Genomic DNA, 50640 nt, shown 5'->3' with positions numbered 1-50640 from the left:
CCCCCCCCCCCCCCCCCCCCCCCCCCCCCCCCCCCCCCCCGCTCCTACAACGATCGCGAACAAGCCTTAGTAGTAGGCGTTCTCTTTCTGCGTGTGGTCAGTCACGTCACGCACGCCTTTGAGCTCCGGAATACGCTCGAGCAAGGTGCGCTCGATACCTTCCTTCAAGGTCACGTCGGCCTGGCCGCAACCCTGGCAACCACCCCCGAACTGCAGCACGGCGATGCCGTCGTCGACCACGTCCACCAGGCTGACCTGCCCGCCGTGGCTGGCCAGGCCGGGGTTGATCTCGGTCTGCAGGTAGTAGTTGATGCGCTCGTTGATCGGGCTGTCTTCGTTGACCATCGGCACCTTGGCGTTCGGTGCCTTGATGGTCAGCTGGCCACCCATGCGGTCGGTGGCGTAATCGACCAGGGCATCTTCCAGGAACGGTACGCTGACCGCGTCCAGGTAAGCGGTGAAGCTCTTCAGACCCACGGCGGTGTCGTCAGGCTTCTCTTCGCCCGGCTTGCAGTAGGCAATGCACGTCTCTGCGTACTGGGTGCCCGGCTGGGTGATGAAAATGCGAATGCCGATGCCAGGCGTATTCTGCTTGGAAAGCAGATCGGCCAGGTAGTCATGGGCGGCGTCGGTAATGGTTATAGCGCTCATGTAGGTTCCTCACAGACTTGCCGCCAAGTGTACGCCAAGCCGGCCCTTGAACAAAGTCCTAGTATTTGACTCGGGAAAGCGCATATTCCGGCGTTGTCCCCCGTGGTTCCGCCAGCCAGGCCTGCATGCGCCGGTACAGGCCGCGCTCCAGCCAGCGGTAGCTGAACCACGACATTAGTCCAATGGACGGCACGCACAGGGCAAACACCAGGTACGGGTTCAAGCCCAGCCGTTCGCTGGCGAACCAGCCGGCATAAAGCACCAGCACGTGAATCAGGTAGACCGAATACGAACAGTCGCCCAACGCCTTGAGCACCTGGTTGCCTTTGAACCAGGGCTCCATGGACACAAACGCCAACACGATCATGGCACTTGGCAGCCCCCAGTGCAGCAGGCGTTGCGAAGCGTCCAGGTGATAAAGCGCATAGCCAGCCACCCCCAACAGTGCCAGCGGCACCCACAAGCCTTCACGAATCAGGCCACGGCGGTAAACCACACCCAGGCCGATACCCAGCAGGAACTCGTAGATGATGCCGTTGTTGTAGAAGTGGCTGAGCAAACCAAGCCGGCCCAGCACCTCGCTCACCAACAGCAGCGCCGCAGTCATCAGCAACTGGAGGTGACGATGGCGAACCAGGAACGCCAGACCGAACAACAGGTAGAAGAACATCTCGAAATTCAGCGTCCAGCCCACGTTCAGCGTTGGGTACAGGCCATAGCCACCGGGGTTTTCCGCCGGAATGAACAGCAACGAGAGCAACAAGTGGTGCCAGTCGAACTCCTGATGCGGCATCCATTGGCTGAAGGCCAGCAGCAGCGCTGCCATGAGCGCCGTGTAGAACCAGTAGGCCGGGACGATACGCAGCGCCCGGTTAAGCAGGAACTGGCGCGGTTCGACGGTTTTGTCGCAGGTCGACAGGTAGATCACCAGCCCGCTGATAACGAAGAAGATGTCGACGCCTACGGCGCCACGGTCGGTGAGCAGTTGGCCGATGGGGCCGGTGGCGTGGAAGTCGAAGAAGATCTGCATGAAATGGTGGCAAACCACCACCCAGGCGGCGAACGCCCGCAGTGCCTGAAGCGAATACAGCATGAAATACCCTGCGCTTGGCGGTGCATTGAGGCCTGCATCGGGTGCAGAGGCGAGCGCTTCGCGCTCGTTCGCGGGTGAACCCGCTCCTACACAAGCGTTGGCACCAACGCCATCGATGTAGGAGCGGGTTCACCCGCGAAGGGCTGCAAAGCAGCCCCCTTGCAATCGATCAAGACCACCCACCCTTTCCGACCTCAGGGTACCCGGAAAGGTCAGCCAACCCGATCAGAGGTTCTCATAGCGGTTCATGTCCAGCACACCCGCTTCGACCGGCTGAGTCTCCTTGATGTAGCTGTTCAAGTCATGGAAGTAGCGCCAGAAATCAGGGTGACTGCGGCGCACGCCCCAGCGCATCACAATGCGCTCGAACCTGGCTGCATCATCCTTGGCATACTCCATGTCCTCGACGAACTCCGGCACATCCGCGGTCGGGATGTTGAAGATGAAGTTGGGGTAGCTGCTGAGCACCCCCGGGTACAAGGTCAGCGTGTCCAGGCCAGGCTGGTAGCGGTACGCCTCACCCAGCAGGAATGCCACGTTGCTGTGCGCACGGTTGCGCAGCAGGCTGTACACCTGGCGCTGCCCGCCCTGCCCTTCGATACGCAGCATGGTTGCCTCGGGCAACTGGTTGATCACCTTCAGCCCGGCAGCCGGGCGCGATACCAGGCGGCTGAGCGACTGCTCGGCATTTCGGAATTCTTCGCTCATTTGCGGCCTAGAGCAGAATGCGCCCTGGCAGCGGTTGATCGGGTCTGGCGCGGCGTTCAGGCTGCCGGTGCGCTGCAGCAATTTCAGGCCGAAGTCGCGCTTGGCGTTGCGCGGGTCGAGCTGGATGCCGCTCGGGGTGTCGGTGTCGATGTCTTCATAATCCATCCACATCTTCACCTTGCCACTGTTCTGGTACCAGTCGCTGAGGATGGCCTTGCGCTGGTCAGCCGGCATCAGGCGCAGGAAGTTGACCTCGGCGCCGTTGCGGATCAGGTCGAAGTACAGGCGCGTCTGCAACTGGTGCGAAACGTTGCCATACACATCGAAGTTGACCGCCAGCTGGTAGTAGGTGCGCTCGAACAGCGGGTAGTCGAACAGCCACACGGTGAGCGGCACATCACCGATCAGGCCCTTGGTCACCGAGGCACTGTCAAAGTGGCGGAAGATGCTCAGCAGCGCGTTGTCGTTACCGGCCCACAGCGTCGACCAGCCCGGTGCCGGCATGTTGGCATAGGCTTCACGGCGCAGTTTCTCGTACTCGTTGCGCTTGTCGCGGTAGGCATGCCACAGGCTCAGCACACTGCCCACGTCATCGATCTGGCCGGGCATGGCCAGTAGCGGCGTAGCCTCGCCACGGTACTCGGCATCGGTGATGTAGCGGTCGTGGGCCGGTTCCTGGAAGAGTGCCCAGAAGTTGTCGCGGATCACGTCGGTGGCGATCTGCCCACGGCAAACCGGGCCCCGGATGAAGGTGCGCACGAAGTACTCGGCGTTATCCAGCATGAACTGGTAGCGCGCCACCGCCGGGATCGCCTCGAAGGTTTCGAACGGGTTGGCGCGGTGGCGCGGGCCATAGCCGGGCAGCGCACTGGCATGCCAGTCGCCGGCGTAGAACAGCTGCTTGACGCGCTTGAGCTTCTGCGGGCCCATCGGGTAGGTGATGTGCGTCTTGTGCACGATCACGCCCTGCACCGGGATCAGCCGGTAATAGAAGTCGGTGCCCGGTGGGTCGTTGGGCCGGCGCGTGGCGATGATGTCGGCCGGCTGGCCACTGGGCGTACGTGAGCGCACCCACTGGAAGAAGTGGCCCTGCTCGCCACCGACAAAGTAGATGTGCGCCAGGAACAGGTGCTCGTACAACCAGCGGCCAACCAGCGCCTCGGTGGAACCCGGGCGGTTGAGCAGTTCTTCCCAGTCGGCAATCTGCTTGGCTTCGGCCGCACTCGGCTTGATCGGCTGGTACTCGACCGGCGCGCCAGCAGCCAGCCAGCGGCGCATGGTGTCGTATTCCTTGTCGGTCAGCCCGGTCACCGCCAGCGGCATGCCCTCTTTGGGGTGGGCGCCGGCATAGGCATCGAACTCGTGCGGCAACGGGCACATGTTGTTGCGGTTCAGGCCCAGGACGATTTCCTCGGGCAGCTTGGCGTTGGGCGTAAGCGGGGTCTTGTGACCCAGTTCGAGCATGCGCGCCATCAGCGCGGCCTGGCTGCCCTGGTTGTCGAGCACCGAGTAAAAGCCCTTCTTGCGCCATTCAGCCTCGCTGTGGGCGTCGTAGAAAAGCCGCGTGGTCGGCACCGCCTTGCTGCGCTCGCCTTGGTACACCGGGACCTTGCTGGCCCCGCGTACCGCGCCTTCGGGGCTTTCCAGCTTGAGCTGGCAGGCGGCGTCGTTGCAGGCGTGGCAGGCCACGCACTTCTCGGTGAAGATGGGTTGGATATCCCGGGTGTAGGAAATAGCCGGGCTCGACTGGGGGGCCTGCCCGAACACCGCGCCGCTGATGAGCAGGGCGAAGGCGCCGGCAAGGATACGATGCACCATGTGCGGAAAGTCCTGGTTCTTGAAAGCCATCACGATTTGTTGCCTGGTCGTCCCTGGGTGCTGAGCTTCACCGGCATCGGTCAACATGAACAGTTTTCATGCAAATGGCCGATGCACCTAAAAACCGCGCAGCTTTGATATGATTTCGCACCTTCTGATATTCGCCCGACCAGGTAGTTCCTATGTCCGACCGCAGCGCTCGTCTCCAAGCACTCCAGCACGCACTCAAAGAGCGCATCCTGATCCTCGACGGCGGCATGGGTACTATGATCCAAAGCTACCGCCTCGAGGAACACGACTATCGTGGCACGCGTTTCGCCGATTGGCCAAGCGATGTCAAGGGTAACAACGATCTGTTGCTGCTCAGCCGCCCCGATGTGATCGCTGCCATCGAGAAGGCCTACCTGGATGCCGGCGCCGATATTCTCGAAACCAACACCTTCAACGCCACGCAGATTTCCCAGGCCGACTACGGCATGGAGTCGCTGGTCTACGAACTGAACGTCGAAGGCGCACGCATCGCCCGCCAGGTGGCCGATGCCAAGACCTTGGAAACCCCGCACAAACCGCGCTTCGTCGCCGGCGTGCTCGGCCCGACCAGCCGCACCTGCTCGATCTCCCCGGACGTCAACGACCCAGGCTACCGCAACGTCACCTTCGACGAACTGGTCGAAAACTACGTCGAGGCCACCCGTGGCCTGATCGAGGGCGGTGCCGACCTGATCCTGATCGAGACCATCTTCGACACCCTCAACGCCAAGGCGGCAATCTTTGCCGTGCAGCAGGTGTTCGAGGACGACAACGTCGAACTGCCGATCATGATCTCCGGCACCATTACCGACGCCTCCGGCCGCACCCTGTCGGGCCAGACCACCGAAGCGTTCTGGAACTCGGTGCGCCACGCCAAGCCGATTTCCGTTGGCCTTAACTGCGCCCTCGGCGCCAAGGACCTGCGCCCGTACCTGGAAGAACTGGCAACCAAGGCCGACACCCACGTGTCCGCCCACCCCAACGCCGGCCTGCCGAACGCCTTCGGCGAGTACGACGAAACCCCGGCCGAAATGGCCGTGGTGGTCGAGGAGTTCGCCGCCAGCGGTTTCCTCAACATCATCGGCGGTTGCTGCGGCACCACCCCGGGGCACATCCAGGCCATTGCCGAGGCCGTGGCCAAGTACAAGCCGCGTGAAATCCCGGAAATCGCCAAGGCCTGCCGCCTGTCCGGCCTGGAACCGTTCACCATCGACCGCCAGTCGCTGTTCGTCAACGTCGGCGAGCGTACCAACATCACCGGCTCCGCCAAGTTCGCCCGGCTGATCCGTGAAGAGAACTACACCGAAGCGCTGGAAGTCGCGCTGCAACAGGTCGAAGCCGGTGCCCAGGTGATCGACATCAACATGGACGAAGGGATGCTCGACTCCCAGGCTGCCATGGTCCGCTTCCTCAACCTGATTGCCGGCGAGCCGGACATCTCGCGCGTGCCGATCATGATCGACTCGTCCAAGTGGGAAGTGATCGAGGCAGGCCTGAAGTGCATCCAGGGCAAGGGCATCGTCAACTCCATTTCCATGAAGGAAGGTGTCGAGCAGTTCAAGCACCATGCCCGCCTGTGTAAGCGCTATGGCGCCGCCGTGGTGGTGATGGCCTTCGACGAGGTCGGCCAGGCCGACACCGCCGCGCGCAAGAAGGAAATCTGCCAGCGCAGCTATGACATCCTGGTCAACGAAGTAGGCTTCCCGCCAGAAGACATCATCTTCGACCCGAACATCTTCGCCGTCGCCACCGGTATCGAAGAGCACAACAACTACGCCGTCGACTTCATCGAGGCCTGTGCCTTCATCCGTGATCACCTGCCGCACGCGCTGAGCTCGGGCGGTGTGTCCAACGTGTCGTTCTCGTTCCGTGGCAACAACCCGGTGCGCGAGGCAATCCACTCGGTGTTCCTGTACCACGCGATCCAGAACGGCCTGACCATGGGTATCGTCAACGCCGGCCAGCTGGAAATCTACGACGAAATCCCGGCAGCGCTGCGCGAGAAAGTCGAGGACGTGGTGCTCAACCGCACCCCGCACGGCACCGACGCCCTGCTGGCGATCGCCGATGACTACCGCGGCGGCGGCGCCACCAAGGAAGTTGAAAACGAAGAGTGGCGCTCGCTGCCGGTGGAAAAACGCCTGGAGCACGCCCTGGTCAAGGGCATCACCGCGTTCATCGTCGAAGACACCGAGCTATGCCGCCAGCAGTGCGCACGCCCGATCGAAGTGATCGAAGGCCCGCTGATGAACGGCATGAACGTGGTCGGCGACCTGTTCGGCGCCGGCAAGATGTTCCTGCCCCAGGTGGTCAAGTCGGCCCGCGTGATGAAACAGGCGGTGGCCCACCTGATCCCGTTCATCGAAGCCGAGAAAGGCGACAAGCCGGAAGCCAAGGGCAAGATCCTGATGGCCACGGTTAAAGGCGACGTACACGACATCGGCAAGAACATCGTCGGCGTGGTGCTGGGCTGTAACGGCTACGACATTGTCGACCTTGGCGTGATGGTGCCGGCCGAGAAGATCCTGCAAACCGCCCGCGAGCAGAAGTGCGACATCATCGGCCTGTCCGGCCTGATCACCCCGTCGCTGGACGAGATGGTCCACGTTGCCCGCGAAATGCAGCGCCAGGGCTTCGAGCTGCCGCTGATGATCGGTGGCGCCACCACCTCCAAGGCGCACACCGCGGTCAAGATCGAACCGAAGTACAGCAACGATGCGGTCATCTACGTCACCGACGCCTCGCGTGCGGTGGGCGTGGCCACCCAGTTGCTGTCCAAAGAGCTGAAGCCGGGTTTTGTCGAGAAAACCCGCCAGGACTACGTGGAAGTGCGCGAGCGCACCGCCAACCGCAGCGCCCGCACCGAGCGCCTGAGCTACGCCCAGGCCATCGCCGCCAAGCCTCAGTATGACTGGGCCGGCTACCAGCCAGCGGTGCCCTCCTTCACCGGCGTCAAGGTGCTGGAAGACATCGACCTGCGCACCCTGGCCGAATACATCGACTGGACCCCGTTCTTCATCTCCTGGGACCTGGCTGGCAAGTTCCCGCGCATCCTCACCGACGAAGTGGTCGGCGAGGCCGCCACGGCGCTGTACAAGGATGCCCGCGAGATGCTCGACAAGCTGATCGACGAAAAGCTGATCAGTGCCCGCGCGGTGTTCGGCTTCTGGCCGGCCAACCAGGTGGCTGACGACGACATCGAAGTGTACGGTGACAACGGCCAGCCACTGGCTACCCTGCACCACCTGCGCCAGCAGACCATCAAGCCGGACGGCAAGCCCAACTGGTCGCTGGCCGACTTCGTTGCACCCAAGGCCAGCGGTGTGACCGACTACGTGGGTGGTTTCATCACCACCGCCGGCATTGGTGCCGAGGAAGTGGCCAAGGCCTATCAGGACAAGGGCGACGACTACAGCTCGATCATGGTCAAGGCCCTGGCCGACCGCCTGGCCGAAGCCTGCGCCGAATGGTTGCACGAGCAAGTGCGTAAAGAGCACTGGGGTTATGCCCGCGACGAGCACCTGGACAACGAAGCGCTGATCAAGGAGCAGTACAGCGGTATTCGCCCGGCCCCGGGCTACCCGGCCTGCCCTGACCACACCGAGAAGGAAACCCTGTTCCGCCTGCTCGATGGCACCGCCATCGGCGAGACCGGGCCGAGCGGCGTGTTCCTGACCGAGCACTTTGCGATGTTCCCGGCGGCAGCGGTGAGCGGCTGGTACTTCGCCCACCCGCAGGCGCAGTACTTTGCCGTGGGCAAGGTCGACAAGGACCAGATCGAGCACTACAGCGCGCGTAAAGGCCAGGACATCAGCGTGAGTGAGCGTTGGTTGGCGCCTAACCTGGGGTACGACAGCTAAGGCCTTTTGGGGCCGCTTTGCGGCCCTTCGCGGCGGTTCGGCGCCCCGATGAACCCGCTCCTACGGGGGAACGCAATCCCTTGTAGGAGCGGGTTTACCCGCGAATAGGCCCTCACAGGCAACCTCACAACCATTGCCTACACTGTCCCTGATTGCCTCTGATTCCCTCAGGAGCCACCATGGACGATTCCAGCCAGGGCAAACCCCCGACCTTCTGGCAGATGCTGCACAGCATCCTAGCCGCCGCCTTCGGCGTGCAAAGCGGCAAGAACCGCGCCCGCGACTTCACCCACGGCAAGGCCAGCCATTTCATTGCACTGGGGACGCTGTTTACCCTGGTGTTCATTGCCGTACTGATCGGCCTGGTGCAACTTGCCCTGCACCTTACCCGTTAGCCTGTACCGGCCCTTTCGCGGGTAAACCCGCTCCTACACTGAACCCTTGTAGGAGCGGGTTTACCCGCGAAAGGGCCGGCACAGGCAAAATAAAAGCACCCGCGAGATTCCCTCCCGCAGGCGCCCTGGCTGCATCACGGTCTTGAGTTTCAAGTCACTGGTGGCTGACCCAATACACGGCAGTGACCACCACCAGAACGATCAGGCACAGGATCGCCCAGGCATCGACACTGCTGTCAGCTTTGCGGACCTTGGTTGAGTTTCCCATTGCATTGCCTCTTGTAGTGGTTATGGGAATGCACTTCACCATCAGCAGTTAAGACGAGCAATGCCCTTCCCTCAAGCAGGGTCTTTCAATATTCGACCGGTGACGTCAAAAAAGGGTACTGGTAGCTGGCTGGGCGCCCTTCGGCACTGTAACGCTGGAAATCGACGCCATAGTCGTCCCGTTCCAGCAACTTCAACCAGCGCCTGGCCTTGGCCTGGTCAATGGCCTGCAACACCGGGGCACTGTGCTCGCGCAGGCCGTCGCGGTTCAGCGCCAGCCCGTGGGCATCATCGTGCAGCATGACCATGGCCCACCCGCCCAAGGTGAAATGCCCGCCCATCAGCACGCTCAGGCGCCCGTCGATTCGCGCTCGCAAGGCCTCGGGCGAGCTGTTGACGGCACTGAACAGCACATCGCGCCCAGGCACACGCCCGGCCTCTTCGAACGCCTGCATGGCGCCGAAGGCCATCTCGTCATTGGCCGACCATACCAGGCGGGTGGCCGGGTAGCGTTCCAGCAACTGCTGCGCCTGCTCGTAAGCGCGCTGGCGGTTCCAGCCGCCATACACCACCTGGCGCAGGCGAACCTGAGGGAAGTCGGCCAGGGCGCGGCGCATGCCCTCCTCGCGCAGCTGTGAAGCCGGCGTGGTCTTGACCCCGGCAAACGCCACCAGGTCCACCGGCAAGCTGTCGCGGGGCAATTGCGCGACCATCTGGTGCAGCATCTGGAAGCCTGCCTGCTCGTCGTTGCTCATCAAGGTGCCCCAAGGCTCGGCATATTTGTCGGGCTGGGCCTGGATGCTGCGGACCTGGCTGGGCGTGAGGCCGTTGTTGACCAGCAGCAGCTTCACCCCCGTACCCCGCGACAGGCGCAGCACTTCTGGCGCCACGTACTGCTCGTTGACCAGTACCAGGTAATCCGGCCGCTGCGGCCCGGTCAACACAGCCCGCGCCTGGGTCAACGCCAGGTCGGCCCGGCGCTCGCTGTATTCCACCCGCAGGTTCATGCCCAGCTCATCGGCGGCGGCCTGCATGAAACGGCTGTAGCTGGTCCAGAAGGTTTCGGTAGACAGCCCCGGGTTGAGGAACACCACCGAAGCCGGTTGTGCGCTTGCCGCCAGCGGCAAGGCAAGACACACGCTTTGGCACAACGCCTTGAGCATGGGCTGACATCTCTGCAAAGCAAACGCCGGATTATACCCGCCAGGCCAGGCCCCGGGCACAAATGGCAGTCAGTCTCACATAGTCCATTTGGTTCTTTTCATATGCAAAAACATCACTTTAGCGCATAAACGCAACCTGCTATCGTGCCACGGCTCCGTACCGGAGTGCGCGGCCGTGCGCGCGAATAGCTGCATGCCTGAGACAGGACTTTTATGTACGTATACGACGAGTACGATCAGCGGATCATCGAGGACCGCGTCAAGCAGTTCCGGGATCAGACCCGCCGCTACCTGGCCGGTGAGCTGAGCGAAGAAGAATTCCGCCCTCTGCGCCTGCAGAACGGCCTATACATCCAACGTTTCGCGCCGATGCTGCGTGTCGCCGTGCCGTACGGCCAGCTGAACGCCAACCAGGTCCGCACCCTGGCCAAGATCGCTCGCGACTACGACAAGGGCTACGCCCACATTTCCACCCGCCAGAACGTGCAGTACAACTGGCCGGCGCTGGAAGACATCCCGGACATCCTCGCCGAGCTGGCCAACGTGCAGATGCATGCGATCCAGACCAGCGGCAACTGCCTGCGCAACACCACCACCGACCAGTTCGCCGGTGTCGCCGCAGACGAAATCATCGACCCGCGCCCATGGTGCGAGATCGTCCGCCAGTGGACCACCTTCCACCCGGAATTCGCCTACCTGCCGCGCAAGTTCAAGATTGCCATCAACGGCTCGCAGGAAGACCGCGCCGCCATCGAAGTGCACGACATCGGCCTGGAGCCGGTGCGCAACGCTGCTGGCGAGCTGGGCTTCCGTGTGCTGGTGGGTGGCGGGCTGGGCCGTACCCCGGTGGTGGGCTCGTTCATCAACGAGTTCCTGCCATGGCAGGACCTGATCAGCTACCTCGACGCCATCCTGCGCGTGTACAACCGTTACGGTCGCCGTGACAACAAGTACAAGGCGCGGATCAAGATCCTGGTCAAGGCCCTGACCCCGGAAGTGTTCGCCGAGAAGGTCGAGGCCGAAATGGTCCACCTGCGTGGCGGCAACACCACCCTGACCGAAGCCGAAGTACAGCGGGTATCGCGCCACTTCGTCGACCCGGAGTACCTGGCCCTCGACAACGTCGATTACGCAGCCCAGGACGCCGAGTACCCAGGTTTCGCTCGCTGGCGCTCGCGCAACACCCGCGCCCACAAGCGCCCGGGCTACGTGGCCGTGACCCTGTCGCTGAAGCCCACCGGCGTTGCCCCTGGCGACCTCACCGACAAGCAACTGGACGCCGTGGCCGACCTGGCCGAGCGCTACAGCTTCGGCTTCCTGCGCACCTCGCACGAGCAGAACATCATCCTGGCCGACGTCGAGCAGCGCCAGTTGCACGCCCTGTGGCTGGAACTGCGCGAAGGCGGCTTTGCCACCCCGAACATCGGCCTGCTGACCGACATCATCTGCTGCCCGGGTGGTGACTACTGCTCGCTGGCCAACGCCAAGTCGATCCCGATTGCCGAATCCATCCAGCGCCGCTTCGACGACCTGGACTACCTGTTCGATATCGGCGAGATCGACCTCAACATCTCCGGCTGCATGAACGCCTGCGGCCACCACCACGTGGGCCACATCGGCATCCTCGGCGTGGACAAGAAGGGCGAGGAGTTCTACCAGGTGTCGCTGGGTGGCAACGCCGCGCGCGGCGCAAGCCTGGGCAAGATCCTCGGCCCGTCCTTCGCCCAGGATGCCATGGCCGACGTGATCGAGAAGCTGATCGCCGTGTACGTCGAGCAACGTACCGAGGAAGAGCGTTTCATCGACACCTACCAGCGTATCGGTATCGACCCTTTCAAGGAACGCGTCTATGCAGCGAATCATTAAGAACAACCAGATCGTCGACGAAACCTGGCACCTGCTGCCCAAGGACTTTTCGTTCGACGAGCTGACCAACTGTGACGACTACATCGTGCCGCTGCAGATGTGGCGCGACCACGCCCATGTGCTGAAAGCCCGCGATGGCGGTCTGGGCGTGTGGCTGGACAGCGACCAGGAAGCAGAAGAGATCGGCGAAGACGTACAGTACTTCCAGGTCATCGCCCTGAACTTCCCGGCCTTCACCGACGGCCGCAGCTATTCCAACGCGCGCCTGCTGCGTGACCGCTACAAGTTCAAGGGCGAGCTGCGCGCCATTGGTGACGTGCTGCGCGACCAGCTGTTCTTCATGGCCCGTTGCGGTTTCGATGCGTTTGCCATCCGTGCCGACAAAGACCCGGAAGACGCGCTGCAAAGCCTGAAGGACTTCTCGGTGACCTACCAGGCCGCCACCGACGAGCCGCTGCCGCTGTTCCGCCGCCGCTGATCGTTTGCTGCTGCCCCTGACGGCCCGCCTAAATGGCGGGCCGTTGCGTTTTCTGATCGAAAATTCAAGTTCGCTGGTGGCGCGCCGACATCACGTATGAACGAACCAGAAAACGCAGGGAGCGCAAGTGAATCCGATTACACCGATCATACGCACGACGCAGACCTACATTCCTGCGTCCACGGCACCACCAGACAATGCCGTTAAAGCCGCAATACCCACAGCTGCAAGCAGCAAGGTCAGCATTGGCCAGTCGCCCCCCAGCGTCGACATTGGCACTTACAATGCCAAAGGCACCGTCGGCAGTGGGCAGGTTCGCTATGTCTGGGAGCAGGACGGCCTCGACAAGCTGAGCCTGAACATGTACAGCGCGGTCCAGTACTCATCCGCCGCCTCCCGGTTCAAAGGCCTGGGCGCAGCGCTGCTGGAACAACTGGCCACCAATGGCGGGCAACGCATCTCCCAGTCAGGCGTGGCCGTTGACAGCGGCACGGCAACCGACCCCGTGCTGCTTGGCCTGCAACAAGCCAGGCTGCGCGAGTTCGCCACCGATAGCGTTAACTTCACCCTGAATACGGCCTCCGGCGCGACCGTTTCACTGGGGCTGTTCAGCAGCGAAAAGGGCTTGGCAGTAGATGCCGAGGTGCTCGGTGGCAGCCTGACCGCCAGCGAACTCAAAGGCCTGTCGATAATGGCGGACAGTTTCCAGACTGCCCTCAACGGCCTGACCCAAGAGCCCCCGAGCCTGAAGCTCGGCGCGCTGGTGAAGCTCGACCCCACGCTGTTCACCGGGCTGAAATTCGAAGCACAGCTGGATACCGCAGGCGGCGCCCGGCAGAAATTTGCCCTGCAAATGGACGAGCATACTCGCAGCCTGGAACTGCAGACGCCGTCCGGCACGGTGAAAATGAACTTCGACACCCAAGGCGGCACGTTGCTCGGCAGCGACACGCAACGGCAGGCTGCTGTGTCAAACTACCTGACCCAGTTCGATGCCGCGCAGAAACGCGGAAACGGCGATGAACAGCAGATGACACTGTTCAAAGATGCTTTCCGCCAGCTCAATAGCGTGGACGCCACCACCCTGCGCCCAACGAATCATGACACCCCCTTGAACAAGGTCAGCCGTATGCTGTTGAGTGGCCTGGCCGACTTCAATGCTTCGCTTACCGCGCCCGAGCAGCGAACCAACCCCATGCGCCCGGGTGAGGTAGACAGCTTCGATTACAACGTTTCACAGACCACCACCCGCAAGGGCGGAGCAACCAACCTGGACCTGCAACAGGACCAGCAAAGCACCCTGAAGGCCGCCTGGCACAAGAGCCTCAACCCGCTGGTAGAGCTGCAACTCAGCCTCGACAGCAAATCGCAGAATTACCGTTACCATGAGGTGCATGACGAAACCAGCAGCTCGACCCGCATAGCCTTCGTCAACAACGTCATGGTCGAGGCCACTGCTACGCAACAGGCCACTCAGCAAGAGCGTGTACGCACCTACCAGCAAGCGGAACTGCAGTCCGATGTAACGACCTCTGCCTCGGCCGACCAGTCACGCGACTTGCTGGACATGCTGGAAAAACTCCTGGCCCAGGACCGGCAGGCGCAGCGTCTTGGCCTTACCTCCAGCCTTGAACAGCAGGTCCAGGCAATGCGAGGGCTGTGGTTGCTGCAGTCCAACCCGGCATTGATCGAAAACTGATCATTGCATTGGCCCGCCCCTTTCACGCCTCAGCAGGCGCCAGGGGCAGGGTCAAATTGCCTGGCTTTCGGTCACGACCGCACCGCCTATTGTTGACCGCAGGTCAAAGGACCTTGGCACCCCACCCTCTTAATCAATCCCCGCCAAACCCGCACACTGCTCCCCACACGAAGAGCGATCGGACCTGAACGTCCAGGCTCAGTCCGGCCCCCTCACTCACCAGGAGCAGATCCATGAGCATTCCATCCTTCGGCCTCGGCACCTTCCGCCTCACCGGCCAAGCCGTCATCGATTCGGTCAAGTCGGCCCTGGCGCTGGGCTACCGAGTCATCGACACCGCGCAGATCTACAAGAACGAAGCTGACGTGGGCCAGGCCATCGCCGAAAGCGGCGTACCCCGCAGCGAGCTGTTCATCACCACCAAGATCTGGGTCGACAACTACGCCGCCGACAAGCTGATCCCCAGCCTGCGCGACAGCCTGCAGAAACTGCGCACCGACTACGTCGACCTGCTGCTGATCCACTGGCCAGCCCCGGGCAATGGCGTTGAACTGCGCGAGTACATGAACGCCCTGGCCGAAGCGAAGAAGCTGGGCCTGACCCGTCAGATCGGCGTGTCCAACTTCAACATCGAACTGACCCGCCAAGCCATCGAAGTGGTCGGCAAAGGCGAAATCGCCACCAACCAGATCGAGCTCAGCCCGTACCTGCAGAACAGCACGCTGACTGCGTACCTCAAGGAACAAGGCATCACGGTCACGTCGTACATGACCCTGGCCTACGGCAAGGTGCTGAAAGACCCGGTTCTGGCCGAGATCGCTGCCAAGCACAAGGCCACCGTCGCCCAGGTTGCCTTGGCCTGGGCCCTGCAGCTGGGCTACGCGGTGATTCCGTCGTCGACCAAGCGCGAGAACCTGGCCAGCAACCTGCTTGCCCGTGACCTGAAGCTGGACGCCGACGACATGGCGCGTATCGCCAAGCTCGAGCGCAACGGCCGCGAAGTCAGCCCTGACGGCCTGGCGCCACACTGGGATTGATCCCCCTACGCGGCTGCTCTGGTGGCCGCCTTTGTACCCAACCTGCTCACAGTCGGAGATTCTCGATGAGCGCACTTTCCCCCGGCAAGGTCCTGTTCGCCCTGGCGATCGGTGCCTTTGGCATCGGCACCACCGAATTCACCCCGATGGGCCTGCTGCCGGTGATTGCCCAAGGCGTGGGTGTGAGCATCCCCAGCGCCGGCATGCTGATTACCGCCTATGCCATTGGCGTGATGGTCGGCGCGCCGATCATGACGTTGCTGTTCAGCCGTTTCGGCAAGCGCGCTGCGCTGATGGCGCTGATGGCCATCTTCACCTTGGGCAACCTGCTGTCGTCGCTGTCGCCGGACTACTACACCCTGCTCGCCTCGCGGCTGGTTACCAGCCTCAACCACGGTGCGTTCTTCGGCCTGGGCGCAGTGGTGGCCGCCAGCGTGGTGCCCAAGGACAAACAGGCCAGCGCCGTGGCCACCATGTTCATGGGCCTGACCATCGCCAACATCGGCGGCGTGCCGGCCGCCACCTGGGTCGGCCAGCAGGTTGGCTGGCGCATGGCCTTTGCCGGCACCGCCGTGCTGGGCCTGCTGGCCATGGCCGCACTGTGGTACGCCCTGCCCAAGGGTGAACGCGGCAGCGTGCCGCATGTGCGCAAGGAGCTGGCCGTCATCGCCCGCCCCAGCGTGCTGCTGGCCATGGCCACCACCGTGCTCGGTGCCGGCGCCATGTTTACCTTGTACACCTACGTGGCGCCGGTGCTGGCCGAACTGACCGGCGCCTCGGACAGCTTCGTCACCCTGGGCCTGGTGCTGATCGGTGTTGGCTTTACCCTCGGCAACAGCCTGGGTGGCCGCCTGGCCGACTGGTCGCTTGACGGGGCAGCGCGGCTTTTCCTCGCGGCGCTGGCAGTGATCATGCTGCTGATGCCACTGGTGCTGGGCAGCCATGTCGGTGCCGCCATCGCCTTGCTGGTGTGGGGCATGTTCACCTTTGCCGTGGTGCCACCGCTGCAGATGCGTGTGATGATCGCCGCCATCGAGGCGCCGGGGCTGGCTTCGTCGATCAACGTCGGTGCGTTCAACCTTGGTAACGCCGTAGGTGCGGCGCTGGGTGGAGCAGTGATCAGCCTTGACCTGGGCTATGCCGCCGTACCGATGGCCGGTGGCGTGCTGGCGGCGGCCGGGTTGTTGCTGGTCTGGCTGGGTAGCCGCAGCAAAGCCACCGGCAAGACCGCAGCCGATATGACCTGACCGCTATCCCCTGTAGGAGCGGCTTTAGCCGCGAACACCGGCGCAGCCGGTGCCATGCACCACCCTGGCATGACACCTGAGCATTGTTCCCCCCCGCAATCATGATGTGCCAGACACATCCATTCTCACTTCAGGCATCCGCTACTACGCTTCTACAAGCCCATCGACCTGAGGAGTACCCCCGATGTCCCGCCCACCGCTCCCCCCTTTCACCCGCGAAAGCGCCATCGAAAAGGTTCGCCTGGCCGAGGATGGCTGGAACGGCCGCGACCCGGCCAAGGTCGCGCTGGCCTACACCCCTGACACGGTCTGGCGTAACCGCGTCGAGTTCCCCCGTGGCCGTGCCGAGGTCGAGGCATTCCTCACGCGCAAATGGCACCATGAACTGGAGTACCGCCTGATCAAGGAGCTGTGGGCCTTCACCGGCAACCGCATCGCCGTGCGCTATGCCTACGAATACCACGACGACAGCGGCCAGTGGTTCCGCGCCTATGGCAACGAGAACTGGGAATTTGCCGAAGACGGGCTGATGCAGAACCGCCATTCAAGCATCAACGAACACCCCATCAGCGAAACAGAGCGCAAGTTCCACTGGCCATTGGGCCGGCGCCCGGACGATCACCCCGGGCTCAGCGAACTGGGGCTCTGATCAGCCCAGCGGCAGCGTGACCCTGGCATGCAACCCACCATCCGGGCGGTTGCCCAGGGTCAGGCTGCCGCCGTGCTCCAGCACGATGGCCCGTGCGGCCGGCAAACCCAGGCCGACACCACCGGTATGGCGGTTGCGTGAACCTTCAATCCGGTAGAACGGCGCAAAAACCTGCTCTTGCAACGCTGGCGCGATGCCTGGCCCGCGGTCCAGCACACTGATTTCAATCTGCCAGGGCGTTACCACGAGCTCCACGGTTGGCTCGCGGCCGTACTTGGCCGCATTGTCGATCAGGTTGACCAGCACCCGCTTGATCCCCATGGGCCGCCCGCTGTACACGCAACGGCGAGGTCCGCTGAAGCCAACGTTTACCCCCGCGTCCTTGAAATCGTCCACCACGGTCAGCAGCAACTCGCCCAGGTCGAAGACGGTGGTGGGCTCCAGCCGCGCATCATCACGGAAGAACGCCAGTGCGGCATCGACCATCGCCTGCATCTCGTCGACGTCCTGGAACAACTTGGCCTGCAGCTGGGCTTCTTCGATGAACTCGGCACGCAGGCGCATGCGTGTCAGTGGGGCACGCAGGTCGTGGGAGATCGCCGCCAGCATCTGCGTGCGATCATTGAGGAAGTGCTTGAGCTGCGCCTGGGTGCCATTGAACGCCAGAATGGCCTGGCGCAGGTCGTGGGGGCCCACTACCGGAATGGGCGGCGCGTTGAAGTCCTTGCCAAAGCGGCGCGCACCCTCGGCAAAGCGCTCCAGTGGTTTGGCCAGGTAACGTGCGGCCAGCAACGCGACGCCAAGGCTGGAGGCCAGCATCAAGGCGAGCGTGACCAGGTTGCGTGGCAGCTCGTCCAGGCCCCAGCTGCGGCTGGTGGCGCGAAACAGCACCCAGGATTTGTCACTCAAGTCGATCATCACGGCATAACCGCGCTCAGGGGCGTATTCCGGCATGTCGGACGGCTCGAAAACCTCGACCCTGGCCTCTGGCCGTTTGAGCAATGCACGCAGAATCGGCGTGCCCTGGCTGAACTCGGCATCGACCAGCAGCGGCACACCCGCATCGTCATGGTGCTGCACCCAGCGTACAGTGTAAGTGCCATCGCCCGCTGCACGGGCGATATTGCTACGCTGCGCTGCGGGCGCGGCATCCAGGATACGGGTCACCGTTGCCACCTTTTCGATCACCCCGCTCTCCAGCAACGGTGGTTGCGCCCACACGCTCAGCAGCAGGCTGAACAGCCCCTTGAGCAGCAGCAGGAACAACATGGCCGTCAGGGTAGTCAGCGTGATCCAGCGGGCAATGGTGATTCTTGGTTTCGGCAGGGCCTGGCGCAACCGGGCAAACCGTTTCATCGCTTCACCACTGTTGGCGTGAACAGGTAGCTCGCGTTGCGCAGGGTGCGGATCAGCGGCTCATTGCAATTGTCGGCTTCCAGTTTGCGCCGCAGCCGGCTCACTTGCACATTGCGCCACCCGCCACTTCCCCGGCCCTGCGCAGCACCGCCCGCACACGGGCCAGCAATTCACGGGCAGCAAACGGCTTGGTCAGGTAGTCGTCGGCCCCCAGCTCCAGGCCCACCACCCGGTCACTCAACTCGCCCATGGCGGTCAACATGATCACCGCCACCTTGTGCTCGGCCAAAAGCCGCTGGCACAACACCAGACCACTGTGTTCGTCAACGACCTGTTGCAGGGCAACGGCGAACGGGCGATGACCAGCCTCACCCGCTTCATCTTCAATACCACCCTGGGCGTGGCGGGGCTGGTCGATGTGTCTGGGAAAATGGGGCTGAGCCAGCACCGCTCGGACTTTGGCCAGACGTTCGGGGTATGGGATGTCGCCGCCGGCCCTGTGGTCGAATTGCCGCTGTTGGGTACGCACAATTTGCGTGATGCCACCGGCCAGGTGCTGAGCATGGCGGTGGACCCGTTCGGCGACAACAGCGATACCGTCGACAGCCTGGGCAACGTCGCCACGGCAGGCGGCATCGTCGACGGCCGTGCCGAAGCGCTGCCGCTGACCGATCTGCTGCGCACCTGGCCCGATTACTACGTCGCGCTGCGTGACTACACCGCACAGCGGCGCAGCAACCTGGTGGCCGAAGGCAAAGCCGGCAGCCCCGGCACCTGGCAGGTCAATTGCCCGGAGGTCACCAGCGATGAATGACGCCCAGGCCGCCATGCTGCTGTTCAGGCGCCTTGAAGGTGCGGCTCGGCAAGCGCTCGTGCTGCACGAACTGGAGGCACGGGTTTCTGCCGATGGGCGTAGCCTGGTACTCAGCCGCTATCGTGAACGCTATACCGCCGAGGGCAAGCCCTACCGGCACGAGGCACACCGCAGCGTACCGATTGCGGCGCTGCTGCGCTGGATGGCCCGGCACGAGCGGTGAACCTGTAGGAGATCGCCCAGCCCTTTGCGCTGCGCTGTTGCGCAGAGACTGAGTTCGCAAGCGGTCCGCGCTCCCACAGTGTCCCTGCTAATTCACTGAGTTATGTGCAGTTCCATGAGAGCGGGTTCATCGAGGCGTCGAACCACCGCGAATACGGTGGCGGCTGCACGGGTGCATGCCTTGAGTTCTTGGGTGCCTGTGAGATCGAGCGCCGCGCGGGCGGCGCTCGATCGCATAAGCGATGCTAAAGCCCGCCGAACACTTCCCCTTACGCCTGTGATTGTCGCCGAACCTCAGCCACGGCGCCCAGGTGCTCTCGTGCTCAACTGTGGCAGCTGTTCCTGCTCGGCCCTTGCCTGCTGCTCCTGCAGCCGCGCCACGGCCTGGCGTACCCGTAGCAGGGTCGCCTGGTTCAGGCGGTTGTGCTCAAGGTTGACATACCGCGGGTGCAGCTCAATCCAGGCCAATGCCTGCTCACTCAGTGTCTCTATGCGATTACCTCGCAAATCCACGGCCAGCTCCGGGTAGTTCTGCAACAAGCCAAGCGGAAAACTGTGCAGGCCTGCATCACGCAGGGACAAGAACTGCAGGTGTACGTTGAAGCGCAATTGTGGCAATGCGCCCAGCGGGTTGCTGCCCAGGGTAAGTACTTGCAGGCTGGTAAACCACTCCAGTCGCGGCTGGCTTTCGGCATCCAGCGTTATGTGGTTATCGTGCAGGTACAACTCGACCAGCCTGCCAAGCTGATTGAGCCCATTCGGCACCGTCGCCAGCCGGTTGCCGCTCAGGTTCAACGTTCTGAGTTGGGCAAGGCCCGTCAGGCTGCCCGGCAGGTTGTCGAGCAGGTTGCCACTCAGTTGCAGGTTCTCCAGGCGCACCAGTTGTGCTACCCGCTCGTCAAGGCGCGTCAACTGGTTGAACGACAGATCCAGGCGGCTCAACTGCGTCAACTGCTCCAGCGCAGCCGGCACTTCGCTCAGGTCATTCCCGCTCAAATCCAGTTCTACCAGCTGGCTCAGGTGCTCCAGGCCCCCCACTGCACTTAGCTGGTTGCCACCCAGGTTCAACCGGCGCAGGCGTGGTAAATGCTCAAGCCCATCCAGCGCCGCCAGCCGGTTACCGGACAAGTCCAGCACTTGCATGTTGGGAAAGCGGCTGAGGAAATCTGCGTCCACTGCACTGATCTGCTGGTTGCACAAGGTGAAGGCGTTCAACCGGTCGAACATGATACCCGGCGCCAGCCTGGGTAACGAACTGATGGCCAGCCCGTCCATCGCAGTATCTGCAAAATCCCCACCACCCCGGTACTGTGACTGCCATATGCTGCGCAGCAGGTTCGCCAGGTGTGTTCGCCCGGCATGTTCGGGGTCTCCCTCCTGACCTCGCCAAAGCTGAAGGCTTTCTTCCAGGCGCCTGGATAGATGGGCGAAGGCGCGCGTGCCTGGGCCATGTGGCGGCTGCAAGCGGTACCAGGCCCAGTAGTTCCCACGGGCAAGGCTCAGCGTCAACACCTGCTCTGCGGCACTGCGCTCTGCCGCGTCAGCCTCGGGCAACCCGGCGAACTGGTCGGCATACGCCAACCGCACATGGTCTTGCCAGAAGCGTTGCTGCGCCAGAAACCGGCTCAGCTGTTCGGCGCTCTCGGCCTCGTAGACAGCCGCTTCGGCGGCCACCAGGTCATCCGCAGTCACGCTGGTGACATGCTGCAAGTCGAGATACCTGGGCTGGCCGTACAGGCCCAATGGCTCGGCAAGCCTGGTACGCAATGCCATATAAACGTCATTGTTATTGAAATGCTGGCCGCTTGCCCGCAAATGTTCAATGTGCCTGGCAGCAAAGCGGTTCACTTGATCGAGCCGGAACTGCTCACGCCCCAAGTCGCGTAGCTCTCGCTCCAGGCGCCGGCCGCGCATGCCCTGCGTTCGCAATACCACTTTCAAGCCGACCACCATTTCATCAAGCGAGGTGATGCGCCGAGGTAGGGTTGCCATTTGGAACAGTGTTTCCCGTACCAGCGTGTGTCGGTACATTGCCCAGAGCAGTTCGTTGACCTGGCGGCGAATGTCAGCCGGATCGCGGGCATAAGCCTCGCCGTTGCGCAACTCTTCAAGAAACACAAAGAAGCCGACGCTGTCGGCCTCTTGCCTAAGCGTCTGCCACTCGTCCCGGCACTGCGCAATGAACTGCTGGTTCATGTCCTCGAACCAGGGATCCCCTGCCAGCACCGGTAGCTCGACAACTGGCGATGCCTGCGCGGCCAAGCGCTCAAGCGCTGCCGCAGACAGCGGGTTACCCTGCAAGCGCACACGATCAGGGTTCAAGCGCATCGCCTGTGCTTGCGCTTCACTCACCTCGACGATGCGGTTGTTGCGCAGGTCAACCTCCTGCAACCGGGTCATGTAAGGCGTGTCCGGGATCGCCGTCAGGCGGTTTTGCGACAAGTCCAGGCGCTGCACATGCGTGAACCGGGCCAGGAAGCTGTCGGCCGCAGTCGTCAACTGCATGTCGCGCAGGTTCAGCGTACTGATATGGGCAAAACTCACCGACTCGGGAAGCGCTGGCAGCGCACCCAACCTGGACCCTGCCAGGTCCAGCGAGCAACCACCGCTCACCCCTGCAGCTTGCCGCTGCCAGGCACGCCGGATACGGCGGGCCATGCGTACCCGCCTGATCAGCTGGATTGGCCCGCTCGATTGCCGGCGCCATTGCCCCAACGCCCTGTCCAGTGCGCGCAGTTGCTCGCACAAGTTCAAGAAGCGGTTCCACGGCAATACCCCTTGCCGCCGGGCGTTCGCCACGAATTCATCGACATTGTCTTCACCGTGGGCAAAAAGCAGCTGCATACCCCGCCGCAATGCACTGTTACTGCTCTCGCCCCGGCCACTCAATGGATAACCCAGTCGGCCATCGCCAAGCCGCAATGGCGGCCTGAAGCCAAGCCCGACCGGTGCCATGCCCAACAGCTTGGCAGCCCTGTCACGCTGCCCGCTCGCCCACTGCGCCACCGCACGCGACAGGGCCTCGGGCGATTCGCCAGCATCGCCCAAGGCCCTTTTTTGCCAGGGGTCAAGTTGCAACATCAAGGCTTCAAAAAGGCTGTCACCGGCCTGCGCAAAGGGTAATGCCTGGCCGTTTGCATCCAGCGCCAGGTAACCACGCCCAACCCTGACTACAGTGCGCACCTCGCTGGGGTCCTGCGCACCTGCCCAAGCGGTCCTTTCACCACTGGACGAGGCCGTGCGCAGCTCCACGCGCACGTTGCGCCAGGGCGCGTGCTCGGCAATCAGGCCCAGGGCCAGTTGCTCGGTATCGCGATTGATTGCGGCCGCCTGCAACAACCCGGCACACGCACGGTCAAGGCGGGCATCGCGCAGGTACCAGCGTGCCTGCTCAGCCAGGGCCAGCGGTACCCGTTGTCGGGCCTGCATCTGCTCCAGCGATGCCTCGCTGGCCTGTTCGACCAGCTCGCGGGCACCGAAGCCACTCAAACCGGGGAAGTCCCTGCGCAACAACGCCTCGTCTGCGCTGGCGGCCGGCTGTTGCGCTTGCAAGTGCTGCTCGAAGGCCTCTCCCGACAGATCAGGGGCTTGGGCATGCAGCTGATGTCGCTGCACAGCCTCGCGCAACCGCGCGGGCGGGATAAGCTGCTCCAGATGCAAGCGGCGCAACTGGTCGCCAGTGACCCCCGTGGCCTGCAACACATCCTCTGCCGTTTGGCTATCGAGCTGCGCCCAGTCGTGCTGCAGCCCCTGCAGCAGTTCCAGGCTGTCCTGCCATTGCAGCGGGCTCTCCAGCTCATGGCGCCAGCCACCGGCGCCGTTGTCTTCGATCAGCGGCGCATGGGCATTGCCACGCAGTGGGTGGCGGATGCGCCGCTGCTGCGTGTGCGCATCGACGTAGGTAAGGTAGCTGGCCGCCGGGGTACGCAGGTATTCACCCTGCGCTGTACCGATCAGCTCGGCCACCTTACCGCGATGCTCGACGGCATAACCCGGCAGGGCAGGGTCACACAGTTTCAGTTTGCCGGCTGCAGTATGCACAGGTATCAGTTCGTCGACGTGGGCGCTACGGGCCAGGCGCTGGGCTGCCGCGCCAGCCCCCACATTCACCGCCGTCATGATCACGGTCTCAGCCACCGAATACAGATGCTCCAGTGCACCTTGCCGGTTACCCAGCTGCCAATCGGCGTAACCCTCATACACCTCGTCGGCCACCTGCAGGGCGCTAATGCCCAACAGCGGCAAGGCCAGTACAGGCAAGGCAAAGCTGGCCAGGCCCAACGCATCCAGGGCAAAACGGAGGTAAAAGTGCAGGCGCCGATCACGCACCTGTGCATCCACTTGGCCGGTAGGTACGGCATGCACACGGCCATTCTCCATCAGGGTGTCGATCTGCAGCTTGCGCAGGTACGCGAACAAGGGCTGCACGATAGGCTCATGGCGGCCGTCAAGCCGGACCGGTGCATCCTGCGCACCGCCCGCCAACGCTTTGCTCAAGGCCTGCATGTAGGCTTCGCGGTCGTGCTCGCCGATAAAGCGCTGAAAAAAGCCGACGTAACCCGGCAAGCGGAACTGTTTGCCCAGGGTGAGGAACAACTGCTCCCAGGAGGTGTACCAGGTCAAGGGGCCATTGGGGTCATCGGGGATCCAGCACAGAATGCCCTGCCCGCCCTCGCCGGTAGCCGACAGGTCGCCCAGCTCGAACGCCACCGCCCCGCGTACCTGCAGGCCGAACACCCGCAACTGCTTCGGCTTCACGCCGGGCAGCAACGTGGCATCCGTTGCGCACAGGGCCACCAGCGGTGTGCAATGGCCCTGCGCCCGCCCGGTGATTTCGCCATTGGCCAGCGACAGGCGCAGCGCCGCTTCCAGGTTGGCGCGGATACTGCGCTCGAAGAGCGTCTCGATGCGCCTGCCGGCGTCACCATCCGGCCTCAGCTGCGTTCGCAGATAGGACTGGTACTGCCCCCCCACATCCAGCGCCCTGCACAGGTTGTAAAAGCGCGACGGCGCCAGCGTGCAGCGCCGCCCATGCTCATCCATCAACACAGTGCCTGGCATGATCGCGCTGTTGGTTGCTTCAGCCTCGGTGAAGTTGTGCATGGCCGCTTGCAGGAGGCTGTGCTCGTACACCTGTTCCTTGATGCCATCGGGAATATGGCTGATGTACGAGGGGAAGCGCAGCAAGGCCTTGCGCCGCAGTTGCGCCTGGCGAACATCCAGGGTCAGCGCATGCTGGGCCTGCAACTCGTGCTGCAGTAGCCCCTCGGCAAATGTATCCGCCGGCGTAATCTTCGCCAGCAGGTCGTGCAGCTGTTGTCGCAACTGTTGTTGACGACGCTGGCACTCGTGCAGATCGTAAAGGTTGTCCAGCGACGTTCCGCTCAGCCAGGCCGGCAGCCGGCTGGCAATCAAGGCATCGGTGGAGTCGTCAGAAAAGATCGAATTGGCCATCGCAGGCTCCTGTGGTGCGAAAGCCGCGATTGCACCATTGCGCTACCGGTCATCTGGCTATTCATTGCACCACCCGCTCTGGCCCGTTGTGCTGCTATAGACGGCAACTGTTGACCTCAAGGCAGAAACTGAAGAATACCAGCCAGTTGCAATGCCTGTGGGAGCGGGTTCACCCGCGAAGAATCCAACCCGGTGCATGGCACCGGCTTCGCCGGTGTTCGCGGGCAAGCATCCTCCAATAGGGACATACAGTGTGGCCGCCAGGGCCAGTTTCAGAACCGCACCCCCACGTTGACCATCCCCGCCGCGCCGCCAAGCACAACGAACTCCACGCCAAGCGGCCCCCAGTGCGCGCCAAACGACGGGATGATTACCGGAGCCACGCCCAGGTGGTTGAGTGGAATCTTGTCGTCGTAATCCCCCTTGTAGCCCTCAATCAGCCCGGCACTGAGTTTCACGTACACGGGATAACGCTCGTTTTCCCAGACCTTGCCCAGGTAGGCATAGTACGAGCGCTGGTAAAACGAGTTCTTGAACGTTGCCGTGCCCCACAGCAAGCCATCGGTGTAGATGCGCTCGATACCCACCAGTTCCTGGTGGTTGTTGTGTTCCGGGTCGTGGGTCCAGTGCTTGGTATAGGCGCTGGTCTGCACGTACCAGTAGTCCCCTTCACGCTCGCCATCTGCGGCGATTGCAGCCAGACTCACAAGCAGCAGCCCGATCGCTGCAGACGGCGCCCTGTTCATGCTCGGTCCTCGCGGGTCAATCCACAGACCCTAGCCAAGCCTTGCTGATCACGCCAATGCCACCACGCCAAGGGAGCAATGATGCCGATACGCCGTTTACTGGTGGCCGTAGTGCTCGTGGTGCTGGCCTTGCTGGCCACCGCGCTGCTGGGTTTTCGCATCACCGCAATTGCGCATTTTCACCTGGAGCCGTGGCACACCTATGTGCCCCACGAACTGCATGCCCGCGACATCGACCGTGCCAGCTGGGCGCAATACCTCACTGCCGAGCAGCACCTGTTCGACGAGCTGAACCAGGAAATGCGCACGCACCTGCCGGCCGATCGCCACTCGCCCTATAACCGCTACGACCCCGAAAGCCGGGTGTTCCCCGGCAAGCTGACCCACGACTGGAACCGCTCCTACATCGCCGAGCCCGCACAAGCAGCCAAGGGCTCAGTGGTACTGCTGCACGGCCTGACCGACTCGCCCTACAGCCTGCGCCACTTTGCCACGCACTTCCAGGCCAAAGGCTTTGTAGTGGTGGCGGTGCGCATGCCGGGCCACGGTACCGTCCCCGCCGGCCTCACCGATGCCGACTGGGAGGACTGGATGGCTGCCACCCGCCTGGCGGTACGCGAAGCCACCCGCCATGCACCGGCCAAGGCCCCGCTGTACCTCATAGGGTTTTCCAACGGTGGCGCGCTGGCGGTGAAATATACCCTGGATAGCCTGCACGACCCGCAACTGGCCAGGCCCGAGCGGCTGGTGCTGGTGTCGCCCATGATCGGCGTCAGCCGCTTTGCCCGGTTTGCCGGCATCGCGGGGCTGCCCGCGCTGCTCCCGGCATTTGCCCAGGCCGCCTGGCTCAGCGTGCTGCCGGAGTTCAACCCGTTCAAGTACAACTCGTTCCCGGTCAACGCCGCGCGCCAGTCCCATGCGTTGACCGAAGCAGTGCGCCAGCAACTGGTTGCCCAAGGCAAGCAGCCTGACGGCCTGACTGCACTGCCGCCCATCATCACCTACCAGTCGCTGGTGGATGCCACCGTCAGCACCGAAGCCATCCAGACCGAGCTGTACGAGCGCCTGCCCGCCAACGGCAGTGAACTGGTGATCTTCGACAGTAACCGCGCACTGGGCATCGACGACATGCTCACGCCATCGGTCACTGCCCTGCGCGAGCGGCTGTTCGCGCCACCTGCGCGCCGCTATGGGCGTACACTGATCTCCCCCCGAGGCCCTGGCGATGCCCAGCTGATTGCGCGGCACATTGCCGCGCAAGCCACCCAGGGCAGCGAACAATTGCTCGACGCCCGCTACCCCGCCGGGCTGGTGTCGCTGTCGCACGTAGCCCTGCCCTTTCCGGCCGATGATGCGTTATACGGCCAGCAACCCGACAACACGCAGAACTATGGGGTCAACCTGGGTACCCTGAGCCTGCGCGGCGAGCGTGGCACGCTGATCATGGATGCCGGCAGCTTTGCGCGGGCAACATCCAACCCGTTTTTCAGGTGGATGCTCGAGCACCTTGATAGCACCCTGGAGGCCCGCTGAACCTGGCTCGGCAAGAGGTCGCGTTGAAGCCGCGGATGTCCGAAACGCGGCAGTGCCTGCCTGTTCGGCGTGAGACAGGCAAACCGGCACTGGCTAACCTGCGGCGACAATGCCTTGCTCCCTTGCCACAGAAGAACCTTGCCCATGACTACTTCCACCGCCTCCGTGGCCGCCACCGCGCCTGCCGACCAGCCTCAGGGCTTTGTCGTGCGTGTTGTCGGTGCTGCCGCGTTTGCCCACCTGCTCAACGACCTGATCCAGGCTGTGCTGCCGTCGATCTACCCGATGCTGAAAAGCGACTTCGCCCTCAGCTTTGCACAGATCGGCTGGATTGCCCTGGTCTACCAGGTGACCGCTTCCTTGCTGCAGCCTTGGGTCGGCATGTACACCGACAAGCACCCGCAACCGTACCTGCTGCCGGCGGGCATGCTGGTAACGCTGGTGGGCATCGCCCTGCTGGCCTTTGCCGGCAGCTACGAAATGCTGCTGGTATCCGCTGCGGTGGTCGGTGTCGGTTCGGCCACCTTCCACCCCGAAGCCTCGCGGGTGGCGAGGATGGCCTCTGGCGGGCGCTTCGGCACCGCCCAGTCAACCTTCCAGGTCGGCGGCAATACCGGCTCGGCCCTCGGCCCGCTACTCACTGCCGCCATCGTCATCCCGCATGGCCAGCCGGCCATTGCCTGGTTCATGCTGGCGGCCGCGCTGGCGGTAATGGTGCTGCTGCGGGTGACCGGCTGGAGCGTGCGCCACGGCCAGGCCAGGCTCAAGACCTTTGCCGGCCAGCAGGCCCCCGGGCTGTCGCGCAGTGCGATGTGGCGCGCAATGGTGGTGATCGCCGTGCTGATGTTCGCCAAGTTCGTCTACATCGCCTCGTTCACCAATTTTTTCACCTTCTACCTGATCGAACATTTCGGCCTCAGCGTGCAACACAGCCAGCTGTACCTGTTCGTGTTCCTCGCCGCCGTGGCGCTGGGTACGTTCGCCGGTGGCCCGGTGGGTGATCGTATCGGGCGCAAGGCGGTGATCTGGGTGTCGTTCCTCGGTGTTGCGCCGTTCGCCCTGGCCCTGCCCCATGCCAACCTGGCCTGGACCGCGGTACTGGCGGTGGCCATAGGCCTGGTGATGTCCTCGGCCTTCGCCGCCCTGGTGGTGTATGCCCAGGAGGCGGTGCCGGGCCGGGTCGGCATGGTTTCGGGCGTGATGTTCGGGCTGATGTTCGGCATCAGCGGCATCGGTGCCGCCGGGCTGGGTGAGCTGGCTGACCGGCACGGCATCGAGTGGGTGTACCAGGCCATCGCCTTCCTGCCGCTGCTCGGGCTGGCCACGGCGTTGCTGCCGGCAACCCGCTCGCAGGCCAGGCCCAGCCGTTGCTGCTAAAGTGGCGCTGCCTGGCTGCATCTGGATGGGGTCACAATGGTAAAGCCGCAGCGCGAATTGCTGGTGGAGGTTGATGAGTGGACCTGGGAAGTGGGCAGCCGTGCGACCGACTACCCCAGCGACTGGTTCATCGAGCCCCACCAGCACGCCAAGCACCAACTGATCTATGCCATCAAAGGCCTGATGATCGTCGAATCCGGCTACGAACGCTGGACGGTACCACCCAGCCGCGGGGTGTGGATGCCCTGCGGCCAGGTGCATGCGATCCGCTGCGTCGGCGATGTGAAGATGCGCAGTGTGTTCGTGCGTACCGACGCTGCAGCGGGCTTGCCCCTGCAAAGCAAGGCCATCAGTATCTCGCCGCTGCTCAGCGAACTGATCAAGGCGTCCGTGGGCTTTACCGCACCGTTTGCCGAAGACTCGCGCGAAGCCCGGGTGATGCGCCTGATCCTCGATGAAATCTGCGTGCTGCCAACCTTGCCACTGAAGTTGTCGCAGCCCAGCGACAAGCGCCTACGGGCGATCTGTAAGGCGTTGCACGAGCGGCCGGATGACAACGCCACGGTAGCCGACTGGGGCCTGCACCTGGGGGTGGACGAAAAAACCATCCAGCGGCTATTCCGCAAAGAAACCGGCATGACCTTCGGCCAGTGGCGCCAGCAGGCTCGGCTGATGCAGGCGCTGGAGCGCATTGCCCTGGGCGAGCGGATCATCGATGTGGCGGGGGCACTGGGGTATGACAGCCCCAGTGCCTTTGCCAGCATGTTCAAGCGCCAGTTCGGTACGACACCGAGCCGGTTCTTCAGCTAGCCGGCAAGCACCGAATGGCCTGTGCCAGCCCTCTCGCGGCCATTGTGGGAGCAGCTTCAGCCGCGAAGAGGCAGGTACAGGCGTACATGGCATCCCGCGCCACTCATTCAGCTCGGGTGCCGGTCATAGGCTTGTCGGGTCAGTTGCAGATACAACGCCCGCTCTGCCGCCAAGTGCTCGGCCTGCACACGCTCGAGCGCTTCGCGAAACACTTGGTCCGTCATCTGCTCGCGCTGTTCGAAAATGAGCTCCAGCCGCTCATGGAATGGCGCACCCGTCGCCTCGAACCAGACGCCATGCAGGCTACGCAGGTACCGTTGCCAGAAATCACGCTCCGCCAGCGAGCGGCTTAGCGCATCCCGGCTCTCGGCATTCCTTACCTCGTGTTCGGCAAGTTCCAGATCGGCACTGGTCACGCCACTGGCATAGCCATAGTTCATGCCCGAAGGCTGCCCAGGCAGGTCGAGTGCGTTCGCCAGGCCAACCCGATAGGCCAGGTGCACCTCCACATCATCAACGGGCGCACTGGGGTCGACTGCACGCACCCGCTGGATGTGCCGGCCGGCAATACGATCGACCTGGTCCAGGCGGAACAACTCGCGCCCCAGACGCAACAGCGGACGCATGGCATACACCCCCTCCAGCCCTGCCGTACGCTGCGCGGCCAAAGTACGCACCTCAAGGGCACTGAGGATCAACAGCATCTGGTCGGCACAGCTACGCGGGCCGGCAGCTTGCATGAACACCGCCTCACGCACTTCACTGTTCACTTCACACGCCTCGATGATGGACCACACCCGGCGGCACATTTCATGTGGCTGGCGCTGAAAGTCCGCTGAGCGGGAGAAGTCGGCAAAGAAGCGGAACAAGTCCTCTGCCCCTTCCTCACCAGCAAGGCGGTCCCACTGCGCCAGGCGGTGGGCCTGGTAAGCCGGTGCCACCCCTACCAACCAGCGCATACGCTCATCCACAAATGATTGGTCATGCTCCCGCACCGGCATCACCGCTGCAGCCCGGCTCTCCAGCAGTGCCCGCAGTTGCCTGACAGCATGCGGCGAAAGGGGGTTGTCATGCAGATAGACCCGGCCAGGGTCGCGGCCAATCAGTTGCAGCACTGCATCGGGCAGCTCATTGATTGCATTTTCGCGCAGGTCGATCGCGGCCAGTGACGGCGACTCGAGCAACGCCAACGGTATAGCCCGCAACCCGGTCATGCGCAGGTTCAGGTTACGCAAGCGGAACAGTACACGCACATCCGGGGCCTGCCCCAGCCTGTTACCGTGAAAGCCCAGAGACACCAGCCGGGGCAGCGACGCAATACGCTGGTTGCCCTCGCTGTCCAGGGCGATATGGTTGTCGGAAAGGTTCAACTCGCCCAGTTCGACCAAGTGCTCGATGCCGGCGGGCACGGCTGTCAGCAGGTTGCCGCGCAAGTCCAGGCTACGTGCCCGGCTGAAGCGCTGCAAAAAACCGGGCTCGATCTCGAGCAGGCTCAGGTTGCGCAAGCTCAGGCGTGTGATGTGGCTGAAGTCCACGGCTTCAGGCAAATGCGGCAATGCCCCGATCCGCCAGCCATGAATGAATAGTTGCAAGTTGCCATGGGTATCTCGGTTTTGCCGTTGCCAGGCCCGCCGGATTACCCGCGCCACCCACGCTCGACGCACGGCCTGCACCGGGCTGGCAGACTCTCGCCGCCAGTTGTTCAGGGTGTTTTCCAGAATGCGCAACTGGTCTTGATGGTGAAAGTACCGCTGCCAAGGTGTCATGCCCTGGCTAGCCGCTGCGGCAATGTACTCCTCCACCTGGGCGTCGGTGAAGCTCGGAAACAAGCGCCTGATCGCTTGGCGCAATGCCTCTGTGCTGCTTTCGCCACGCCCACTTAGCGGGTAACCCAGCCGACCATCCCCCAAGCGCGCCGGCGGGCGAACCCTGCCGGCTGCCGGCGCCATACCCAGCAAGCCAGGCAGTTCATCACGCTGGGTGAAGGCCCGCTGTGCCAGCGCGTGCGCCAATTGCGTGGCCGATTGCCCCGCGTCCCCCAGCGCTGCCGGGTGCGTTTCGCTGAGTTGCCGAAACAACGCCTGCATCAAGCTGTCATGCTTGCTCGTACCCGGTAACGGCGCCCCCGCACCGTCGAGCGCCTGATAACCCTGCGGCCCCTTGGCAACCACACGTACCTCCGTGGCTGCCTGGGCGCCCATCTGCGCCAGTGGCAATGCCCCCGATGCGGTCTGGCGCAGCTCTACCCTCAGCGTATCTGGCCAGTTCAACCATTGGCCCAGCAGGCCGAATGCCAGGCGCTCGGTATCGGCGTTGGCAGCCTCAACCTGGTTGAACCCTGCACATGCCCGGTCCACGCGGCTGTCCCTGAGCAACCAGCGCGCCTGTTCGGCCAGGCCCAACGGCACCCGTTGCTGTTCAACCATGCGTTCGACTTGCAACTCGTCAGCCTGTTGTACGATCTGCTGGGTGCCACGCACTGTCAGCCCCGGGAAGTCTCGCCGCAACAGCTGTCCGGCAGGTGACAGCGCAGCCTGCTTTTCGATGAAATGCTGTTCAAATGCCGCGCCCTGCAACCTGGGGTATTGCTGGTGCAACTGTCGGCGCTGCAACGCATCGAGCAGGCGGGCCGGGGCCTGCCCCTCCTCCAGGTGTAAACGGCGAAGGCGGTCATCATCAAAGCCCGTAGCCTGCAGCACATCGTGGGCCACCTGCTCATCCACCTCGGCCAGGCCACTGCCCAGGCGTCGCAACAACTCGACACCCTGCCATGCCTGCGGCGTGTCCAGTTCATGGCGCCAGGCCCCCTCGCCCAGGTGCCGAAGCTTCGGCGCATAAGCCTCGTTACGCAAAGGGTGCTGAATACGCAACTCGCCCTCAAGCGGGTTACCCGCTACCTGATAGGCCGCCTGATGCGTGCGTAAACGGGCCTTGCCATCGACCTTGGCATACTGGCCGATCGCGGTGTGGTCGTTGCTCAGCGCGTACGCTTCCAGGCGCGGGTCGAACAACCGGTAATGGCCTTCGCCGATATGCACAGGCGCCAGCCCATCGACAAAGTCAGCGCGGCGCAACAGGCGCTCCGATACCACGCCGGTGCCCACCGCCAGCCCGGTCTGGGCCACGTTCGCCGCCACACTGAACGCGTGCTCCAGCGCGCCTTGGCGATCACCCAGTTGCCAGTCGACGTAGCCTTCATAGACGTCATCCACCACTTGCAGTGCGCCGATCGCCAGCAACGGCAAACCTAACCCTGGCACATAGAAACCTGCCAGCCCCAGCAGGTCGAGGCCGAGGCTTGCGTAGAAGTGCAGGCGCCGATCACGCTCGCTGCTATCCTGCTCGGCCGTGGGCACTGCCAGCACCTTTGCATCGTCGAACAGGGTATCGAGCTGGGCCTGGCGCAAGTGCTGGAGCAGCGGCTCGTGGATCGCCTCATGACGCCCGTCCAGCACCACCGCGGTATGCGCCTCGCCCTGCGCCATGGCGTGGGCCAGTGCCGGCGTGTAGCGCTCACGGTCACGCTCGCTGACAAAACGCTGAAAATACTTCGGGTAGCCCGGCATACGAAAACGCGCACCTATGGCCAGGAACAACGCCGCCCAGGACACGTGCCAACTGATCGCACCGTGCGGGTCATCGGGTAGCCAGCACAGCACACCCTGCAGTTGCCCTTCACCACGGCCTTGAAGGTGCAGCTCGAATGCCACGGCCCCACGCACCCGCTTGCCCAGCACACGCAACGCCGCCGGGCGCGTCCGCGTTAACACGCCCGGCGCAGCGGTGATCGCCGCCAAGCACTGCATCAACGCTGCTTCATCGATATCGCCGCGCAGTGCCGCCAAACGCAGGGCGGCTTCAAGCGCATGGCGCTGGCCTTGCTCCAGCAGTGTGGCAACGCCCGGCGCCAGCAGATGCTGCCTGAGATGGGCCAGGTATTGCCCACCAAGATCGAGCTTGCGGCAGTGCTCGGCAAAGGCCCTGGCTGCCATGGGCAAGGTTTTACCCTGGGCATCCAACAGCTTCGATGGGTCCAACAGCCCCAATGACCTGGCTTCGCCATCACTGAAGTTATGCAGCGCGGCAGCCAGCAAGCTGTGCTGCAAAGTCCGCTTGCGAACACCTCCCGGCGCCTCTGGCCGAGCGCCGGGATAATGTTCGATCCAATGCATCTGCAGCGCTGCCTTGCGAACATCCACTGAGCGCGCGAGCTGCTCGGAGAGCATGTTCTCAAGCAGAGGGGCAGCGAACTCATCCAACGGCACGAGGTTGCCAAACAACTTCTTCAAACGTTGCTGCACAGCCTGCTGGTCACGCAAACAGTCATGCAATTCAAGCAGACGCGGTGCTGGGGCCTGCGTCAGCCACCGGGGCAGCCGGCTGGCGATCAGGGTATCGATGGAGGCATCGGGATATGTCGGGGTTGGCATGCAGGGCCTCTCCTGATTGGAAAGGCCCCATCTCAACCTGTCGGTCACGGCTGAGGTGGTAGTTATGCCTACATGCCAAAGGCGCTGAGGGCAAGGTAGTTGTGACGGCCTGAACTACCGCATGGGGGCGCTTTGCGCCCCTATCGCGACACAAGGCCGCTCCTACAGGTTCTGTGCCTGCCTTGAAGGCGATGCAGGCTGTGTGGGAGCGGCCTTGTGTCGCGATAGGGCTGCGCAGCAGCCCCAAGGGACCAGACAAAAAACGCATAGCCAGGACAGATCACGCAGCCTTTTACCCACCCGCGAAACTTGTAACATTCAGTTTCATCTTGCCCCCGGACAGTAGCCCGTCTCAACCAACCACCCGAGGCCTGATCCGTGCTGCAACGTGTGCTCTGCTCCCTGTCCCTGCTCGCCCTTGCCATTTCCGCCGCCCAAGCCGCCGAAGCGCTGGATACGCCGCGCCTGGCCGGCATGGACAATTTCCGCGACATCGCCGGCACCACCAGTGCCTACGCCACCACGCACGATGGCACGATGCGCGCCGGGGTGTTCTACCGCGCCAACGCCCTTACCCCCACTGCCGCCGACCTGTCCGTCCTCAACGGCCTGGGCATCAGCGATGTGTACGACCTGCGTACTCCAAGCGAAATCGCCAGCACGCCTGATACCCTGCCCGACGGTGCCAGCTACACCAGTATCGACATCATCGGCAGCACCACATCCGGCTCGAACATCACCAACATTGCCTTCAGCAGCGCCGACCAGGCGCGGGCCATGATGCAGGAGACCAACCGCGCCTTTGTCAGCGATGCCGGCATGCGCGGCCAGTTTGCCGTGCTGTTCAACGAACTGGCCGCCGCCGACGGTGCCGCGTTGTTCCACTGCACCGCCGGCAAGGACCGCACGGGCTGGACGGCGGCTGTGCTGCTGAGCATCGCCGGGGTGGACGAAGCCACCATCATGAGCAACTACCTGGCCACCAATGACTACACCGCCGCCCGTGTGGCCGCCACCCTGGCGGCGATGCCGGCGAGCATGGCCGCCATCTACGCGCCGTTGCTCGGGGTCGAGGCCAGCTACCTGCAGGCCGGCCTGGATGAAGTCACGGCCGAGTACGGCAGCATGGACAACTACCTCAAGCAAGGCCTGGGGCTGAGCCAGGAAACGCTGTACGTGCTACGCGGCAAGATGGTCCGCTATGGCGCCCTGCCGGGTGAGGCTGGCCTGCTGGGCAATGCTGCGGCCGGCGCACAGCTGCTGCGCGAACTGCAGGACACGCCACTGTCTGGTACCTACAGCGCGTACAACTATTACCTGCAATCGGCCATCGACGCCGGCAGCCTGGGTGGCGTGGAGTCGACCGTGGGCGGCCAGGTGCACGCCGATGCGGCCAGCTACCTGCTGCGACAGGGCGCCACGATCGAGCGCGCGGCGTCGCCGTTTGCCGACGGCAGCGGCCTCAAGGTTGGCCAGGCACGCCTGTGGAGCACGGCGCTGGCCGGTTACCTGGGCACTGACGGCTCAGCACACGCAGCCAGCAGCAACGAGCATAGCCAAGGGTTGATGGTAGGCGTGACCCAGCGCTTTTCCGAGCAGCTCAGTGGCCATGCGGGCTTTGGCTACAACCGTGGCAATGTCGGCGCTGCCGGTGGCGAGGCCGATACCGACCTGACCTTCCTCAGCCTGGGTGCACGCTTTGCGCCTGACAGCCTGGAACGGGGGGTATTCATCGATGCCAATGTCAGCGGTGGCTGGCTCGACTATTCCAGCAAGCGCGAACTGGGCGGCGGCCTGGGCACGGCCAAGGGCGACAGCCACGGTACCCTTGCCGGCGCCAGCCTGGCGCTGGGTTACCGCCTGCCGAGCGACAGCGTGGTGCTGGAGCCGAGCCTTGGCGTGCGGGCCAGCCGCGTCGACCTGAACGGCTTTACCGAAAAAGGCAGCGAGCTGGCCCTGCAAGTGGACGACCTGAAAGCGACTCGCCGTAGCGCAGTGGCCAACCTGAAGGCGTCTTTCACGGCCATTCCCGTTGGCAGCTGGCAGCTGGTACCGGGCATTGAAGTGGGTTACGAGCATGCGCTGGGCGATCATCAGGTTGACAGCCAGGGGCATCTGCTGGGGCTGGATATCGACCAGCGGGCGGCGTTCGACAACCGCGACCAGTTCGTTGGCGGGGTTAACCTGATGGCCAACCTGGGGGCACTGAGTGTGGGTGGCGAAGTGGCTGCGATGGGGGGCGGTGACAGCCATGGGGTGAGTGGCAGCCTCAAGGCCAGTTACGCGTTCTGATTCTGTTATCGCCTGGCACCGGCTTTGCCGGTGTTCGCGGGTGAACCCGCTCCCACAGGTCAAGTGCTGTACTCACAGGCAGCGCACTACCTGTGGCTCCCATAGGTCAAGCGCTGTACTCGCAGGCAGCGCACTACCTGTGGCTCCCATAGTCAAGCGCTGTACTCACAGGCAGCGCACTACCTGTGGCTCCCATAGTCAAGCGCTGTACTCACAGGCAGCGCACTACCTGTGGCTCCCATAGTCAAGCGCTATACTCACAGGCAGCGCACTCGTCTGTGGGAGCGGGTTCACCCGCGAACACCGGCAAAGCCGGTGCCATGCAACACGCTAACCGCCACGCCGCATGTCAGCCGGGCTTATTCCAAACGCCTGCTGGAAGTACTGGGCAAACCGCCCGGCATTGCTGAACCCATGCCGCAAGGCCACTTCGGCCACCGACCCGCCCTCCCCGCGCAGCAATACCTGGCGCGCACTTTCCAGCCGCACCTGGCGCTGATAGCCAACGATCGAAGTACCGGCAAAACGGCGAAACCCATCCTGCAAGGCCCGTAAGCTGACATTCGCCAACCCCGCCAACTCGGTGCTACTGACCAGGCGCGCCGGATGCTCGTGCAGGTAGGCCATCGCCAGCTTCACATGGCGTGGGGCCAGCGCCGGCGCCGGGTTGCGCAGCGCCTCGCTGTAGTTGTGCGGCCAGGCCTCCAGCACCGCGTCCACCAGCATTTCCTGCAGGCGCGCCGGCATCAGCACACCGCTACTGATCAACGGGTCGAACTGCGGGCCAGTGGCCATTTCCAGCAACGCACGTATGCCCTGGAACGCCGGCGCCGCCAAATCCACCACCGGCGCAAAATGCACCGGTTGCACCAGCGCCCTGCCCAACAACAGCGACAGGCGCTCGGCAAACAGCCCGCGGCGGATCGACATGCCGCACTGGGCATGGTTCTCGGCAAACCGTACCGTACGGATATCGCGCTTGTCGACGGCCAGCCCCACCTGGGCACCGCCAATCGATTCGCCACGGTGATCAAAAATGATCTTGCCCGCAGTCGGCAACACAAAGGTGATTTCGTCCTGCGGCGTCGGCAGGGTAATGCTGAAGTCCCCGCCATACTGCATACGCCGCACACTCATGCCGTCAAAGCGCCCATACACGCCGGCAATGCTGATGCCCTCGCCCAGCGGCGGCATGTCGGCATACAGGCTGCCGAACATCTGGGTGAACAGGGCACCGAAATCATCGCTGCGCATGTCATTGGAACGAAGGATGAAGGGCTTGCGGGTCATGCCGGAGAGCACCGTGAGACGCCTGTGCGAAGGGGGACCCGGATGCTGCCACAGCTGCATGACAGCTGCGTTAAAGGGTAGCTGGCCCAGCCAGCGCAAACCGGTAGTTGCGCCGCAGCCCAGCCAAGCCGTGTACAGTAACCCTACAACAACGCCCGCAAAGGAGCCCGGCCCATGACCGTGACGCTGTCCCCCCTGCAGATCGACTGCGATTTCGACTCCGGCAACATCCAGGTGGTGGATGCCAGCAACCCGGCCCAGGTACGCCTGGCCATCCGCCCGGACACCCACAGCGGCCACTACCAGTGGTTCCATTTCAAGGTCAGTGGGCTGACGCCGGGCCAGGTCCACCGCTTCAGCCTCGACAATGCCGCCGGCTCCTCGTACAAGAACGCCTGGAGCGGCTACAACGCCGTGGCCAGCTATGACCAGCAAAACTGGTTCCGCGTGCCCAGCCAGTTCGACGGCACCGCGCTGTCGTTCGAGCTGCAAGCCGAACACCCGCAGGTCTGGTTCGCCTACTTCGAGCCTTACCCGCGCGCGCGCCATAACCAACTGATCGAGCGTGCCCTGCAGCTGCCAGGCGTCGAACTGCTGGCCAGCGGCCGCAGCGTACAGGGCCGCGACATTCCCCTGCTACGCGCCGGCGACGGCGCCGCTGGCAAGCGCAAGCTGTGGCTGATTGCCCAGCAGCACCCCGGCGAGCACATGGCCGAATGGTTCATGGAGGGCGTGATCGACTGCCTGCAGGCCAACGACGCGGTGATCCAGCAATTGCTGGCCAAGGCCGACCTGTACCTGATCCCCAACATGAACCCCGACGGCGCCTTCCTTGGCCACCTGCGCACCAACTTCAAGGGCAAGGACCTCAACCGCGCCTGGCAGGACGCCAGCGTCGAGCTCAGCCCGGAAGTGTTCTTTGCCCAGGCGCAGATGAAGCAGTACGGGGTGGATGCGTTCATCGACGTGCATGGCGACGAAGAAATCCCCCATGTGTTCACCGCCGCGTGCGAAGGCAACCCGGGCTATACGCCGCGGCTGGCCAAGCTCGAAGAACAGTTTCGCAGCACCCTGTGCAGCGTGACCCGCGACTTCCAGACGGTGCATGGCTATACCCGTGATGAGCCTGGACAAGCGAACACGACGCTGGCCTGCAATGCGGTGGGCATGGCACATGACTGCCTGTCGCTGACGCTGGAGATGCCGTTCAAGGACCATGACGACGCACCGAATGCAGTAACCGGATGGTCGGGGGCACGCTCCAAGGCATTGGCCGGGGCGGTGCTGGAGACCTTGGCGAAGATGGTGGGTGACTTGCGCTGAACGCCAGCCACACACAATGCCTGGCACCGCGTTGGATTCTTCGCGGCTGAAGCCGCTCCCTCAGGGTATGCGGAGCGCGTGGCGTCAAAACTGCACATCCAGAATCACACTGTCGGTATAACTCGCCGCCGGCGGCGTGGCCTGGTCGGTGTAAACCTTGGCGTTGTAGTTGAACACCTGGCTGCCGGTACCGGTGCCCGCCCCGGGGTTCACATCGGCATCGCTGCTGGCACGCCGCCCCGCCCCTGACGAACCCCAGCGTACAGTCCCGGCACTTTTGAAAATGTCGTAGGCCAGGTAGTTGTTGGCCGTCGACTTCATCCGCCGCCGCCCGCTAGCCACGTTCAGGCCGTCATCCAGCCCCACAGTGTAGTTGCTGCCCTTGGTGCACGACACGCTCAGGCTCTGGTTCACCGTAGCAAAACCTGCCACTACCGGGGCACTACCAAAACTGATGTTGGGCGTGGTGATCTGGCAGTCGTTGGTCACGGTCAGGCTTACCGTGAGCGTTTGTGAACCCGAGCCAGTGTCACGCCCGATGCACAACCCGCCGATGGCAATCCCTTCACAGTAGTTCCACGCCCAGCCCAGGCTGAGGGTTTCCTGGTACAGCCCGGCAGCGACGTTACTGCCGACCTGCGTACGAATATAAAGTGGCACTGCCTTCGGCGTGCCGCCGAGCAGCCCGAGCAAATCAAGAATACCGGTGCGGCCAAACTCGAAGGCGACATTGCGGGTAATCGGGTAGGTGGTGGAGGCATCCGCGTAAAGTGTATAGGGGATGACATCACCGGTTGGCCCCTTCAACCCCCCGGTTGCCGGCAACACGGTCAGCTTGAACGAGTCGGTGGTGCTGAGCACGCTCAGCACCGTACCGTTGCACTGCAAGCCCCCATTGGTGGTGGAGGCTGTCTGTACGGTGGAGCGCACCTGGGTCGAATTGAGGGAGCCGAATAGTACCGGCACCGTTGCCACCACTGCGCACTTGGCCCAGGCAGAGCCCGCACACAGCAACAAGGCGCAAGCCGACAATACGCGCAAGGCGGCCTTCATTTGCATACCAGTGGGCCGATCAGGGGGACCGTACCTTCGGCCTCGGGCAGGTCGAAGGCCACCTGGCAATGCCCGCCGCCCTCGATTTCCACCTGCAGGCGGTTTTGCGGCGAGAGGTTTTCCAGGTACACCAGGCCATCCCAACCGACCACTGCCTGGCTGCCGGTTTGCTCATGGGTGACGCGGCTGCCCAGCTTGAGCGGCTGCTGGTTGGCGTCCACCAGTTCGATGCTGGCCGCCAGCACGCGCTTGAGCGGGAACTCCAGCAGGTAGCCACTGCCCCGGCGCACGGCCACGCGCTGCTCCACATTCGGCGCCAGCACATCGGGGGGCAGTTCCATCGGGTCGATTTCGTACTTGCCGCGGTAGTAACCGCTGCTATAAGGCACCAACAGGTGGCCACCGGCATCGGTGCGGCCAACTTCCTGGTTCTCGTAGCGCACCGGCACGTCAGCGTAACCATCGGTGCTCACCACCACGAAGGCATCGTCAATGCGGTTGGCGGCGAACAGGCCGGCGTCCATCCACACCAGCGACCCGCTGGCGTCAGCCCAACGGGTCATCTCGCCACTGCTGCCATACACGCCCGCTTGCAACTGCACCGACTGCAAACGCCAGGTGACGTCGGCCTGGCGATAGGCATCGCGGTCGCTACCGGTGGCGTAGCCCAGGTTGTAACCGACCCCGGTCCCCACCGGCACTGCACGGCTGTAGTTGACCCGCTGCAGGCTCTCGCCTTCCTGGTTGCGCTCCATGCCCACGGCCAGGGTGCCGTGGGTGTCGAACGGGATCACCAGTTGCGCCTGCACCGCCCACTGGCTGTCGCCGACTTCGCGGTTAGCCGACAGGTACACGCTGCTGCCACCCCACAGCGGCCGGCTGTAGCTCAGGTTGATCAGCCGGGTGCGGGTGCCGTCACCTGCGCGCACGTCAAAGTAGCCAGCGCCGATATTGCCGTATTCATTCAGGTTGAGGCTGAAGGTGACCTGCTCGCTGCTTTTGCTCAGTTGCATGTCCGGGGTATCGACCCGGGTCAGGTCGGCATACTCGCCGTGGCGTTGCAGGCGCTGGTAGCTGAAGCCGATGCGCTGGCTGTTGTACTGGTAGCCAAGGGCGACCTGGTGGCCCTTGTCGCCGTCGAACCGGCTTTGCGCAATGGCAGCGTTGAATACGCCGAAGTTGCCCAAACGCATGTTGCCACCCAGGCCGCCAAGCATCAGCGACTCAGCGGTTTCGGCATGGGTTTCCAGGGTGAACGCATCGCTCACCCCGTAACGCAGGTTAGCCGAGGCAACACCTGGCCCGTAGCCGAAGTCGCGCACGCCGTAATCGCGGCGCAGGCTACCGGCCGCTACCGAATAATCCGACAGGCCTTTCTGCAAGAGGCTGCTGGTGACGTAGAACGGCAAGGTGGTCGACACCTGCCGGCCAAGGGCATCGGTGGTGACCACCACCGCCTCACCTGCACCATTGATGAAGGGCACGTTGGTGAGGGTGTATGGGCCGGGTTGCAGCTCGGTGGTGCTGGACTTGTAGCCATTGATGAACAGGTCGAGCGAGGTCGGCACTGCCGCCTCTCCGGCAAACGCCGGCAATGGATACGTGACCAGGTCAGGCCGCGCAGCGAAGTCGCGAGACAGTTGCAGGCCGCCGACCCGCACCGAACTGGTCCAGGGCAAGGCGCCGGTCACCAGGTCACCGGCTTCATAGGTCAGCAGGCGCTGCTCGTCGGTAAAGCGCCAGGTGGTGTCGTAACGCAGAAAACCCTGGCGCATGTCGTCGGCCTGCGCCCCATTGAACGACTGGCGCCATTGCCCGGTGCTGGAAAAGGTGCCCCAGCTGTCGAACAGGCGCAGCTCGTTCCAGGCTGCCAGGTAGGTGCCGGCGTCATCGGTGTCGTTCAGGTACAGGTCGTAGTTGAACAACGCCCCGAAGCTGCTGCGCGCATCGCTGGGCGGGTACAGGTTGCGGTCACCCACCTGCTGGTCCGGCAACCAGGCGGGCGGTACCTGCAACAGCAGGCGCTGGTTCTGGCTGTCATAGTCGGTGTGCAGCCCGCTGACCGCTTCCAGGGCGATCTCACCCTGGGGGTCGCCCGGCAGTGTCACCCCGGCGGCGCGCAATACCGCGCTGTCCAGGTACAGCCGGCCCGCCCGCTGCTGCACCGGCACCAGCTCAGCCTTGGGCATCTGGTTCACCATCAGGTCGAGGTACAGGGTGGCGTCGGCGATGGCGGACATCTCCGTGGGCGGCGGGGGCAGGTCGTCGGCCAGCGCCAGCCCGGGGCCAAGCATGGCCAGCCCCAGGCACCAGCGGCGCGTCGTCGCCGATAGCCATTTCACACACGGTATCCAACCATTGCCGGGTCCTCCCTGGCCCCTGCGCTGCATTCAATCGTTCGCTCATTGCCCCTGGCGGATGGCATCCGCCGCGCCTTGGCCGTTCACCCGGCCCTTCAGCACACTGCCGGCGCTCGGCGCCATCGGCGCTGGCCAGCGCATGCTGGCACCCGGTAGCACATAGCCCAGCAGGCCCTCGACCAGCGGTTTGCTCTGGCCGCCCTGCTGCACCACCACGTCGGTCAGGCGTGCGTGCACCGGGCCGGTGTTGCGCAGCTCCACGTAGGGCTTGCCCTGCACCATCACCGGGCGCCAGCTGAGCTGTGGCTTGCCTACGCCTTCGGCATTGCGCTTGCCCTCGGGGTCCGCCTTGCCCCACAGGCCTTCGCCATAGACAAACAGCGGCACTGAGTAGCGCATCTGCAGGCGGATGGCGGCCGTGGTGCCGGGGCCGGCCTTGTCGACCGGGATGGCAGGGGGGATCTCGTCGATGATGATGCGGTAGGCCTGCTCCTGGCCGGCGGGTGACGAACCGGTGCGGGTCAGGCGGATCAACTGCTTTTGCCCGGGGGCGATGTTGGCCACTGGCGGGCTGCCAATGATCTCGCGCTGGGCCTGGAACTGCTCCTGGTAATCACCCTGGCGCCAGGCGAATACCCGCACCTGCAGGTTGGCGGGGTCCGTGCCGCGGTTTTCCAGCCACAATGCACCGGCCTTCTGGTCGGCTTCCAGCACCGGGTCGATCGGCCAGATCAGCACCGAGGTGGCCGCCCCGGCCGGCAGGCTTGCCAGCCACAACAATCCGGTCAATCCACGCGCCCACTTAGCGCCTGCCCCCATGAAGCTCTCCTTAGGCTCTGTACGAAAAGCCTTGATACTTGTCCATGCTGCGTTGAAAACAGCCTCGGAATGCTCATGTACTCCAGTACACTCCGCTTCCTCGGCTGTTTTCGCCTTGCCTGCCCTGCGTCTCAAGACTTTTCGTACAGAGCCTAGACACTCGTCATTGGTGGCACTGGCGATCACCAGGTCACCGTCACTTGCACGACATCGGTGTAAGTCCCTGCCGGCAGCTTGCCGGTCAACTGAACCCGCCCGTACACCGGCAGCTTGATGGCCGTGGCATCGGTATAGCTCACGGTCACGCTCTGCCCTATCCCCAGGCTCTGGCTGTAAGCCGCATCCTGGTACAACTGGTACGCCAGCACTTGCGTGCCGCTGGTGTTCTTCAGGTTGCGCGTACCACTGGCGCTGTTCTGTCCGCCGTCCAGGCTCATGCTCAGGGCCACGCCCGGGGTGCACTGGAAGGTCACCGTGGTGCCGCCCAGCGAGGTGCTGAGGATGCCGGTGGACAACGCCGACTGGGTGCCATAGTTCAGCACCCCGTAGTTGGTGACGCCGCCCACTACCAGGCAACCGGCAACGATCTGCGCATTCACCGTGAAGGTGCTGGTGGTTGCCGCATCCAGGGGTGCGGCCAGCAGCACGCCGATACCGCTCAGGCCACCCGCCAGCCAGCCACGCATGGCTCAGAACGACAACTCGACTGCCACCGTGTCGGTGTACACCCCGGCCGGTAGCCCTGCCTTGCCGCGCGCCTGGCCGTACAGGTTGACGGTTTGCGCCACACCGGTACTGGTCGGCAAGGTGATGGTGCCGTCGATGGCCAGCAAGGTCGTGCGCCCGGCGTCGGTGTAGAAGTCGTACGGCACGAAGTTGCCTGCACCATCCGCCAGTGCGCGGGTACCGCCAGTCGACTGGCCGTCGTGGGTGCCCGCACGCACACGGATTGCCGGTACCGTGCCCGCCGAACAGAGGATGCTCATTGCCCCTCCGCTGCCGCCCAGCACCTGCGCGTTGGCGGTGGTGAACAAGGCATCCTGGGTACCGAAGTTGAGGGAACCGAAGTTCAGCCCCGAGGTACCCGAAGTGCCATTGACCTGGCAAGCCGCGGTCAGGGTCAGCGTCGAGCTGATGGTCCCGGTCACCGTGGCGGCCTGGGCCTGGGCGGCCAGGGCCATACCCAGACCGGCGAGGATGCAGCGTGAGAGGTTCGTTCGCATCGGAGTCTCCTTGCGTTGTTACCAGTCCAGGGTCACCCTGAGGGTGTCGCGGTACAGCCCGGCCGGCAGCGCGCGCGGTTGCGCCACTACCACGCCGTAGATGGGGATCGGTATCTGCTGGGTGCTGCTGATGGTGAAGGCACGCGCCTGGCCGATGCCGTAGCGGCTGTTGCCACCCGGGTCGACCGCCAGTTGGTAAGGGATCAGCTGGTTGCCATTGCTGAGGCGGCGAATGCCGTCGTCGCCATTCATGCCGCCGTTGATGCGCACGTTGAAAGCGCGTACCTCTGGTGTGCAACTGATCTGCAGGCTGCCCTCGCCGCCCGCTTCATCTACCCGGCTGCGCAGTGGCTGGTCCCAGTTCGGGCCGCGCTCGCCGAAATCCAGTAACCCGGGGTTACCCAGGGTTGCCGGCTGCGTCTCGTTGCTGCTGATCTGGCAGGCGGCGCTGATCACCAGCCGTGCCTGGATGAACCCGGTGGTCGTGCCATGCGCCGCACCGCCAGGGACCAGCAGCGGGCCAAGGGTAAGCAACAGGATCGAAGTACGGTTCATGGCATCGCGTCCTTGTGCATGGCAGCCTCGCTCCTACCAGGTGACCGTGACTTTGAGCAGGTCGGCGTACAGGCCGGCGTTCGGTACCCAGGCCAGCTTGTCGATACGCGCATACAGCGGGAGTTCAACCGAGCCGCTGTCCGGCACCCGGGCCGACTGCGCCACATTCACCGCCAAAGGTTCGCGCCAGGCCGCGTCACGGTAGAGGCGATAGGGAATGGGCCGGGCCTTGCTGTCGTCACTGGCCAGAAAGCGCACTTCGCCGACGCCGCCATGCTGGCCGCCGTCGACGCGTACTTGATAAGGGGTATCGGGGTTGCATTCCAGGCGCGGCGGGCGCTGGTTCAGCAGTACACCGCTCAGTGGTGCACCCGGGCCGTCCAGGCGCGCGGCCGCGCCCATGTCGATTCGCCCTTGGGCCTGGACACCCGCGTCGCGAGTCTGGTTGACCAGCATGCAACCGCGCTGCACCAGCACGCGCACCTCTACCAGGAAATCCGCCGCCATTGCACCGCCACTCAACAGCAGGCCCAACAGCCCGGCCAGAAAACGCTCCGTCACCTTGTTGTCCTTATCGCTCTATGCTGACCTTGAGCGTAGCAGTGGGGTCTTGCCATGGCGCCGGTGGCAAACTGTTTTTTGGTATTAGCAACAAAGCGATAGCGGCATAAAAAAAACCTGCCTGGCGCAGAACCCCCAAGCCATCAAAGCCCTCCAATGGCCAAAGGCCGGTGGCCAGATCGATATTCTGTTAGGGTGTATCGCCATCACCCTGCCTCAGACTCATGCGGCATGCATGGACGGACATGACAGGAGTGTTTTCATTGATGACTGCAGACAGCACGCTTGCCCAGGCTGTGGAGCGCTGCGCGCAGGAACCGATCCAGGTCCCGGGCAGCGTTCAGCCCCACGGGTTTCTGCTGGTGCTGGACGAAACCGATCTGCGCGTATTGCAGGCCAGTGAAAACGTCGAACGCTGGCTGGGCATACCTGCGCGGGAACTGATCGGCTGCCACTTTACCGAACTGGTCAGTGACACTTTCGACCTGCGCACGCACCTCACACGGCTACCCGTGGACGAAGTCTTCCCCTTTCACATCGGTGATGTGTGCTTGCGCCAAGGGGCGCCGCACACTGCCCCGCTGCACGTGCTGGCCCACCGTCACGACCAGGTGCTGATTACCGAATTCGAACCCCCGCGCCTGCCAGCGGACCTGGCCGGGCAAGGCGATTACTACCCATTGGTGCGCAGTTTCGTCAGCACCCTGCACTTGGCGGGCAGCCTCGAAGAATTGCTGCAGCAGACGGTCGTGCAACTCAAGCGCATTACCGGCTTCGGCAGGGTCAAGGCCTACCGCTTCGATGCCGACGGCAACGGCCAGGTGCTGGCCGAAGTGGCCGACCCCGGCTACCCCAGCTACCTGGGCCTGTGCTTCCCGGCTTCGGACATCCCGCGTCAGGCGCGCGAGCTGTACCGGGTCAACCGTATCCGGGTGATCGAGAACGCCAACTACCAGCCTTCGCCGCTGCTGCCCGCTGCCAACCCGCGTACCGGCAAGGCGCTGGACATGAGCTTTGCAGCGCTGCGCAGCGTGTCGCCGGTTCACCTGCAATACATGCGTAACATGGGCACCCTGGCCTCGATGTCACTGTCGATTGTGGTCGATGGCCAGTTGTGGGGCCTGGTCTCCTGCCATAACGAACAGCCTCGCGCAGTTGACCTGCGCACCCGCACCGCCTGCGAGCTGCTGGCCAGTGTGCTGTCATTACAGATCGAGTCCCGCGAGTCGCACGCCAGCACGCGCAAGCTGCTGGACCTGCGCCAGCACATCGTGCGCATGATCTCGTCCATGGCCGACCACGACAGTGTCAGCGAAGGCCTGCGCGACCTGCCGGAAGTGCTGCTGGCATTCGCTGGCGCGCAAGGTGCAGCGGTGATCTCGGCTGAACGTTGCGACCTGATCGGCCAGACGCCACCCGCTGCCCAGGTGACGGCGCTGGTGCACTGGCTGGCGCAGCGCGGCGAAGAACAAGTGTTCCACAGCGACAACCTGCGCCGCGACATCGATGACCTGCCGGAACTGGCAAGCCATGCCGGCGGCGTGCTGGCCGTGGCCATTTCGCAGATCCACTCGCACTACCTGCTGTGGTTCCGCCCCGAGCAGGTCCGCACAGTGAACTGGGCCGGGCAACCGAGCAAGCAGGCAGGGCCACAGGGCGACCTCGCCCCGCGGCACAGTTTCGAGCGCTGGCAGGAACAGTTGCACGGTTACTGCGAGCCGTGGGACCCGCTGGTCGTCGAGGGCGTGCAAGAGCTGCGTACCGCCGTGCTCGGCATCGTCCTGCGCAAGGCCGAAGAGCTGGCACAGTTGGCCAACGAGCTGCGCCGCTCGAACAAGGAACTCGAGGCATTCTCGTACAGTGTGTCCCACGACTTGCGTGCGCCCTTGCGGCATATCGCCGGCTACACCGAACTGCTCGGCGAAATCGAAGGCCAGGGCCTTAGCGAACGCGGCAGGCGCTTCCTGCAACACATCGGGGAAGCCGCACATTTCGCCGGCAGCCTGGTCGACAACCTGCTCAACTTCTCGCAAATGGGCCGCTCGGCCCTGCGCCTCTCGGACGTCGACCTGAATGCCTTGGTCGAGGCCATTCGCAGCGAGCTGGCGCCTGACTACGAGGGCCGCGAGATCGTCTGGGACGTCGCCGCTCTGCCCAAGGTGATCGGCGACCCGGCCTTCATCAACCTGGCCTTGCACAACCTGCTGGCCAATGCCATCAAGTACACCCGCGGGCGCAGCCCGGCACGCATCCAGATCAGCGCCGTGCAGCACCCGGGCGAAACCGAAATATGCATCAGCGACAACGGCGTGGGCTTCGACATGGCCTATGCCAACAAACTGTTCGGTGTGTTCCAGCGCCTGCACCGCATGGAAGAATTCGAAGGCACCGGGATTGGCCTGGCTAGCGTGCGCCGCATCATCGAACGGCATGACGGCCGGGTCTGGGCCAGCGGCCAGATCGACCGGGGCGCCAGTTTCCATTTCACCCTGCCGCGTCAGCCCGCGGCCACCTGAGGTACCGTTATCACCATGCTCAAACCCATCCTGCTGGTCGAAGACAACCCACGGGACCTGGAGCTGACGCTCCTGGCACTGGAGCGCAGCCAGTTGGCCAACGAAGTCATCGTGCTGCGTGACGGTGCCGAAGCACTGGATTACCTGCTGCGCCGCAATGCCTACGCCGAACGTGACGACGGCAACCCGGCTGTCTTGCTGCTTGACCTGAAGCTGCCCAAGGTCGATGGCCTGGAAGTGCTCAAGGAAGTGCGCGCCACCGCCGAACTGCGCAGCATACCCACGGTGATGCTGACCTCCTCGCGCGAAGAGCCCGACCTGCTGCGCGCCTACGAGCTGGGGGTTAATGCCTATGTGGTCAAGCCTGTGGAATTCAAGGAATTCGTCGCCGCCATCTCCGACCTCGGGGTATTCTGGGCTGTGCTCAACGAACCACCACCTGGCTCACTGCGGCTGAACCGTCGCGGTAGCAACTGAGGCCGCCGCAACGATGCAGCAAACGCCGTTGAAACTCCTGATGGTCGAAGACAGCTCGATGGACGCCGAGCTGACCCTGATGCGCCTGGAACGCAGCGGGCTGCATGTGCAGTCGCAGCTGGTGTTCGACCATATGGGCGTCGAACATGCCCTGCGCGAAGCTCGCTACGACCTGATCCTGTGCGACTGCGTGCTGCCGGGCTCGTCCGGCACCGAGGTGCTGGCGATCGCCCAGCGCCTGGCACCGGATACCCCGTTCATCTTCCTCTCCGGCATCTATGGCGAAGAGCACGCAGTGGAAATGATCCGCTTGGGTGCGACCGACTATGTGCTGAAGAAAAACCTGCCGCTGCTGCCCAAGGCGGTGCGCCGGGCGCTTACCGAAGTGCAGGAACGCCAGCGCCGGCGCCGCGCCGAAGAGGCCCTGGCCAACGTCGAGGCACGCGCGCGCATTGCCATCGATGCCGCCGGCATGGGCACCTGGGACCTGCGCCCGCAAGAGGGCCTGTTGCTGTGGGACGACCGCTGCAAGACCCTGTTCGGCCTGCCTACCAGCACCGAGATGAGCCTTGAGGTGTTTTTTGGCGGCATCTACCCCGCCGACCTGCCCCTGGTTCGCAATGCGGTGGAATCCGCCATGCGCCCCGAGAGCGGTGGCCATTACCGGGTGGAGTTCCGCATTGCGCAACCCAACGGTCTGGAACCGCGCTGGTTGCTCAGCAGTGGCCAGAGCCAGTTCGTCGACGGTCAGTGTGTGCGCTTTTCCGGGGTACTGCAGGACATCCACACCCAACGCCTGGCCACCCAGGCGCTGCGCCAACTGAACGAGATGCTGGGCGAACGGGTCGAGCGCCGTACCCGTGAACGGGACCGCGCCTGGGAGCTGTCGCAGGATTTGCTGGCTGTGCTGAACAAGGACCTGACCCCGGTTGCGCTGAACCCTGCCTGGGAAGCCAGCCTGGGCTTCTCCCGCGAGCGCCTGAGCCAGTCGTCCTTGCTGCACCTGTTGCCCGAGCCCGACCAGGAACTGCTGCTGACTGAACTGGCCGCCCTCTCCCACGGCCGCACCAGTGCCCGCTTCGTTGGCCGCATCCTGCACGCCAGCGGCCAGCAGCGCTGGCTGTCGTGGGTCGTGGTGCCAGAGGACACTTTGCTCTACGTGGTGGCGCGGGATATCACCAGCGAGCGCGAAGCCGCGCTGGGCCTGGCCGAAGCCAACGCCCGCCTGCGCGAGCAGATCGCCGAGCGTGAACGCATCGAGGCGGCATTGCAGCAGATGCAGCGCCTGGAAGCGGTAGGCCAGCTGACCGCCGGTGTGGCGCACGACTTCAACAACCTGCTGACGGTGATCCTTACCGGCGCCAGCTTTCTGGAGCGCGACCTGGCCAAGGGCGACCTGGACAAGGCGCGCACACGCCTCACGCATGTCCGCGAAGCAGGCGAGCGCGGTGCCAAGCTGACCTCGCAGTTGCTGGCGTTTTCGCGCCGTCAGCGCCTGGAGCCGGTACCCCTCAACCTGAACCGCACCCTGGCTGGCCTTGAGGAGTTGCTACGCCGGACCTTGGGCGGCAACGTCTCGGTGCGCCTGGACCTGGACCCGGGCCTGTGGCAGGCATTGACCGACCCGACCCAGACCGAAATGATCATCCTCAACCTGGCGATCAATGCCCGCGATGCCATGCCGGACGGCGGCCAGTTGACCCTGGTGACCCGCAACACCCGCATCGATGCTCGCCCGCAACGCCCGGAAGACCCGGACCCTGGCGAATACGTGATGCTGAGTATCCGCGATACCGGCTGTGGCATGAGTGAAGAGGTGCTGGGCAAGGTGTTCGAGCCGTTTTTCACCACCAAGGACATCGGCAAGGGCTCCGGCCTGGGCCTGGCCCAGGTGTTCGGCTTTGCCAAGCAGTCCGGGGGTGGCGTGCGTATCGACACCAGGCCGGGGCGCGGCACCGAGGTGGCGGTGTACCTGCCGGCAGTGAAGGAAGCAATGCTCAACGAACCTGCAACGCCGCGGCTCAGCCAGGCGATCAGCGAAAGCGGCGATAACCGCACCGTGTTGCTGGTGGATGATGACCACCTGGTGCGCGACATGCTCGGCGATGTGCTGCGCCAGTATGGTTACCAGGTGCGTCAGGCACACAGCGGCGAGCAGGCTTTGGCACTGCTGGATGACGAGATCGACCTGCTGCTGACCGACTTCGCCATGCCAGAATTCAATGGTGCGCAACTGGCGCTGGCGGCGCGCGAGCGCTATCCGCGCTTGCCGGTGCTGTTCCTCACCGGCTATGCGGAATTGGAGGGGCTGGAGCTGCCAGGCAGCCTGGTGATGCAGAAGCCGGTGCAGGCCGATGAGCTGGCGCGGGTGCTGAACGAGATGCTGGGGGTTGCTGAATAGACTGAAATGGCGCGCACCCTGTAGGAGCGGGGGGGGGGGGGGGGGGGGGGGGGGGGGGGGGGGGGGG

The 50640-nt window shown here is 63.9% G+C and carries 33 protein-coding genes and 2 pseudogenes; 18 read left to right on the top strand and 17 right to left on the bottom strand.

Translation table 11 applies throughout. From position 1 onward, the window contains the following. Positions 1-66 precede the first annotated feature (66 nt). The 3 genes from nfuA to IAE39_RS12780 all read right to left on the bottom strand — a co-directional run bounded on the left by nfuA (position 67) and on the right by IAE39_RS12780 (position 4270). Complete coding sequence (gene nfuA / locus IAE39_RS12790) at positions 67-651, bottom strand: Fe-S biogenesis protein NfuA (protein WP_012271640.1); 585 nt, start codon at positions 649-651, stop codon at positions 67-69. Between the two features lie 58 nt (positions 652-709). Beyond that, positions 710-1744 carry an acyltransferase family protein gene (locus tag IAE39_RS12785; protein ID WP_201202849.1) on the bottom strand — a complete coding sequence of 345 codons (1035 nt, stop codon included), beginning with the start codon at positions 1742-1744 and terminating at the stop codon, positions 710-712. Positions 1745-1969: 225 nt separating this feature from the next. After that, a complete protein-coding gene (locus tag IAE39_RS12780) occupies positions 1970-4270 on the bottom strand; it encodes a fatty acid cis/trans isomerase (RefSeq protein WP_201202851.1) in 2301 nt (766 codons plus the stop codon). Between the two features lie 182 nt (positions 4271-4452). On the opposite strand from IAE39_RS12780, the gene metH reads away from it, so the two are divergent. Next, positions 4453-8160: a methionine synthase gene (metH, locus tag IAE39_RS12775; RefSeq protein ID WP_201202848.1), complete on the top strand. Its 3708-nt coding sequence runs from the start codon at positions 4453-4455 to the stop codon at positions 8158-8160. 179 nt (positions 8161-8339) lie between these two features. Next, on the top strand, positions 8340-8555 hold the full coding sequence (locus tag IAE39_RS12770) for a DUF2970 domain-containing protein (RefSeq protein WP_043201995.1): 216 nt from the start codon (positions 8340-8342) through the stop codon (positions 8553-8555). Positions 8556-8908: 353 nt separating this feature from the next. Here the strand turns inward: IAE39_RS12770 and IAE39_RS12765 are convergent, their stop codons facing one another. Beyond that, entirely contained in the window at positions 8909-9985 is a 1077-nt protein-coding gene (locus tag IAE39_RS12765) for an ABC transporter substrate-binding protein (RefSeq protein WP_201202842.1), read from the bottom strand. Positions 9986-10198: 213 nt separating this feature from the next. On the opposite strand from IAE39_RS12765, the gene IAE39_RS12760 reads away from it, so the two are divergent. The 6 genes from IAE39_RS12760 (at position 10199) to IAE39_RS12735 (ending at position 16961) form a co-directional block, all read left to right on the top strand. Next, positions 10199-11851, top strand: a complete 1653-nt coding sequence (locus IAE39_RS12760; RefSeq protein ID WP_201202840.1) for a nitrite/sulfite reductase — start codon at positions 10199-10201, stop codon at positions 11849-11851. Next, entirely contained in the window at positions 11835-12329 is a 495-nt protein-coding gene (locus tag IAE39_RS12755) for a DUF934 domain-containing protein (RefSeq protein WP_201202838.1), read from the top strand. The genes IAE39_RS12760 and IAE39_RS12755 overlap by 17 nt, the downstream gene beginning before the upstream one ends. Before the next feature lie 127 nt (positions 12330-12456). Further along, positions 12457-14028, top strand: a complete 1572-nt coding sequence (locus IAE39_RS12750; RefSeq protein ID WP_201202836.1) for a hypothetical protein — start codon at positions 12457-12459, stop codon at positions 14026-14028. 233 nt (positions 14029-14261) lie between these two features. Then, positions 14262-15065, top strand: a complete 804-nt coding sequence (dkgB, locus tag IAE39_RS12745; RefSeq protein WP_201202835.1) for a 2,5-didehydrogluconate reductase DkgB — start codon at positions 14262-14264, stop codon at positions 15063-15065. Positions 15066-15130: 65 nt separating this feature from the next. After that, positions 15131-16312 carry an MFS transporter gene (locus tag IAE39_RS12740; protein WP_201202833.1) on the top strand — a complete coding sequence of 394 codons (1182 nt, stop codon included), beginning with the start codon at positions 15131-15133 and terminating at the stop codon, positions 16310-16312. A gap of 184 nt (positions 16313-16496) precedes the next feature. Then, the gene (locus IAE39_RS12735) at positions 16497-16961 is read left to right on the top strand and encodes a nuclear transport factor 2 family protein (RefSeq protein WP_201202831.1); all 465 of its coding nucleotides are present in this window, start codon (positions 16497-16499) and stop codon (positions 16959-16961) included. Here IAE39_RS12735 and IAE39_RS12730 read toward each other — a convergent pair whose 3' ends face one another. Together IAE39_RS12730 and IAE39_RS30085 are read right to left on the bottom strand one after the other, a co-directional pair. Continuing rightward, the gene (locus tag IAE39_RS12730) at positions 16962-18317 is read right to left on the bottom strand and encodes an ATP-binding protein (RefSeq protein ID WP_201202830.1); all 1356 of its coding nucleotides are present in this window, start codon (positions 18315-18317) and stop codon (positions 16962-16964) included. Positions 18318-18453: 136 nt separating this feature from the next. Then, positions 18454-18585: pseudogene (locus tag IAE39_RS30085) on the bottom strand (response regulator); the annotation flags it as partial. Positions 18586-18630: 45 nt separating this feature from the next. On the opposite strand from IAE39_RS30085, the pseudogene IAE39_RS12720 reads away from it, so the two are divergent. Together IAE39_RS12720 and IAE39_RS12715 are read left to right on the top strand one after the other, a co-directional pair. Beyond that, a pseudogene (locus IAE39_RS12720) lies at positions 18631-19131 on the top strand (MlaA family lipoprotein); the annotation flags it as partial. Beyond that, the gene (locus IAE39_RS12715; protein ID WP_201202828.1) at positions 19124-19354 is read left to right on the top strand and encodes a hypothetical protein; all 231 of its coding nucleotides are present in this window, start codon (positions 19124-19126) and stop codon (positions 19352-19354) included. The pseudogene IAE39_RS12720 and the gene IAE39_RS12715, both read left to right, overlap by 8 nt. Before the next feature lie 293 nt (positions 19355-19647). On the opposite strand, the gene IAE39_RS12710 is transcribed toward IAE39_RS12715, so the two are convergent. Continuing rightward, the gene (locus IAE39_RS12710) at positions 19648-24807 is read right to left on the bottom strand and encodes an NEL-type E3 ubiquitin ligase domain-containing protein (protein WP_201202827.1); all 5160 of its coding nucleotides are present in this window, start codon (positions 24805-24807) and stop codon (positions 19648-19650) included. Between the two features lie 272 nt (positions 24808-25079). After that, positions 25080-25553 carry a sn-glycerol-3-phosphate transporter gene (locus IAE39_RS12705; protein ID WP_201202825.1) on the bottom strand — a complete coding sequence of 158 codons (474 nt, stop codon included), beginning with the start codon at positions 25551-25553 and terminating at the stop codon, positions 25080-25082. Positions 25554-25634: 81 nt separating this feature from the next. Here IAE39_RS12705 and IAE39_RS12700 point away from each other — a divergent pair, with 81 nt between their 5' ends. The 3 genes from IAE39_RS12700 to IAE39_RS12690 all read left to right on the top strand — a co-directional run bounded on the left by IAE39_RS12700 (position 25635) and on the right by IAE39_RS12690 (position 29273). Next, positions 25635-27086 carry an alpha/beta hydrolase gene (locus tag IAE39_RS12700; protein WP_328825610.1) on the top strand — a complete coding sequence of 484 codons (1452 nt, stop codon included), beginning with the start codon at positions 25635-25637 and terminating at the stop codon, positions 27084-27086. Between the two features lie 144 nt (positions 27087-27230). Beyond that, complete coding sequence (locus IAE39_RS12695; protein ID WP_201202822.1) at positions 27231-28463, top strand: MFS transporter; 1233 nt, start codon at positions 27231-27233, stop codon at positions 28461-28463. 36 nt (positions 28464-28499) lie between these two features. After that, positions 28500-29273, top strand: a complete 774-nt coding sequence (locus tag IAE39_RS12690) for an AraC family transcriptional regulator (protein WP_201202821.1) — start codon at positions 28500-28502, stop codon at positions 29271-29273. 107 nt (positions 29274-29380) lie between these two features. Here IAE39_RS12690 and IAE39_RS12685 read toward each other — a convergent pair whose 3' ends face one another. Further along, on the bottom strand, positions 29381-33703 hold the full coding sequence (locus IAE39_RS12685; protein ID WP_201202820.1) for an NEL-type E3 ubiquitin ligase domain-containing protein: 4323 nt from the start codon (positions 33701-33703) through the stop codon (positions 29381-29383). A gap of 378 nt (positions 33704-34081) precedes the next feature. Between IAE39_RS12685 and IAE39_RS12680 the strand changes: the two genes are divergently transcribed. After that, positions 34082-35995: a tyrosine-protein phosphatase gene (locus IAE39_RS12680; RefSeq protein ID WP_201202819.1), complete on the top strand. Its 1914-nt coding sequence runs from the start codon at positions 34082-34084 to the stop codon at positions 35993-35995. Positions 35996-36325: 330 nt separating this feature from the next. Here IAE39_RS12680 and IAE39_RS12675 read toward each other — a convergent pair whose 3' ends face one another. After that, positions 36326-37285 (bottom strand): AraC family transcriptional regulator, encoded by a 960-nt coding sequence (locus IAE39_RS12675; RefSeq protein ID WP_236548545.1) that lies wholly within the window; start codon positions 37283-37285, stop codon positions 36326-36328. 174 nt (positions 37286-37459) lie between these two features. Here IAE39_RS12675 and IAE39_RS12670 point away from each other — a divergent pair, with 174 nt between their 5' ends. Further along, positions 37460-38608 carry a M14 family metallopeptidase gene (locus IAE39_RS12670; RefSeq protein WP_201202817.1) on the top strand — a complete coding sequence of 383 codons (1149 nt, stop codon included), beginning with the start codon at positions 37460-37462 and terminating at the stop codon, positions 38606-38608. 84 nt (positions 38609-38692) lie between these two features. On the opposite strand, the gene IAE39_RS12665 is transcribed toward IAE39_RS12670, so the two are convergent. The 7 genes from IAE39_RS12665 to IAE39_RS12635 form a co-directional block, all read right to left on the bottom strand. Further along, positions 38693-39661: a Csu type fimbrial protein gene (locus IAE39_RS12665; protein WP_201202816.1), complete on the bottom strand. Its 969-nt coding sequence runs from the start codon at positions 39659-39661 to the stop codon at positions 38693-38695. Then, the gene (locus IAE39_RS12660; RefSeq protein WP_201202850.1) at positions 39658-41955 is read right to left on the bottom strand and encodes a fimbria/pilus outer membrane usher protein; all 2298 of its coding nucleotides are present in this window, start codon (positions 41953-41955) and stop codon (positions 39658-39660) included. Before IAE39_RS12660 ends, IAE39_RS12665 begins: the two co-directional genes overlap by 4 nt. A 108-nt stretch (positions 41956-42063) precedes the next feature. After that, positions 42064-42840: a fimbrial biogenesis chaperone gene (locus IAE39_RS12655; RefSeq protein WP_201202814.1), complete on the bottom strand. Its 777-nt coding sequence runs from the start codon at positions 42838-42840 to the stop codon at positions 42064-42066. 182 nt (positions 42841-43022) lie between these two features. Continuing rightward, positions 43023-43526, bottom strand: a complete 504-nt coding sequence (locus tag IAE39_RS12650) for a Csu type fimbrial protein (protein WP_201202812.1) — start codon at positions 43524-43526, stop codon at positions 43023-43025. Positions 43527-43529: 3 nt separating this feature from the next. Next, positions 43530-44063, bottom strand: a complete 534-nt coding sequence (locus IAE39_RS12645) for a Csu type fimbrial protein (RefSeq protein ID WP_201202811.1) — start codon at positions 44061-44063, stop codon at positions 43530-43532. 18 nt (positions 44064-44081) lie between these two features. After that, positions 44082-44618: a Csu type fimbrial protein gene (locus tag IAE39_RS12640; RefSeq protein WP_201202809.1), complete on the bottom strand. Its 537-nt coding sequence runs from the start codon at positions 44616-44618 to the stop codon at positions 44082-44084. 33 nt (positions 44619-44651) lie between these two features. Continuing rightward, positions 44652-45179, bottom strand: a complete 528-nt coding sequence (locus IAE39_RS12635) for a Csu type fimbrial protein (protein WP_201202808.1) — start codon at positions 45177-45179, stop codon at positions 44652-44654. A 266-nt stretch (positions 45180-45445) separates the two neighbouring features. Between IAE39_RS12635 and IAE39_RS12630 the strand changes: the two genes are divergently transcribed. The 3 genes from IAE39_RS12630 to IAE39_RS12620 are packed head-to-tail and all read left to right on the top strand — an operon-like array spanning position 45446 to position 50573. Continuing rightward, a complete protein-coding gene (locus IAE39_RS12630) occupies positions 45446-47695 on the top strand; it encodes an ATP-binding protein (protein ID WP_201202807.1) in 2250 nt (749 codons plus the stop codon). Positions 47696-47710: 15 nt separating this feature from the next. Further along, positions 47711-48172, top strand: coding sequence for a response regulator (locus tag IAE39_RS12625; protein WP_008096020.1), 462 nt, complete (start codon positions 47711-47713; stop codon positions 48170-48172). A 13-nt stretch (positions 48173-48185) separates the two neighbouring features. Next, on the top strand, positions 48186-50573 hold the full coding sequence (locus IAE39_RS12620) for a hybrid sensor histidine kinase/response regulator (RefSeq protein ID WP_201202803.1): 2388 nt from the start codon (positions 48186-48188) through the stop codon (positions 50571-50573). Positions 50574-50640: the final 67 nt, after the last annotated feature.

It is taken from the genome of Pseudomonas sp. S37, assembly GCF_016658545.1.
Taxonomy (GTDB): domain Bacteria; phylum Pseudomonadota; class Gammaproteobacteria; order Pseudomonadales; family Pseudomonadaceae; genus Aquipseudomonas.
This window is presented reverse-complemented; position numbering and strand designations above follow the sequence as displayed.

What these genes read in the sequence shown, in the direction of transcription:
- nfuA (WP_012271640.1), bottom strand. Translation starts at nt 651, where the DNA reads ATGAGCGCTATAACCATTACCGACGCCGCCCATGACTACCTGGCCGAT.
- IAE39_RS12785 (WP_201202849.1), bottom strand. Translation starts at nt 1,744, where the DNA reads ATGCTGTATTCGCTTCAGGCACTGCGGGCGTTCGCCGCCTGGGTGGTG.
- IAE39_RS12780 (WP_201202851.1), bottom strand. Translation starts at nt 4,270, where the DNA reads ATGGTGCATCGTATCCTTGCCGGCGCCTTCGCCCTGCTCATCAGCGGC.
- metH (WP_201202848.1), top strand. Translation starts at nt 4,453, where the DNA reads ATGTCCGACCGCAGCGCTCGTCTCCAAGCACTCCAGCACGCACTCAAA.
- IAE39_RS12770 (WP_043201995.1), top strand. Translation starts at nt 8,340, where the DNA reads ATGGACGATTCCAGCCAGGGCAAACCCCCGACCTTCTGGCAGATGCTG.
- IAE39_RS12765 (WP_201202842.1), bottom strand. Translation starts at nt 9,985, where the DNA reads ATGCTCAAGGCGTTGTGCCAAAGCGTGTGTCTTGCCTTGCCGCTGGCG.
- IAE39_RS12760 (WP_201202840.1), top strand. Translation starts at nt 10,199, where the DNA reads ATGTACGTATACGACGAGTACGATCAGCGGATCATCGAGGACCGCGTC.
- IAE39_RS12755 (WP_201202838.1), top strand. Translation starts at nt 11,835, where the DNA reads ATGCAGCGAATCATTAAGAACAACCAGATCGTCGACGAAACCTGGCAC.
- dkgB (WP_201202835.1), top strand. Translation starts at nt 14,262, where the DNA reads ATGAGCATTCCATCCTTCGGCCTCGGCACCTTCCGCCTCACCGGCCAA.
- IAE39_RS12740 (WP_201202833.1), top strand. Translation starts at nt 15,131, where the DNA reads ATGAGCGCACTTTCCCCCGGCAAGGTCCTGTTCGCCCTGGCGATCGGT.
- IAE39_RS12735 (WP_201202831.1), top strand. Translation starts at nt 16,497, where the DNA reads ATGTCCCGCCCACCGCTCCCCCCTTTCACCCGCGAAAGCGCCATCGAA.
- IAE39_RS12730 (WP_201202830.1), bottom strand. Translation starts at nt 18,317, where the DNA reads ATGAAACGGTTTGCCCGGTTGCGCCAGGCCCTGCCGAAACCAAGAATC.
- IAE39_RS12715 (WP_201202828.1), top strand. Translation starts at nt 19,124, where the DNA reads ATGAATGACGCCCAGGCCGCCATGCTGCTGTTCAGGCGCCTTGAAGGT.
- IAE39_RS12710 (WP_201202827.1), bottom strand. Translation starts at nt 24,807, where the DNA reads ATGGCCAATTCGATCTTTTCTGACGACTCCACCGATGCCTTGATTGCC.
- IAE39_RS12705 (WP_201202825.1), bottom strand. Translation starts at nt 25,553, where the DNA reads ATGAACAGGGCGCCGTCTGCAGCGATCGGGCTGCTGCTTGTGAGTCTG.
- IAE39_RS12700 (WP_328825610.1), top strand. Translation starts at nt 25,635, where the DNA reads ATGCCGATACGCCGTTTACTGGTGGCCGTAGTGCTCGTGGTGCTGGCC.
- IAE39_RS12695 (WP_201202822.1), top strand. Translation starts at nt 27,231, where the DNA reads ATGACTACTTCCACCGCCTCCGTGGCCGCCACCGCGCCTGCCGACCAG.
- IAE39_RS12690 (WP_201202821.1), top strand. Translation starts at nt 28,500, where the DNA reads ATGGTAAAGCCGCAGCGCGAATTGCTGGTGGAGGTTGATGAGTGGACC.
- IAE39_RS12685 (WP_201202820.1), bottom strand. Translation starts at nt 33,703, where the DNA reads ATGCCAACCCCGACATATCCCGATGCCTCCATCGATACCCTGATCGCC.
- IAE39_RS12675 (WP_236548545.1), bottom strand. Translation starts at nt 37,285, where the DNA reads ATGACCCGCAAGCCCTTCATCCTTCGTTCCAATGACATGCGCAGCGAT.
- IAE39_RS12670 (WP_201202817.1), top strand. Translation starts at nt 37,460, where the DNA reads ATGACCGTGACGCTGTCCCCCCTGCAGATCGACTGCGATTTCGACTCC.
- IAE39_RS12665 (WP_201202816.1), bottom strand. Translation starts at nt 39,661, where the DNA reads ATGAAGGCCGCCTTGCGCGTATTGTCGGCTTGCGCCTTGTTGCTGTGT.
- IAE39_RS12660 (WP_201202850.1), bottom strand. Translation starts at nt 41,955, where the DNA reads ATGCTTGGCCCCGGGCTGGCGCTGGCCGACGACCTGCCCCCGCCGCCC.
- IAE39_RS12655 (WP_201202814.1), bottom strand. Translation starts at nt 42,840, where the DNA reads ATGGGGGCAGGCGCTAAGTGGGCGCGTGGATTGACCGGATTGTTGTGG.
- IAE39_RS12650 (WP_201202812.1), bottom strand. Translation starts at nt 43,526, where the DNA reads ATGCGTGGCTGGCTGGCGGGTGGCCTGAGCGGTATCGGCGTGCTGCTG.
- IAE39_RS12645 (WP_201202811.1), bottom strand. Translation starts at nt 44,063, where the DNA reads ATGCGAACGAACCTCTCACGCTGCATCCTCGCCGGTCTGGGTATGGCC.
- IAE39_RS12640 (WP_201202809.1), bottom strand. Translation starts at nt 44,618, where the DNA reads ATGAACCGTACTTCGATCCTGTTGCTTACCCTTGGCCCGCTGCTGGTC.
- IAE39_RS12630 (WP_201202807.1), top strand. Translation starts at nt 45,446, where the DNA reads ATGACTGCAGACAGCACGCTTGCCCAGGCTGTGGAGCGCTGCGCGCAG.
- IAE39_RS12625 (WP_008096020.1), top strand. Translation starts at nt 47,711, where the DNA reads ATGCTCAAACCCATCCTGCTGGTCGAAGACAACCCACGGGACCTGGAG.
- IAE39_RS12620 (WP_201202803.1), top strand. Translation starts at nt 48,186, where the DNA reads ATGCAGCAAACGCCGTTGAAACTCCTGATGGTCGAAGACAGCTCGATG.